This is a genomic window from Sulfurovum sp. (genome assembly GCF_041562805.1).
Taxonomy (GTDB): Bacteria; Campylobacterota; Campylobacteria; order Campylobacterales; family Sulfurovaceae; genus Sulfurovum.
This window is the reverse complement of sequence record NZ_JBFFOH010000007.1, coordinates 1-50,739: the sequence shown is the minus strand read 5'-3', so window position 1 is coordinate 50,739 and position 50,739 is coordinate 1. Positions and strand designations below refer to the sequence as shown.

Annotated in this window: 47 protein-coding genes, 1 pseudogene and 1 riboswitch; of the genes and pseudogenes, 34 read left to right on the top strand and 14 right to left on the bottom strand. The window is 38.0% G+C overall.

Annotated elements, in window-relative coordinates; translation table 11 throughout:
* Together ABYK33_RS02070 and putP are read left to right on the top strand one after the other, a co-directional pair.
* Window positions 1-1,915: aldehyde dehydrogenase family protein (locus ABYK33_RS02070; protein ID WP_373031248.1), on the top strand; the 1,915-nt coding region annotated here is incomplete at its 5' end.
* A gap of 1 nt (window position 1,916) precedes the next feature.
* On the top strand, window positions 1,917-3,386 hold the full coding sequence (putP, locus tag ABYK33_RS02065; RefSeq protein ID WP_373031247.1) for a sodium/proline symporter PutP: 1,470 nt from the start codon (window positions 1,917-1,919) through the stop codon (window positions 3,384-3,386).
* A gap of 92 nt (window positions 3,387-3,478) precedes the next feature.
* On the opposite strand, the gene ABYK33_RS02060 is transcribed toward putP, so the two are convergent.
* Window positions 3,479-3,808: a hypothetical protein gene (locus ABYK33_RS02060; protein WP_373031246.1), complete on the bottom strand. Its 330-nt coding sequence runs from the start codon at window positions 3,806-3,808 to the stop codon at window positions 3,479-3,481.
* 152 nt (window positions 3,809-3,960) lie between these two features.
* Between ABYK33_RS02060 and ABYK33_RS02055 the strand changes: the two genes are divergently transcribed.
* From ABYK33_RS02055 to ABYK33_RS02045, 3 genes are read left to right on the top strand one after another with little or no spacing between them, the layout of a single operon-like run.
* Window positions 3,961-4,476, top strand: coding sequence for a YeeE/YedE thiosulfate transporter family protein (locus ABYK33_RS02055; RefSeq protein ID WP_373031245.1), 516 nt, complete (start codon window positions 3,961-3,963; stop codon window positions 4,474-4,476).
* Window positions 4,473-5,075 carry a YeeE/YedE thiosulfate transporter family protein gene (locus tag ABYK33_RS02050; protein ID WP_373031244.1) on the top strand — a complete coding sequence of 201 codons (603 nt, stop codon included), beginning with the start codon at window positions 4,473-4,475 and terminating at the stop codon, window positions 5,073-5,075. The genes ABYK33_RS02055 and ABYK33_RS02050 overlap by 4 nt, the downstream gene beginning before the upstream one ends.
* A 26-nt stretch (window positions 5,076-5,101) precedes the next feature.
* A complete protein-coding gene (locus tag ABYK33_RS02045) occupies window positions 5,102-5,548 on the top strand; it encodes a DsrE family protein (protein WP_373031242.1) in 447 nt (148 codons plus the stop codon).
* A gap of 123 nt (window positions 5,549-5,671) precedes the next feature.
* Here ABYK33_RS02045 and ABYK33_RS02040 read toward each other — a convergent pair whose 3' ends face one another.
* Complete coding sequence (locus tag ABYK33_RS02040; protein ID WP_373031241.1) at window positions 5,672-8,869, bottom strand: acyl-[ACP]--phospholipid O-acyltransferase; 3,198 nt, start codon at window positions 8,867-8,869, stop codon at window positions 5,672-5,674.
* Between the two features lie 39 nt (window positions 8,870-8,908).
* A complete protein-coding gene (locus ABYK33_RS02035; protein WP_373031240.1) occupies window positions 8,909-9,538 on the bottom strand; it encodes an NAD(P)H-dependent oxidoreductase in 630 nt (209 codons plus the stop codon).
* A gap of 129 nt (window positions 9,539-9,667) precedes the next feature.
* Here ABYK33_RS02035 and ABYK33_RS02030 point away from each other — a divergent pair, with 129 nt between their 5' ends.
* Window positions 9,668-10,198, top strand: a complete 531-nt coding sequence (locus ABYK33_RS02030) for a YbhB/YbcL family Raf kinase inhibitor-like protein (RefSeq protein WP_373031239.1) — start codon at window positions 9,668-9,670, stop codon at window positions 10,196-10,198.
* Here ABYK33_RS02030 and cutA read toward each other — a convergent pair.
* Together cutA and ABYK33_RS02020 are read right to left on the bottom strand one after the other, a co-directional pair.
* Window positions 10,195-10,521, bottom strand: coding sequence for a divalent-cation tolerance protein CutA (cutA, locus tag ABYK33_RS02025; protein ID WP_373031238.1), 327 nt, complete (start codon window positions 10,519-10,521; stop codon window positions 10,195-10,197). The genes ABYK33_RS02030 and cutA overlap by 4 nt on opposite strands.
* Complete coding sequence (locus ABYK33_RS02020) at window positions 10,508-10,963, bottom strand: low molecular weight protein-tyrosine-phosphatase (protein WP_373031237.1); 456 nt, start codon at window positions 10,961-10,963, stop codon at window positions 10,508-10,510. The genes cutA and ABYK33_RS02020 overlap by 14 nt, the downstream gene beginning before the upstream one ends.
* A gap of 53 nt (window positions 10,964-11,016) precedes the next feature.
* On the opposite strand from ABYK33_RS02020, the gene mltB reads away from it, so the two are divergent.
* The 9 genes from mltB to nrfD all read left to right on the top strand — a co-directional run bounded on the left by mltB (window position 11,017) and on the right by nrfD (window position 20,015).
* Window positions 11,017-12,027 carry a lytic murein transglycosylase B gene (mltB, locus tag ABYK33_RS02015; RefSeq protein ID WP_373031236.1) on the top strand — a complete coding sequence of 337 codons (1,011 nt, stop codon included), beginning with the start codon at window positions 11,017-11,019 and terminating at the stop codon, window positions 12,025-12,027.
* Between the two features lies 1 nt (window position 12,028).
* Window positions 12,029-12,490 carry a 23S rRNA (pseudouridine(1915)-N(3))-methyltransferase RlmH gene (locus ABYK33_RS02010; RefSeq protein WP_373031235.1) on the top strand — a complete coding sequence of 154 codons (462 nt, stop codon included), beginning with the start codon at window positions 12,029-12,031 and terminating at the stop codon, window positions 12,488-12,490.
* Window positions 12,491-12,505: 15 nt separating this feature from the next.
* Entirely contained in the window at window positions 12,506-12,862 is a 357-nt protein-coding gene (gene dksA / locus ABYK33_RS02005) for an RNA polymerase-binding protein DksA (RefSeq protein ID WP_373031234.1), read from the top strand.
* Between the two features lie 111 nt (window positions 12,863-12,973).
* Window positions 12,974-14,017 (top strand): hypothetical protein, encoded by a 1,044-nt coding sequence (locus ABYK33_RS02000; protein WP_373031233.1) that lies wholly within the window; start codon window positions 12,974-12,976, stop codon window positions 14,015-14,017.
* Window positions 14,001-14,954, top strand: coding sequence for a tRNA dihydrouridine synthase (locus tag ABYK33_RS01995; protein WP_373031232.1), 954 nt, complete (start codon window positions 14,001-14,003; stop codon window positions 14,952-14,954). Before ABYK33_RS02000 ends, ABYK33_RS01995 begins: the two co-directional genes overlap by 17 nt.
* A gap of 61 nt (window positions 14,955-15,015) precedes the next feature.
* On the top strand, window positions 15,016-15,432 hold the full coding sequence (locus tag ABYK33_RS01990) for a hypothetical protein (RefSeq protein ID WP_373031231.1): 417 nt from the start codon (window positions 15,016-15,018) through the stop codon (window positions 15,430-15,432).
* A gap of 116 nt (window positions 15,433-15,548) precedes the next feature.
* Window positions 15,549-17,966: a molybdopterin-dependent oxidoreductase gene (locus ABYK33_RS01985; protein ID WP_373031230.1), complete on the top strand. Its 2,418-nt coding sequence runs from the start codon at window positions 15,549-15,551 to the stop codon at window positions 17,964-17,966.
* A gap of 121 nt (window positions 17,967-18,087) precedes the next feature.
* On the top strand, window positions 18,088-18,765 hold the full coding sequence (locus ABYK33_RS01980) for a 4Fe-4S dicluster domain-containing protein (protein WP_373031229.1): 678 nt from the start codon (window positions 18,088-18,090) through the stop codon (window positions 18,763-18,765).
* A complete protein-coding gene (gene nrfD, locus ABYK33_RS01975) occupies window positions 18,747-20,015 on the top strand; it encodes an NrfD/PsrC family molybdoenzyme membrane anchor subunit (RefSeq protein ID WP_373031228.1) in 1,269 nt (422 codons plus the stop codon). The genes ABYK33_RS01980 and nrfD overlap by 19 nt, the downstream gene beginning before the upstream one ends.
* A gap of 38 nt (window positions 20,016-20,053) precedes the next feature.
* Here nrfD and ABYK33_RS01970 read toward each other — a convergent pair whose 3' ends face one another.
* On the bottom strand, window positions 20,054-21,364 hold the full coding sequence (locus ABYK33_RS01970) for a paraquat-inducible protein A (RefSeq protein ID WP_373031227.1): 1,311 nt from the start codon (window positions 21,362-21,364) through the stop codon (window positions 20,054-20,056).
* Window positions 21,365-21,484: 120 nt separating this feature from the next.
* Between ABYK33_RS01970 and ABYK33_RS01965 the strand changes: the two genes are divergently transcribed.
* Together ABYK33_RS01965 and uvrA are read left to right on the top strand one after the other, a co-directional pair.
* Entirely contained in the window at window positions 21,485-22,225 is a 741-nt protein-coding gene (locus ABYK33_RS01965) for a sulfite exporter TauE/SafE family protein (protein WP_373031226.1), read from the top strand.
* A gap of 17 nt (window positions 22,226-22,242) precedes the next feature.
* Entirely contained in the window at window positions 22,243-25,059 is a 2,817-nt protein-coding gene (gene uvrA / locus ABYK33_RS01960; RefSeq protein WP_373031225.1) for an excinuclease ABC subunit UvrA, read from the top strand.
* Between the two features lie 27 nt (window positions 25,060-25,086).
* Here the strand turns inward: uvrA and ABYK33_RS01955 are convergent, their stop codons facing one another.
* Window positions 25,087-25,470 (bottom strand): hypothetical protein, encoded by a 384-nt coding sequence (locus ABYK33_RS01955; protein ID WP_373031224.1) that lies wholly within the window; start codon window positions 25,468-25,470, stop codon window positions 25,087-25,089.
* Between the two features lie 47 nt (window positions 25,471-25,517).
* Window positions 25,518-25,593: riboswitch (cyclic di-GMP riboswitch) on the bottom strand.
* A gap of 129 nt (window positions 25,594-25,722) precedes the next feature.
* On the opposite strand from ABYK33_RS01955, the gene polA reads away from it, so the two are divergent.
* The 3 genes from polA (at window position 25,723) to ccsA (ending at window position 32,328) form a co-directional block, all read left to right on the top strand.
* Window positions 25,723-28,413: a DNA polymerase I gene (polA, locus tag ABYK33_RS01950; protein WP_373031223.1), complete on the top strand. Its 2,691-nt coding sequence runs from the start codon at window positions 25,723-25,725 to the stop codon at window positions 28,411-28,413.
* A complete protein-coding gene (locus ABYK33_RS01945) occupies window positions 28,395-29,108 on the top strand; it encodes a formylglycine-generating enzyme family protein (RefSeq protein WP_373031222.1) in 714 nt (237 codons plus the stop codon). The genes polA and ABYK33_RS01945 overlap by 19 nt, the downstream gene beginning before the upstream one ends.
* A gap of 130 nt (window positions 29,109-29,238) precedes the next feature.
* Window positions 29,239-32,328, top strand: a complete 3,090-nt coding sequence (gene ccsA, locus ABYK33_RS01940; protein WP_373031221.1) for a cytochrome c biogenesis protein CcsA — start codon at window positions 29,239-29,241, stop codon at window positions 32,326-32,328.
* Between the two features lie 21 nt (window positions 32,329-32,349).
* Here the strand turns inward: ccsA and ABYK33_RS01935 are convergent, their stop codons facing one another.
* Both ABYK33_RS01935 and ABYK33_RS01930 read right to left on the bottom strand, forming a co-directional pair.
* Window positions 32,350-32,733, bottom strand: a complete 384-nt coding sequence (locus ABYK33_RS01935; RefSeq protein WP_373031220.1) for a secondary thiamine-phosphate synthase enzyme YjbQ — start codon at window positions 32,731-32,733, stop codon at window positions 32,350-32,352.
* Between the two features lie 31 nt (window positions 32,734-32,764).
* Window positions 32,765-33,892: a S1C family serine protease gene (locus tag ABYK33_RS01930; RefSeq protein ID WP_373031219.1), complete on the bottom strand. Its 1,128-nt coding sequence runs from the start codon at window positions 33,890-33,892 to the stop codon at window positions 32,765-32,767.
* Window positions 33,893-34,163: 271 nt separating this feature from the next.
* On the opposite strand from ABYK33_RS01930, the gene ABYK33_RS01925 reads away from it, so the two are divergent.
* Both ABYK33_RS01925 and ABYK33_RS01920 read left to right on the top strand, forming a co-directional pair.
* The gene (locus ABYK33_RS01925) at window positions 34,164-35,411 is read left to right on the top strand and encodes a PHP domain-containing protein (RefSeq protein WP_373031218.1); all 1,248 of its coding nucleotides are present in this window, start codon (window positions 34,164-34,166) and stop codon (window positions 35,409-35,411) included.
* 18 nt (window positions 35,412-35,429) lie between these two features.
* Window positions 35,430-35,801, top strand: coding sequence for a 5-carboxymethyl-2-hydroxymuconate Delta-isomerase (locus tag ABYK33_RS01920; protein ID WP_373031217.1), 372 nt, complete (start codon window positions 35,430-35,432; stop codon window positions 35,799-35,801).
* A 156-nt stretch (window positions 35,802-35,957) separates the two neighbouring features.
* Here the strand turns inward: ABYK33_RS01920 and ABYK33_RS01915 are convergent, their stop codons facing one another.
* Window positions 35,958-36,167, bottom strand: a complete 210-nt coding sequence (locus ABYK33_RS01915) for an SHOCT domain-containing protein (RefSeq protein WP_373031216.1) — start codon at window positions 36,165-36,167, stop codon at window positions 35,958-35,960.
* Between the two features lie 229 nt (window positions 36,168-36,396).
* On the opposite strand from ABYK33_RS01915, the gene ABYK33_RS01910 reads away from it, so the two are divergent.
* On the top strand, window positions 36,397-38,709 hold the full coding sequence (locus tag ABYK33_RS01910) for a heavy metal translocating P-type ATPase (protein ID WP_373031215.1): 2,313 nt from the start codon (window positions 36,397-36,399) through the stop codon (window positions 38,707-38,709).
* Between the two features lie 237 nt (window positions 38,710-38,946).
* Here ABYK33_RS01910 and ABYK33_RS01905 read toward each other — a convergent pair whose 3' ends face one another.
* Together ABYK33_RS01905 and surE are read right to left on the bottom strand one after the other, a co-directional pair.
* Window positions 38,947-39,582, bottom strand: coding sequence for a ThiF family adenylyltransferase (locus ABYK33_RS01905; protein ID WP_373031214.1), 636 nt, complete (start codon window positions 39,580-39,582; stop codon window positions 38,947-38,949).
* Complete coding sequence (gene surE, locus ABYK33_RS01900) at window positions 39,579-40,358, bottom strand: 5'/3'-nucleotidase SurE (protein ID WP_373031213.1); 780 nt, start codon at window positions 40,356-40,358, stop codon at window positions 39,579-39,581. The genes ABYK33_RS01905 and surE overlap by 4 nt, the downstream gene beginning before the upstream one ends.
* Window positions 40,359-40,485: 127 nt before the next feature.
* On the opposite strand from surE, the gene greA reads away from it, so the two are divergent.
* Genes greA through ABYK33_RS01880 form a run of 4 tightly spaced genes read left to right on the top strand, consistent with a single transcriptional unit; the run spans window position 40,486 to window position 43,120 of the window.
* Complete coding sequence (gene greA / locus ABYK33_RS01895; RefSeq protein WP_373031212.1) at window positions 40,486-40,974, top strand: transcription elongation factor GreA; 489 nt, start codon at window positions 40,486-40,488, stop codon at window positions 40,972-40,974.
* Between the two features lie 11 nt (window positions 40,975-40,985).
* Window positions 40,986-41,993, top strand: coding sequence for an N-acetyl-gamma-glutamyl-phosphate reductase (gene argC / locus ABYK33_RS01890; protein ID WP_373031211.1), 1,008 nt, complete (start codon window positions 40,986-40,988; stop codon window positions 41,991-41,993).
* A gap of 21 nt (window positions 41,994-42,014) precedes the next feature.
* Window positions 42,015-42,698 (top strand): UDP-2,3-diacylglucosamine diphosphatase, encoded by a 684-nt coding sequence (locus tag ABYK33_RS01885; RefSeq protein WP_373031210.1) that lies wholly within the window; start codon window positions 42,015-42,017, stop codon window positions 42,696-42,698.
* Window positions 42,698-43,120: a YqaA family protein gene (locus ABYK33_RS01880; RefSeq protein WP_373031209.1), complete on the top strand. Its 423-nt coding sequence runs from the start codon at window positions 42,698-42,700 to the stop codon at window positions 43,118-43,120. Before ABYK33_RS01885 ends, ABYK33_RS01880 begins: the two co-directional genes overlap by 1 nt.
* Here ABYK33_RS01880 and ABYK33_RS01875 read toward each other — a convergent pair.
* Window positions 43,078-43,371, bottom strand: coding sequence for a DUF3817 domain-containing protein (locus tag ABYK33_RS01875; RefSeq protein ID WP_373031208.1), 294 nt, complete (start codon window positions 43,369-43,371; stop codon window positions 43,078-43,080). The genes ABYK33_RS01880 and ABYK33_RS01875 overlap by 43 nt on opposite strands.
* Before the next feature lie 97 nt (window positions 43,372-43,468).
* Between ABYK33_RS01875 and ABYK33_RS01870 the strand changes: the two genes are divergently transcribed.
* A complete protein-coding gene (locus tag ABYK33_RS01870) occupies window positions 43,469-44,149 on the top strand; it encodes a hypothetical protein (protein WP_373031207.1) in 681 nt (226 codons plus the stop codon).
* A 45-nt stretch (window positions 44,150-44,194) separates the two neighbouring features.
* Here the strand turns inward: ABYK33_RS01870 and ABYK33_RS01865 are convergent, their stop codons facing one another.
* Window positions 44,195-45,112 carry a methylenetetrahydrofolate reductase gene (locus ABYK33_RS01865; protein WP_373031206.1) on the bottom strand — a complete coding sequence of 306 codons (918 nt, stop codon included), beginning with the start codon at window positions 45,110-45,112 and terminating at the stop codon, window positions 44,195-44,197.
* Between the two features lie 112 nt (window positions 45,113-45,224).
* On the opposite strand from ABYK33_RS01865, the gene serB reads away from it, so the two are divergent.
* From serB to ABYK33_RS01835, 6 genes and pseudogenes are all read left to right on the top strand, one after another.
* Complete coding sequence (serB, locus tag ABYK33_RS01860) at window positions 45,225-45,857, top strand: phosphoserine phosphatase SerB (protein ID WP_373031205.1); 633 nt, start codon at window positions 45,225-45,227, stop codon at window positions 45,855-45,857.
* A complete protein-coding gene (locus ABYK33_RS01855) occupies window positions 45,857-47,623 on the top strand; it encodes an ABC transporter ATP-binding protein (protein WP_373031204.1) in 1,767 nt (588 codons plus the stop codon). The genes serB and ABYK33_RS01855 overlap by 1 nt, the downstream gene beginning before the upstream one ends.
* Before the next feature lie 12 nt (window positions 47,624-47,635).
* The gene (locus ABYK33_RS01850) at window positions 47,636-48,397 is read left to right on the top strand and encodes an undecaprenyl-diphosphate phosphatase (RefSeq protein WP_373031203.1); all 762 of its coding nucleotides are present in this window, start codon (window positions 47,636-47,638) and stop codon (window positions 48,395-48,397) included.
* A gap of 104 nt (window positions 48,398-48,501) precedes the next feature.
* Window positions 48,502-49,884 (top strand): DEAD/DEAH box helicase, encoded by a 1,383-nt coding sequence (locus tag ABYK33_RS01845; RefSeq protein WP_373031202.1) that lies wholly within the window; start codon window positions 48,502-48,504, stop codon window positions 49,882-49,884.
* Window positions 49,885-49,954: 70 nt separating this feature from the next.
* Window positions 49,955-50,191, top strand: coding sequence for an OadG family transporter subunit (locus ABYK33_RS01840; RefSeq protein ID WP_373031201.1), 237 nt, complete (start codon window positions 49,955-49,957; stop codon window positions 50,189-50,191).
* 14 nt (window positions 50,192-50,205) lie between these two features.
* Window positions 50,206-50,739: pseudogene (locus tag ABYK33_RS01835) on the top strand (biotin attachment protein); the annotation flags it as partial.

The following is a 50,739-nucleotide window of genomic DNA, read 5'->3' as shown; positions in this document are numbered from 1 at the left end:
ACTGGCACGTCAAACAGCAAAAGAAGATCCGGATGGATGGAGAGATCTGGATGTTAAAAGCCGTCAAAATATTTTAATGAATGTCGCAGATGAATTTAGAAAAGCAAGAGCAGATCTTATTGGTATTGCGGCTGCTGAAGTGGGGAAAGTATTTACGGAGACAGACGTAGAAGTATCTGAAGCTATTGATTTTCTGAATTTTTACCCCTACAGCGTTGATAGAATATCCAATTTAAGCGGTGTACATATTGAAGCTAAAGGGGTTGGACTGGTTATCAGCCCCTGGAATTTCCCTATTGCTATTCCGGCAGGTGGTCTGGCTGCTGCATTGGCAGCAGGTAATACCGTTATTCTCAAACCCTCTTCAGATGCTATATTATGCGGATATAGAATTTGTCAATGTTTCTGGGATGCCGGTGTAAGTAAAAACACACTTCAATTTGTGCCAACAGGTGGTTCTCTGGTAGGCAAACACCTTGTCTCAAATCCGGACATCGACTTTGTCATTTTTACCGGGGGCGATCAAACAGCATACAATATGATAAAAGCAAGACCAAGCATTGCGCTAAGTGCAGAAACCGGGGGGAAGGATGCAACTATCGTAACAGCAATGGCAGACCGTGATCAGGCAGTAAAGAATGTGATAACTTCAGCATTTAGCAACTCTGGTCAAAAATGTTCAGCCACTTCACTTTTAGTACTTGAAAAAGAGGTCTATGAAGATGAAAACTTCAAACGAGCACTAATTGATGCAGCGCAGTCACTTGAAGTTGGTTCTGTGTGGGATTTTAAAAATCGTATCGGTACACTAGCGAACTTACCTGCTGATGACTTAAAAAAATCACTTAGCTATCTTGATAAAAATGAGACTTGGGCTATTGCACCCTCGTATGCAGACAATGAAAACCCTTATATGCTCAAACCCTCTATCAGATGGGGAACACAAAAGGGTGACTTCTGTCACATGAAAGAACTTTTTGGACCAGTACTGAGTGTCATGTGTGCCAATGACCTTAATGATGCCATAGAGATCGTCAATGCAACAGGTTATGGACTCACCTCTGGACTGGAGAGTCTTGACAAACGTGAGCAAGAAATATGGAGAGAGAAATTACTGGCAGGAAATCTCTATATCAACCGTTCTACGACAGGGGCAATTGTAATCAGACAGCCTTTTGGAGGTATGCGTAAGTCTGCTATTGGTTCCGGTAAAAAAGCAGGCGGATTTAACTATGTCTCACAGTTTATGCATATCACTTATGATGAAACAAATATTTATGAGACTTGTTCTGTGGAGTACCTCGATAAACTTGAAACACTTTTGTCCAATGAAAATGAACATTATAATGCCATTGAACTTTCACTTAGAAAAGCCTGTCACTTCTCACTATGGTTAGATATGGAGTTTAAACATGAACATGATTATGCGGGTATACGTGGTGAAAGCAATATTATTCGATACTTACCGGTAAAGAGTGTACTTTTACGTGTGGAAGAGAATGATGATTTGTCTCAAATACTTCCTTCTATTATGGCTATTAAAATGGCTGGAGCAAAACTGCACCTATCATTACCTGAAACATTTGAGAGTGCTGAGCTACTTTGGCTTGAGGTTAAAGCAGCCCTATTGATGGGTGAAGAAAACGATGGTGACGTTATCGTAAGAGAAGATGAAACATCACTGATTAAATCTATGTCAGATGTTGAGCGTATCCGTTTCTTGCAGCCGGAAAATGTATCTGAAAGCATCTATGAAGCTGTTGCAGATCAAGCACTCTATATCGCTTCAGATCCATTTATATCACATGGTCGTATTGAACTGATGCACTATTTTATAGAACAAAGTATTTCAGACAGCTATCATCGCTATGGAAATCTGGGTCAAAAAGGAATACTATCAAAACAAGGGGAATAATATGGAAACACCAGTACTAATATCATTTATAGCATATATGGCCGTTATGGTCGGAATCGGATTTTACTTTTACTTTCAGACCAATAATCTAAGCGACTACGTCCTTGGTGGTCGTGGTTTGGGACCGGGAGTGACTGCACTAAGTGCCGGTGCATCCGACATGAGTGGTTGGCTCTTGCTTGGACTTCCAGGTATGATGTACACAGACGGTTTGGTTGGTGCTTGGATAGCATTAGGTCTTTTACTCGGTGCCTATATGAATTGGCATTATGTCGCTAAACCGCTTCGTGTCTATACACATCATCTGAATGATGCTATTACCATACCTGACTATTTTTCAGAACGCTTTAAAGATGACAACAATATGCTCCGTATTATTACGGCTGTCGTCATTTTACTTTTTTATACGCTCTACACATCATCAGGACTAGTTGGGGGTGCTAAACTTTTTGAAGCCACCTTTAACCTTGAGTACTCAACTGCGTTATGGGTGGGTAGTATTATTATCGTCTCTTACACCTTTTTAGGTGGATACAATGCAGTAAGTTGGACTGATTTTGTTCAGGGGATCTTAATGATGCTGGCTTTGATCATAACTCCTATTGTCGTTCTTTTTGAACTGGGTGGTGTAGAACAAGCCCTACACATAATTGGAAAAGCAGATCCTACCCATTTGGATATTATCAGTGGTAGTTCTGTTATCACTATCATTTCTCTTTTGGCTTGGGGTCTTGGCTATTTTGGTCAGCCTCATATTTTGGTACGATTTATGTCGATTCGTCATCAAGATGAGATGGATCGTGCCAAAATCATCGGTATGAGCTGGATGTTCCTATCGATCATAGGTTCACTCAGCGTTGGTTTTTTTGGTCTTGCGTATGTCATAGGGAACGGTATCGACCTTCAAGACAGTGAAAAGATATTTATCACACTCTCTCAGCTGGTGTTTAATCCTTGGATCGCTGGATTTTTATTGGCAGCGATCCTTGCAGCCATTATGAGTACGATCGATTCACAATTACTTGTCTCTTCTTCCGTGCTGACACGTGATATTTATCATGCTTTGTTGAGAAAAAATGCTTCGAATAAGGAATTAGTTTGGGTAGGACGTATGACAGTCATTATCATTGCAGTGATAGCATGGTATCTCTCTACTGATCAAAACTCCAGTGTATTAAAGCTTGTATCCTATGCATGGGCAGGTTTTGGCGCGGCATTTGGACCATTGATCATCCTTTCACTGTATAGTCGTAACATCAGCAAATATGGTGCCATGGCCGGTATGGTGACAGGTAGTATTGTTGTGATCATGTGGAAACAGCTCGAAGGAGGGATCTTTGATATCTATGAACTTCTTCCCGGTTTTGTCTTTGCTTGGCTGGCTATAACATTACATAGTAAACTATATCCGCAAACATCACAGGAGATACACACAGAATTTGATCAAGTAAAGTCAAAACTTGGAAAATAAAACATCATCATAAAAGAATAATGAGCAGCTATGACTAATAGACTATAAGGTTTAGGAGTCATACTACTATTTCTAAATTTAGGTTGTTCTTTTTAATCATTACAACCATTAGGCGGAACTCCATCTTTTGCATATTTAACTGAATATTCATATATGTCTTTCCACCATTTTTTATCTATTGTTTCTATATTGAGTTTTGGACAAATATTCTTTGCTTCTTTTGGAAAGTTGCCAGTGTCATAAATATTTTCCCACTCTGCTTGCAAATGATGTCTAGCAAACGTTACACTTGAAAATCCACATGTTTTATAGAAATTCTTTTTATATAGGCGTTGACCTTTTTTAACTCCTGCCATAGAACTTGTTGTTATACTGATTGATATTAGTAGTGACATTGCAACTACTCCAATTATTTTTCTCATATTTCTTCTCCTTGATAAGTGTGAATAGAAGTATATATAAAAAACGTTAAGTACAACTTAACGTTTTAATGTATATATAAGAATTATAGCCTTATAATAAAAACGTTAAGTACTACTTGACGTTTTTATTAATTTTTTAAAAAGGATAAATTATGCCTCGTACAATACCTTGGTGGCTTGGTGGCCTCTTAATGGCTTTATTATTTTATTTTACTTTCTCTATATGGGGTGCAGATCGTCCTATAGGTGCATCAACTGGTATGTCATACCTTGCAAATTTAATATTTGATCTAGATACAGAACATTATGAATATGCTGCAATCATAGAAAAATCAGGTGCATGGGAAGCTGTAATGTTGATAGGAGTGTTTTTTGGTGGACTCTTTATGTCCGTAATTGTTACCAAGACATTTCATATAAGTTATATACCTACACTTTGGAAAGAACGAAAAAATAGTTCTGTCCCCTCACGGATGGTTTGGAGTTTCATAGCTGGATTTCTTCTAGTGTTTGGAGCAAGATTGGCTGGAGGTTGTAATGCTGGACATATATTATCTGGCGGGAGTCAACTCGCTATCAGTGGCATGATCTTTGCCATAATAGCATTAGGTACCGGGATGATCACCGGTAGGTTTTTTTATAAAAGAAAAATAAGGAATTCAATATGATTGATCGTATTATTGATATGTTCAATGTTGTAGCAGATCAAGAGCATGGCTCTATTTTAAAGGTACTTCTTATCGGATTTGCTTTTGGAGCTATTATTTTATATTCACGTCTTGACAAGTTTGAAAAAATGGCTGGATTTATGATATTTGAGGATACTTTAGTACCTAGAATGGCTATGACTACAGTTGCCCTTTCAAGTGTGGGTTTTTATTTCCTAGTTCAATCAGGATATGCAACTTTTGATATTAAACCAATAATGCTAGGTGGTCTCATCATAGGTGCGATCTTATTTGGAATAGGCTTGGTCATTTTAGGTAAATGTCCATCAGCATTTTTTGTTTCAGTTTCGGAAGGTCGTATTGATGCATTGGTAGGTGTAGTTGGTGGAATGATCGGTGGATTGACTTTTACTGTTGGATATCCATATATTCAACAGATCATAGGGCCAGATCTAGGCAAAATAAAATTAGATGATTTTTTTATAGGACATGGGTTACTTACTGTTTTAATTGTAAGTGGTACATTGTTGACAGTTGCATTTTTGATACCAACTATAGATTACAAAGATCCTGCTGATGATAATAAGAAAAGTGAGTAACCTATATAATGAGGAGAATAAGTATAATGAAAAAATATATAATTATGATATCGATTTTAGTGAGTTTTGTACAGGCACAAGAGTATAAGTCTGTATTTGACTGTAGTTCAGATAATGCGCGTTTTATAAAGACACGTATGAGTTTGATAGAAAAAACAATGAGTATGATTGAAAAACGTGGTGATAAAGCAAAGTTTGTTGTTACACTTCATGGAGGATGTGTTCCTATGGTTTCTAATCTTTATAATGAAATAGTTCCTGATGAGGATATGCCCTATATTAAGAAGGCACAGGAGAGTATTAAACGTCTAGCAGAAGACAAAAAGGTGAAGATCATTGTCTGTGCTATATCGTTAAATGCAAATGGCATTGAAGAGAAGGAAGTTTTACCTTTTATACAAATCTCTCAGAATAGTTTTATTGATACTATTGGTTTTCAGAATGATGGTTATGCCGTTATGACATTTAAATAATATAGTGTTCTATATCTGGACCAACCAATGGATTTTATCTAAATGGTTAGTCATATATAGATGGAACTATTGGATGATTTAATGTGATATTTACTTTAAGTGCCTTTTATTATTGTACAACTATTATTTTTCAGTTTTTTCAACGCTTCCAAGGTTGAGCATATCAGCACCAACTTTGGAAAAGCGACTATATCTGTCGATTATAAAAATAAATCCATCTTCGTCAAGATGACCCTTATCTCCTGTTTTGTAGTAGCGGACATCGTCTATCTCGACGATGACTTCTGCTGTCTTTTCAGGGTCGTTTAGGTAGCCACGCATGACTTGTGAACCACCAACGATGATGAGGCCATCGGTACCTACAGGTAGTTCTTCCATAGTATCAGGATCGACGATCTTGACGATGGTCCCTGGGATGGCTTGACCTACACTGCCAGCTTTGTTACCTATGATAGGGCGCATTGTGTCAATATCGAGGCGGTCTGGCATGTTGACAGAGATAACAGGAGCTGTTTCGGTAGTGCCGTACCCCTCGAAGATCTCTAATGCAAACTTTTCTTTAAATGCTTGCTTGATCTCATGATTGAGCGTTTCAGCACCTGCGACAACCATTCGGATGTTCTCAAACATCAGAGGGTGAAGTTTATTATTTTGCTCATAAAGATGGAAAAAGGTTGAAGTACCAAACATAATCGTCGCACGATAACGGGCTGCAAGCTTACCGATAGCTACAGCATCTGTCGGATCAGGGGCACAGACCATTGTGATACCCTCACAGAGAGGCAAGAGTGTTGTGACCGTTAAGCCAAAGGAGTGGAAGATCGGTAGTGAGTTGAGAATCACATCGCGATCTTGGAAATTAAGCAATGCAGAGACCTGCTTGATGTTTGACATAAGATTTTTGTGCGTAAGTTCAACACATTTTGGTGTGTCTTCGCTTCTATTGCTAAAGAGGATGATAGCGGCATCCTCTATAGAGACAGACTTAAAGTAGCACATTCTGATGAGCCATGCAGGCATGAGACAGGCTTGGAGGAGAGAGATGACTGTGGCTCTTTTACCAAAGGAGGCTTTGATGCTCTCTACGGTAATGACTTTGTCCTCAACTGTTTGTGCAAAATCAAACCCTTTAGCAGAGAGTTTCTCCATAAATTTCTTCGAACTGATGACCGTGTGAATCTCTGCCTTGGAGATAGCTGCCGACATATCATAGTCATTGAGAGTGTAGTTGAGATTGACAGGGCGTTTACCAAGGACGAGTAGTGCCATATTGACGATAGATCCTACTGCAGAAGAGGGCAGTAATACCCCGATATTGTTTTGCTCTTTGAGGGGGATCTTGAGAGCTTTTATAAAGAGAAGCACGGAAGTGATCATCGATACATTGTTGAGGTCCTGCCCTGAAGTATCGACGATAGAACGTCTGCGGAGTTGTGCTTTGGCACGCGTAAGCCAATGATACTGGAGAGGTTGGAGTTTTTTTATTGATTCCTCCCAAGTTTCAAATGCAAGTGTAGCGACAGCTTGTTTTACCTGTTGTGCTGTAGCATTGGCGGTGAGAGGCTGACCGAAAGAGACGAAGATCTCCCTCTTGCTTGCTCCTTTGCTGATGGCCTTGTAGTGTTCATCAGCACGCGAAAATGTAGAACCCCAAAGTCCATGAAGATAAAACGGAACAACAGGGTGATCACTATCACGGATAGCGAGTTCAAATCCTTTTTTAAAGGTACCTAACTGACCATTGTAGCTAATGCTTCCTTCCGGGAAAAGAGCAACAACTTCACCATTGTCAAGTCTCTCTCTTATTTGGGCGATCGCCCCTCGACTTGATGCACTTGAGATGGGGATGATGTTGAAATTTTTGAGAAACCATCGTAGATACCAACGGTTGTAAATGTTCTTGTCCATGACAAATTTGATCGTACGTGGAGAGGCGATCTGCAGGACAAGCCAATCGATCCAACTGATATGGTTTCCAAGCAGAAGGACACCACCTTGCTGAGGTAGATGACTTAGACCTCTTACTGAGAGCTTATAGCCTGTACGTAAAAGTGGAAACATCAAGATACGGCCAAAGAGGTTAGGGAGTTCACGCATTGCATAAAATGACCCAATAAGTGTAATGAATGCTCCCATTAAAAAGAGTGAAACACTGTCAAATCCAAGCTGGACAAAGGCAATAGAGAGGAGTAAGAAGAGTACCATAATACAAGTTTGGACAAAGTTGTTACCTGCAAGTACGATTCCCATCTCTGATTCTTTGGCAAAAAACTGAATTGTTGCATTGAGCGGTACGATGAAAAGCCCACCAAAAAATCCAAAGAGTATACTGGATAGTCCCATAGTTAAAACTTGAGAAGAAAATGCAAATGAAAGCAAAGAAGCAAAGAGACCTATCGCTGCAAGAGGGATGATACCCACCTCTATATGGAGCTTGGAGATACGCCCTGCGATGAGTGAACCGATGACGATACCAATAGCACTCACGGCAAGGATGGCTTGGATAATAATGGCATTTTCGTCACCCGTCATGGCTTTATAGTGGGCTGGAAAAGCGGCTATAACCAACTGACCTACTCCCCAAAAGATACTCAATCCAAAGATACTCAGCCAAATATTTCTATTGGATCGAACAAGACGTAGGTTTCTTCTGAGATAATCCAGCTTAAAGTATCGTTTGGGCTCAAATTTCTCTTTGAGTTCGTTAGGTTCAAATATCGGAAGTTTAAATGCGAAGTAGCTTTCTATTATTGTAAATACTACAAGTATCCACCCGATAGGCACGATATTTTGGAGGATGAGGTGAGGGGTATTATCACCTGTATAGTACTGCTCAAAGATAACTGAAAAGAGGATTGAACTGAGTAGTATGGCGACGATAGTGAGTGCCTGAATGATACCATTGGCGCTACCGAGATTCTCAATACCGACGAGTTCTTTGATAAGTCCATACTTGGCAGGGGAATAGATTGCACTTTGGATCGCAAGCAGAAAGGTCAAAGCAAAAGCGATCACAAACCATCCTTGAGAATAAGAGAAAGTGATGAATAGTGCCACCACAATGCTACTTAGTGCTGCATAACGGATGACCTTGGTCTTGGCATAGCGGTCAGAGAGGTAGCCGGAAGGTGAAAAGAGCAAGATAAAAGGCAAAAGGATCATCGCGTTGATCAGCGCTGTAAGGACGATAAGTGTTTCGCCCTCATAACTTTTAAGAAGAACATTCTGAATAGTGATCTTGTGTCCTATATCAACAGTGGCGTTGAATAGGAGTATGATGAGATAGGGAATAAATCCTCGGATAGAAAAGAGGGTTTTCATAGGTTTGCCTTTTTTACTTGAAAAACTATTAAGATCTATCTATTTTATAAATTCAACCACTTCGTCAAAAGGCAGTCTTATCTGTGTTGACTGTTCGTTGATCCTGTAACCAAACGGTACGACAACCGCTACTTGGTATTTACTTGTATCTAAGCCTAAAACTTCTTCTACATTTTCTTTTTCAAATCCTTCTATAGGACAAGAGTCTATACCTATAAAAGCTGCAGATGTCATCATGTTTCCTAATGCGATGTAGCTCTGTTTGGCTGTCCATGCGTAGATATTTTCATCAGAACTTAGTGTCTTTTTCAAGTGTTTGGCATAGATATCCATGTAGAAATCTAGAGTTTCTTGAGGCATGTCACGTCTTGTAAATCTCTTTTTAGGCATGCCACTCTCAACTTTGGCATTTTCTATACCTGCAAGTATGATGACCAAGTGAGAACAGGAAGTAATTTGAACTTGGTCCCAGCAGAAAGGTCTGAGCTTCGCTTTTAACGCTTTATTGGTGATGACAAGAAATTTCCATGCTTCCATACCAAATGAAGAAGGGGACTTACGTCCTGCTTCTAAAATGTAATGCATCTCTTCATCACTTATCTTTTTGTTCTCATCAAATACTTTACAAGCGTGCCTAAAATCCATAGCTTTACTAAAATCATTTTGCATTTTTTGTCCTTTTGTTTATATTATTATAGGTTATCTCATATGTCATAGTATGTCAAGCTTTATCTTAAAAGATATAAATAATATTCTAATGTAAATTACCCTATGATAAATAAAAAATAAGGAGAAACTATGAAATATATTTGGATATTGATGATAATAGGCTCATTTTTACAGGCAGATAGTTTTACGTTGGAAAGTGATACGCTCAAAGGACAGATGAGTAAAGCACAGGAGTTTGATGGCTTTGGGTGTAGCGGACAAAATGTCTCTCCTGAACTGCATTGGAGTCATGCACCAAAGGGTACAAAAAGTTTTGCTATCACAGTATATGATCCTGACGCACCAACAGGTAGCGGGTGGTGGCACTGGATGATAGTAAATATTCCTGCTGATACCAATAAGATAGTTGCAGATGCTTCGGCAAAAAAGGCACTACCAAAAGGTGCATTGGAAACAACGACTGATTATGGTTATTCCGGGTTTGGTGGTGCATGTCCTCCACAAGGAGATAAAGCCCATCGTTATGTATTTACGGTACATGCATTAGATGTTGAGAGTTTACCTGTAAAGGCGGAGACTAAGAGTGCAGTGGTAGGCTTCATGATAAATAAACACACCATTCAAAAAGCCTCGATGATCTCTTATTATCAAAGAGATTAAGCCTTTATGGTTTCCTCTTCTATCCATTGAAGATAAAGTGCATTTGCACCTGCTATGGGTACCATAATGATCTCTGGTACCTCATAGGCATGTAATTGTTCAATCTCTGTTTGAATCTTTTCAAAGAGTGACCTTTTCGTCTTCATATGAAGGAGTATCTCTTCAGACTCTGCTATTTTTCCTTGCCACTGATAAGCACTTTGAATGACTGTTGATTGTACACAAGCAATCAGTTTTTTTTCTAGAAGTAGCTGTGTGATGGTATCTGCATTTTCTTTTGAATCTGTGGTAGTAGTAATGATGCAGTAATTAGAGGCTTCCATTTTCTACCTTTGTTATAAAATCTTCTACACATAATGCAAGCATATTATACACATGTTCAAACCCCTCAAAACCATCAAAAAAGTATGGATCAGGTACATCTTCTCCTTGAAAGTTTCCAAAGTCACCCATCAAATGAACATTGTCAAATCCAAAGGCTTCTAGATCGGCCTTGTTTTGTTTATCCATAGCTACGACATGTTTAAATAATGTGATATCCTTCTTTGTGATGGGACGTGATTGTTGTTGATTGATATCAATATTGTATTGATCAGCAATTTTTATAGAATATTCGCAAGGAGCTTCACCCATGTGCCAGTCACTTGTTCCAGCAGAGTCAATGAAAATTTCAAGATTCTTTTTGTTGACCAGCTGCTCTGCAACACCATGAGCGAGAGGACTACGACAAATATTTCCCAAGCATACAAATAAAATACGATTCATAATTCTCCTTTTATTTCTATACTGTACAATAGCAAAAAAATGAGGATAATTTGATGAAAAAAGCAATAACATTATTATTTATACTTACTTTAATGTTATCTGCCAAAGATTATACGAAAAATCCAGAGACTATTTCATTTATGAATAACCTGGTTCACAAATATGACTTTAAAAAAGACGAGCTAGAGAAACTTTTTTCAAATGTAAAAGTACAGAACTCAGCACTGAGTGCCTTCCGCCCAAGAGTAAAGACAAAGAAAACACCGGAGCAGATCGCTGCCTTAAAAAAACGTTATCCTAAATATGGGGCATGGGATCGTTATTCAAAATCTAAAATAAGCGATTCACGTGTACAGAAAGGTGTAGATTTTATTAGACAGCATCAAGAGACATTTGAAAAAGTAGAAAAACAGTATGGTGTGCCTAAAGAATATGTGGCAGCTATTATAGGTATAGAAAGTGCGTATGGGGCCAATGTAGGAAAATACCCGGTATTTGACACGCTGAGTACTTTAGCCTTTGAAAAGAACAGAAGAAACAAGTTTTTTCAAAAAGAATTAATAAAATTCATGCAGCTTTCCAAAACGGAAAAATTTAACCCCAAGAATGTGTATGGTTCTTATGCCGGTGCCATCGGTCTTGGGCAGTTTATGCCAAGCAATTATGAAGCATATGGTGTAGATTTTAATAGTGATGGAAGAGTGACACTTCAGAGAGCAAAGGATGCTATAGCAAGTATTGCAAATTATATCAAACAAAATGGTTGGCAAAAAGGTGAACCTGTTGCTACAAGAGTAGGGTATGAAGGGATGCGCTTTAAGGCTTATGAAACCGGCTACAGAAAAACCTATAGTCGCGCTCAACTCAAAGGTATACGGCCAAAAGTGAAGTGGGATTATTCAGGTAAAGTACGTCTAATTAAACTGAATAGAGAGAAGTATGATGAACTTTGGTATGGAGCAAAAAACTTTTTTGTGATCACCCGCTATAATCACAGTGCCTATTATGCGATGTCTGTGCATCAATTGGCGACAAAGATAGCAGCCAAGATGAAAGAGGAATAATATGAAGATCAATGTAATCATTATCGATAAAAAAGGGAAAGATAACTTATATGCCGGTTTGATAGAACACTATAAAAAGATAGCAAAACCTTTTGCAAAAGTGGAAGTCATTGAAGTTTTTGACAAAGAGATAGCCAAAGCACAAGATATTTCGCCAGAAGCTGCTCAAAAATCCTATACAAAAGCATTTGAAAAATATATGGAATCTAGCATTAACATAGCATTAGATCCCTCTTCTAAAGAGGTAGATAGTCATAAATTTGCAAATTTGCTTAAGGATAGCGTTCAGATAAATCTCTTCATTGGCGGTGCATACGGGCTTGAGAGAGATTTTTTGGATAAATGTAATAATGCAATATCATTTGGTAGAATAACGCTTTCACATAAACTGGTGAAAGTTGTGTTGATGGAACAGATCTTTAGAGGGCTGACTATTAACAATAATCATCCATATCATAAATAAATAGGAAAATATTAGATGCTAACAGAAATAGAGTTAAATGAGTTTCAAAATAAACTACTAGACAGAAGAGTGCAGATAGAAAAAAACCTTAGAGGTACTACTCTTGAGTTAGAGGGAATGAGAGAACTTGAACTCAATGATGAGGGTGATTATGCCGCTGCATCTGCAGAAACTATTGTAGATAGTGCAATTTTAGTGCAACAGCGTAAAGAATTAAACGAAATTGAACTTGCTTTAGATAAAATAAAAGTAAGAACTTTCGGTATATGTGAAATGTGTGAAGAGCCTATAGCAAGAGAACGTCTGGCAGTAAAGAACTTTGCACGTTTTTGTATCACATGCCGAGAGATCAACGAAAAAGAAAGCAAATAGATTTTCTATTTAAAGCAACAGATCATACAAACTCTCTGATAAAGTAAATAGAGGGTTACGTACATTTGATGTTTTACTCTCTTTTCGTAGCTCACATCTTAAGGGGATAAAATGAGACTTGCTCTGTATATTTTTGCTACTTTAGCGCTGATGGCGATTATCGCTGCGTTTACCTACACTGTTAATCCGGATCACTATACGATAGAGTTGATGGGGATTAATTTTAATTTTCCAGTAGCTGTCTGGATTGTTTTGCCTATGCTACTTTTACTCATCTTTACATTGATACATATGTTCTTTTACGGATTGAAGAATTATTTTATACTTAAAAAATGGATAAAAGATGCAGCTACGTTAGAAGATGCGCTTTACTGGTCACTGGTCAATGAACCAAAAGAACAAAAGTATGGAATAGATGTAGTAGGAAATTCTGCATTACTTTTGGGGAAATCATCTATCAATGTTTCTGATAACGTGGAAGGTTTGACACCAAGACTTTCAAGGGTTGTCAATATTATACAAAAAATCAAAAATGGTGAGTATGTTGACTTTAAAGAAGAGAAAATGTCTAAAGTCTTTAATGCAGGTAATCCAATTTTGATACAGAACAGGTTGAATCGTCTAGCGTCAGATGATAAGTTTGTTGAAGAAGTGATGAAGTCTACATCGCAATACTCGGAGGCTGTGCAGGCAGAAGCACTTGAGTTCTTTGCACGTAGAGAGGATTTTGTAAAAGCACATAAATATGCAAAAGTGTTTAACATTAAAAACTTTTTGATCATGCTTGAAAGAGTTACTGTAAAAGATCAACTAGGACTTACTCCTGAGATACTTACAGATTTTGTAAAAGTACTTGATCCTAGTTGCCAAGAATTTATTAAAATTGTTTCAGTGACTAAGAAATATTTTAATCCGGAAGAGAACCTGACACTTTTCAGAGGTTTCCAAGTTGAAAATCCTAAGGCACAAAATGCCTATCTATATCTTCTATTTGAATATGAGCTATTGGAACAGGTTGCAATCTACTTGAATGAACAAGAAGATCATGAATTTATAAAATTTAGAGCACTCTGGCAACTGAAACAAGAAGATACTAAATATAAATTAGAAGATATTATCGATATAGACTCTGTTTGTAATGAAGCTGGACTTTAGTAAACCGCTCTACGCTTTGGCCCCTCTTGCGGGCTTTACCGACCTCCCTTTTCGTTCCGTTGTTAAGAAATTTGGTGTTGATCTGACCATTTCAGAGATGATAAGCTCTAATGCACTAGTTCATAACTCTAAGAAAACATATCGGATGTTGGAGAAGAGTCCTATAGAAGACCCATATGCTATCCAAATAGCGGGTTCTGACCTAGATGTCATTAAGCGAGCAGTGGAAATTATCAATGAAAGAGATGGGATCACAACGATAGATCTAAATTGTGGCTGTCCCGCACCAAAAGTAGTGAACAACCTTCAGGGGTCATCTTTACTTACAGATCTACCTCAAATGGCTAAGGTTATAGAAACGATCAAAAAATACTCTAACAAAGAATATACTTCAGTCAAGTTTCGTTTAGGCTTTAACGAAAAAAACCATGAAGAGATTGCACATATATGCCAAGAATCAGGAGCAGACTACATCGCTGTACATGGAAGAACAAGAGCAGGCAGATACAAAGCAGCTGTAGATTATGATGCGATAGCAGAAGTAAAACAAGCCGTATCCATACCTGTCCTTGCCAACGGTGATATAGACTCTCCTGCAAAAGCGAAATGGGTACTGGAATATACAGGTGCAGATGGCGTGATGATAGGACGTGCAGCGGTAGGCAAGCCATGGATATTTGAACAGATCAAAGAAGGTATGGAAGAACCAACCTCAGAACTTATCAAAGAAGTTGTTTTAGAACATTTTGATCAAATGATAAAACATTATGACAAGTATGGAGCGATTGTCTTTAGAAAAAACCTTCATTCATACTCTAAAGCTGGCTATCAAGGGGCTTCCCTATTTAGAAATGACGTGAACCGGATAGAAGATCCAAAAGAAATGAGAGCGGTGATAGAATCATTCTTCTCCCAACCTCTTCTGCATGAAGTTTGATGTATATCAAATCTATTTGGGATCAATTAGACTATAATCTCTTAAAAATTAGGATTATCTGGTGACCTTTGTTCTTATCAAAACCATTCATCTTTTTGCAGCATTTATATATGGTGGATTTCTTATCATTGACAACCTCTTTTTAGTGCATATTAAAAAATCATATGATGTACAAGAGCATAAACAGATCAGAGAATCATTTATGAAATATGTGCGTAAAGTTGTGCCACCTAGTCTACTTGTGGCAGTCATTACCGGACTGTATCTTATCACACAAGTATTTGGTACGATTGGTGAGGAGGGCATGAATTCATTTCAAGTGATGCTGTCAATCAAAGCTTTCTTAGGTATATGGCTAGGGATAAGAGGTTTTGCACAGGTCTATCTGGGGATTCAACCTCTGGTATTTAAAAGCCATGTTTTACCATTTACTTTTGTCGTCATGATACTCTTTTTGTCACAATTTATGTATGTTTAAAAGAATTTGATACTAAAACTTTTTCTAATCAGTTACACTGTGTTATTATATAAATAATAATTATGAATACATATTGGTTTTATCATTATAATTTGATGGTGTGGGAGATGATGTAAATGCAGGTAGAAGTATCTAGGCGTAGGTTTTTACAGGGTTCAGTGGCATTGAGTATCATAGGTGGCAGTGTTGGTGCATCTTCTATTTTTACAGAAGAAAAAGAAGTCATACCAGAGAGAAAAAAAGTAGCGACACTTTGCGAAATGTGTGTCAATAAATGTGCCGCTTGGGCAGTAGTTGAAAATGGCATCCTCAAAAAATTAGATCCTAATCCCTTGTTCCCAAAATCAAAAAATATGTTATGTGCCAGAGGTGATGCAGGTGTGCATGCACTCTATGATCCTGATAGATTGAAATATCCTTTGATCAGAGTAGGTGAAAAAGGTGATGGCAAATTTAGAAGAGCCACGTGGGAGGAAGCATATGATGCCATTTTAAATGGTACAAAGCTTTTTAAAGGAATGAAACAGATACTTGATGAAGAGAAAGACAATCGTTCTACCTTTGGCTACTGTGCCGGTGAAGGTATGGGAGAACATACATTTAAACAGTTTATGGGTGATATGATCGGTTCGACTAACTTTGTAAACCACTCATCTATTTGTCTTAAAACTACTACAGCCGGATATGCTTTAACTCTAGGGGCCTACGGAAAAGCAGATCTGGAGAATGCTTCTTACGTTATTATGGCAGGGGCAAACAGAGCGGAAGCTATTTTAACGCCTGATACCATGGATATGTTCAAGCGTACCAGAGGAAGAGGGCTTAAACTCATCGTTCTTGACCCTCGTTATACCAATACAGCACAACATGCAGACAAGTGGTTGGGTATTAAAGTGGGTACTGACCTGGCATTTGTTCTTGCGTTGACCTATGTTGTGATCAAAGAAGTACTCTATAATAGAGATTTTGTAACAAAAAATATGAGTCATTTTGAAGAGTATAAGCAACATATTCTCAGTAATAACTATACACCGGAGTGGGCAGAGAAGATAACCGGGATAGATGCTGAGACGATTACTACTATAGCCAGGGACTTTATGGCGAATGCACCTAAAGCTATCTACTACCAGGGTAGACGGACGGCATGGAGTCTGCAGGACTTTCAACTTAGACGTGCACAGGCTATATTCTCTGCTTTAGGTGGCGGTATAGATGTAAAAGGAGGCATTGTTTTTGGGACAAAACTTCCTTTGGGTGAGCATACTGTTGATGTACCTATCTACAATAATGTGAAACAGCGGATCGATAAAAACGAAGCCACTTTTATTGGTCCAAATGGTACATGGATCGGATTTAGAAACATGATAGCTGAAAAACGTACACCTTATCCCTTACGTGCGCTTTTCTCTTATAAGCAAAATCCTATGCAGGCCGTGCCCAACATAGGAAAAACACGTAAAATGTTCAAAAACTTAGATCTGGTTGTCACTATAGATACGATGCCAAGTGATACAGTGATGATGTCTGATGTAGTACTCCCGGAGTGTACGTACCTTGAACGTGAAGATCCGGTAAAATCTTTTGGGGGAGTAGAACCTGCTATTGTATTACGAAACAAGGTTATAGAACCTCTTTATGAAACGAAAGCTCTTTTTGATATTCTCAAAGGATTGAGCCATAAAATTGCAAAACCTCTTTTTGAAATTTCTGCCAAATATGATGAAGCGTTAAAAGAAACACTAGCAGAGGATGGTTTTGATGATACCTTTGAAGACAATAATTTTGATCTTACACTAGCCTTTGAACATACGCAGGAAGAGATAAACAAAGAACGTGTTGTCAGCGAATATGGAGAAGAAGCCTATGAGATGTTAAAGGAAAAAGGTGTCTTTTACCCTCATATGGACAAATATTTTAAACAACTCTCTGAAAATGAATATGAATATTATCCGGAAGATAAAAAATATTATACGACACCGGGCGGGGAAAAACTTGATGCACAGGATACTTGTATAGACGAGAAAGAAATGGCTGCTTTAAAGAAAAATTTTGGCACAAAATCAGGAAAAGTAGAATGTTATTTAACGACTATGGAAGAGAATGGACAAGATCCTATGCCGACCTGGAGAGATGAACTCTATAATGAAGCACCCAAAGGAAAGTTTAAATTTGTAACAGGCAGACATGCGCAACAAACACAAAACTCTACAGCCAATAATGTCATGCTTTTAGATGTAATGAGAGAAAACTATATATGGATCAATAAATCTCAGGCAGATGAAAAGGGCATTAAATATGGAGATATAGTTGAAGTGAAGAGTTCTGTAGGAAAGATACATATCAAAGCCTATCCAACCATTAAGATCATCAAGGATGTTGTTTTTTATGTCCATGGTTTTGGACAAGAATCAACAGGGCTTACCTTTGGGTATAGGAATGGTGCAAGTGACAATATGATCATAGAAGATACGATAGAAAGTGTATTTGGTTCTGCAGCCATGCACGAGACACTCGTTGAAGTCAGAAAGGTCTAGTCCATGAACTACTATAAAGCGATAAGTCGCGTGAGCCAACTGTTGAAGTTGACACAGCGTCAGCGTAGTGAAGATGGGCTTTGCCCATTTTACGTCCAATACAATATCAGAAAGGTATAAAATGAATTTTGCAATGGCATTGGATTATCAGAGTTGTATCGACTGTAAGGCATGTGAAGTAGCATGTAAAGAAGAAAATGGTGTGCAACTTGGTGCAGATAAACAGAGGATATGGGTGACACAATCAGAAAAAAGTATTTTTGGTGAGCCTTTTGTGGCTCTACACCCTTCACAATGTAACCATTGTCTGGATGCACCTTGTGTCGATGTCTGTCCTACAGGATCAAGTTATTTTGCCTTAGGCGGGATCGTGATGACCAACAAAGATACCTGTATCGTATGTAAAGGATGTATGGAAGCATGTCCTTATGACGCTCGTTTTGTAGACGATACACATGTGGCAGTAGATAAGTGTACATTCTGTTATGACACAAGGATCGTTAATGGTGAGATGACCACTGCATGTCAGGCTACCTGTCCAACAAAAGTAAGATTATTTGGTGACATAGATGACGAAGAGTCTGAACTGGTACAGATACTTAAGAAAAGAAAATTTTATGTTTTAAAAGAGAATGAAGGTACGGTGCCAAAACTTTTTTATCTACTACCGGAAAATGATGATTTTTATGCAATGAATTCAGTGGATGAAAATACAAATATCTACACTTGGAAAGAGTTTAAACCCATTATAGAAAAAGCAAAAGCCAAAAGGAGTCCTCAGTGGAAAGTCGTACAGTAGCAGGACTTGAAGTCAATAATGTATCACTCAAAAGTATTTTAAATAATAGGATGATGTACGTTGTTTACGTACTTTTGGCATTCGCCTTATTTGGTGTAATAGAAGTATTTTATGAACGTTATTTTATGCTTTCTGCCAATGCGTTAGATGCAGGATTAGCACCGGGGAGTCGTGAAGTTGCAGAGGCAATGAGAGAGGCGATCTTTGGTTCAGGCGGTGAAGTAAAAAGAGAAGCACCCTGGTCACTGTATATTGTCAACTATATGTATATGATCTATGTGGGATCTGGTATTATATTGTTGGTGGCACTTGCTGAATTGGTTGATATTAAACTGATCAAAAAAACAGCTGCAGGTTTTTTGACACTTGGTCTGGCCATGATCATCGCTGGTTTATTTACTATCATGATGGATCTAAATATCTTACATGTACACTGGATGTTCTTATCACCGCGTTATACTTCAGGTATGTGGCTGATGTTACCATTGTATTTGGTGTATATTCCGCTAGTTATTTTTGAGATCTATTTATTACTCAGTCATCATGAACACTGGGCAAAAAAAGTGGCGTTACCTATTCTTATACTGAGTCTTCTCATTGAATTTGTAGAGTTTTATGTACAGGCAAAATTGTTTGATATGAATACAGCGCGACATTTATGGACAACCTACCCATTGTTACCGTTGTATTTTATGGTTTCCTCATTTGTAGCAAGTGCGGGAGTCATGGTTTTATATACGTACTTGATCTACCGTAATACAGACAGGTCAGAATGCGAAGACCTTATGCATTTAATACAAAAAATCACGCTTTATTCAGTGATCGCACTGGGAGCCTATGAAGCAACGGCCTATTTATTTATAGATAAAAAGTGGGCTGAGATCATTTTATTTGGTGATTTCAAATTTTATTTTTATGCCTATCTTATCTTAGCTGTAGCACTACCTTTTGCTCTTCTATTTAAAGATTATACGAGTAACTTTGTGAAAGTTATTGCTGGTATTTCCGTCATTGTAGGAACCTACTTGGGGAGAATGATCTTTGTTTATGGGGGGAACGCCTATCCTATGAGTGACAGGTTTGGTGTTGGTTTTGAGAAATACAGTGAGTATGAACCTGTCAAAGATGTGATCTTTTTCATGCCTCCATTGGGAGAAATAGCTATTGTTATTGGTTCTTTAGGGATAATTATAGGAATCTATCGGATCGTTGATGCCTACCTATCTGTGTCACTGATGCGAGAGCATTAGGTTTTACAGAGGGTAGAGATTCTCATCTATATCTATGATCACGATTCTTTACGTGATCTTTCTACGAGTATAGAGAGCACAAAACTGGTAAATACAAAGCCTACAAAGAGGAAAAATCCAACCTGTAGTTCTGTACCGTTAGATGTAATGACATTGACAGGTGCGCTTTGTTCTGTCAGTTTTTTTAACTCATTTTCTATCATACTGTCAAGTCCTAAGTATGCCATAAATATGGAAACGACCATCACATCCGCCATAGACCATTTTGTAGAACGCAATGCGAAGAAACGTACAATGGCATTGTTCCCTATAAAACTTCTGCTATAAAAGTATAGATACGTAGAGATAAGTTTTAAAGTCGGGAAAATGATACTGAACATAACCAACAATACTCCCACAAAGATCATCTTTATCTCATCAGATTCCAGCAATAACTGGACAAGGTCAGAAATACTTTTGCTTTTAAAAAAAATGATCTGGTCTGTAAAAGTAAGGGGTTTTTCCAGTATTATGAAGTAGAGTTTATTTATTTTAGCTTCAATATCGAGCATAGGCATAAAAAGACCGGCAATTAACAAGGCAGTACTTGTCACTGAAAGTAAGAGTAGGGAAATAGACTTTAGTATGGTTCCCTGAAGTAGAATAAGTATGATCAGGATAGCAGCCATGGATAAGATAACTATGGTATAAAAGTCCATCTCCTCTGTTTTTTGTTCAAGTTTTGTATCTAAAAGAGTACTGCATGTCTCAAAGTCATTACATTGATAGAATTCGAGTATTTGATCGTATCCGCTCATATCAATAGGGTCAATATTCGTTTTCATGAATTGATGCAGTTTGTCTTTCATGACCGCTTTGAGGACCGCTTGATTTGCGGGTTTTTCTAGTTCAGTCATCACAGCATTAGTATATTGAGGTACTTTTTTTCTTAAGTTTCTAATATCGACAAGCTCATCAGTGATCATTTGTTTGGTATCACCTAAGATACTTTTAAAAAAACCTCTTTTTCTTTCATTGTTTCTTCGTACTGTTTTATCTGCTTCTACGATGAGTGTATCTATAACTGTTTCTACATATTTTTTGATCTCTTCACGACTTGTTGAAGTAAAGTCAAATTCATCAATCTTTTGATTAAAGACAGTTGAGATCTTGGCTGTCCATACGTTAGAGTTTAGGAGACCATATTGCAAGCTGTGCAATTCTTCATAATCTACTTTTAAATGTTTTGCCTCTTTACCTGTTTCGAGAAGATGTGTTATCGTATAAATCATTGAAGAGAGTAGAAGAACACTCAGGATTATCAACCAATATGAAAATATTTTTTTAATGTTTTGTGTAATAAATGCCATTTCCCATACTTCCTACATTGATTTTCATTATTTTAGTTTTATATACTATGAGTATAGCTAAATTAGTGTAAACATTAAGAAAAATGTTATAATTTCAACTTAATTTTTGGAGTAGTGGAAATGATTATAGAACTTATACTGGTTGGTGTCTTTATCGGTACTATGTCAGGCTTTTTTGGTATCGGTGGCGGTATGATTCTTGTACCTATACTTTTGGTACTTGGTTTTGACACTAAAGATGCCATTGGTATTTCCATTATGCAAATGGTATTTAGTTCTATTTATGGTTCATTTCTGAACTTTAGAAAAGGTTCACTCGTCATCGGTGAGGGTATCTTTGTAGGCTTTGGGGGCTTTGTGGGTGGATATATCGGTGGATATGTTACACAGTATATCTCAGATATAGTCCTGCAGTTTCTCTTTCTTGGACTATTGGTCTTTGCACTCTTTAGACTTTTTTTCTCTAAACATCATGAGGATGATGGAAAGACTAAGACCCTGAATAAAGCATTGCTTTTTGGTATCGGTCTGGGGATTGGTATCTTCTCTATCACTCTTGGTATCGGGGGGTCTATTATACTTATTCCGCTTTTGGTGGGATTACTGCATTACCCTATAAAAAAAGCGGTGAGTGCAGGGCTATTTTTTGTGGTCTTCTCATCAGTAGCAGGAATGATAAGTCGGCTCAGTACCGGGACGATAGACTTTAACAATGGCTTGGCTGTGGCTGTGGCTTCACTGGTGGGAGTGGCATTGGGTATCTGGCTCAAAGACCATGTCACTTCCAAAAATCATAAGATGGCACTTTTGGCACTGTATATGTTTGCTTTGGTCATTTTGATAAAAAAAATGTGGTTTTAATAAGATAGGATAAAAGAATGAAAAAAGATATGATAAGAGTCTATGGCGCAAAAGAAAACAATTTAAAAAATATAAATATAGACATCCCTAAAAACAAATTGGTAGTAGTGACCGGTATCTCAGGATCAGGTAAATCTACTTTAGCCTTTTCAACACTGTATGCTGAAGGGCAAAGACGTTATATAGAGTCACTCTCCTCTTATGCAAGACAGTTCCTTGGACGTGTTGGGAAACCAGATGTCGATAAGATAGAGGGATTGACACCTGCTATCGCAATTGACCAGAAAACAACATCTAAAAACCCTCGGTCTACTGTAGGAACTATCACTGAGATCTATGATTATCTTAGACTGCTTTTCTCCCGTATAGGTGAGCAGCATTGTCATGAGTGCGGAAAGCCTATTTCTTCAATGTCTGCTTCAGATATTATTGAAGAGGTTCTGAAACTTCCTGATGGCGCAAAGCTTATCATCATGGCACCGTTGGTTAAAGAGAAAAAAGGCAGCTTTTCAGACATGCTGGAGTCTCTTCGTCATAAAGGCTACATCCGTGCGATGATCGATGGTGTGATGGTACGCCTTGATGATGAGATAGAACTTTCTAAAACCAAAAAACATACCATTAAAGTGGTTGTTGACAGAGTAGTTGTGAAAGAAGAAAGCCGTGACCGTATAGGGCAGGATGTGGAGAAAGCACTCAAAGAGAGCTACGGTGAGATGGAGATAGAAGTACTTAACTTCGAAGAGATGGATCTCGATAGACAGCATATCCATTACTCTGAACATTTGGCATGTTTTGATTGTAAGCTTAGTTTTGAACCTTTGGAACCGGTCAGTTTTTCTTTTAACTCCCCCAAAGGTGCCTGTCCTACCTGTGATGGACTTGGGATCCGTTATGCGATAGACTTAAAGAAAGTGATAGACTCTGAGCTTTGTATCGATAAAGGTGCAGTGAAGATCATGTATGGTTTTAACAAGAGTTACTATACCAAGTTCCTCAATGCTTTTTGTGAACAAAATGATATAGACATCAAAACCCCTTATGGCGAACTTGAATCACATCAACAAAAAGCCATACTTTATGGAAATGGGACTACGGTAGACTTTTTATGGAAACGTCATAAACTCAAACGTGAGTGGCCAGGTGTGGTCAAGTTTGCACATGATATGTTCAAAGAGGAGAAAGATCTTTCTGAATATATGACAGAGAAAGTGTGTGACAAGTGTGATGGACACCGTCTCAGACCACGTTCTTTAGCGGTAAAAATAGAAGGTAAAAATATTGCTGATATCATTGATATGCCTATAGAAAAATCGTATGCTTATTTTTCAGACAAAGAGAGTTTTTCACATTTAACTGAACAGCAAAAGATGATAGCCGAATCCATACTGAAAGAACTGTATGAAAGACTTTATTTCTTACATGATGTGGGATTAGGATATATCACACTGAGTCGTGATGCAAGAAGTATTTCAGGAGGAGAAGCACAGCGTATACGTATCGCTTCACAGATAGGCTCAGGGCTTACGGGTGTAATGTATGTATTGGATGAACCAAGCATAGGACTTCATGAACGTGATACTATGAAGCTCATACGTACACTCAACTCTTTACGTGAAAAAGGAAACTCGGTCATCGTTGTAGAACATGACAAAGAGACCATTTTGGCAGCAGACTATATCATTGATATCGGTCCTGGAGCTGGGGAGTTCGGGGGTGAAGTGGTTTTTGCTGGAGATGCAAAAAAACTTGAAAAAGCTAAGACACTGACGGCTGATTATATGTATGGTAGAAAGGTGATCTCTTACTCTCATGATAACCCTCAAAAAGAGTGGATAGAGATCAAAAATGTTACATTGAATAATATTGTGAACCTTGATGCGAAGATCCCTTTACAAAACTTTGTATGTATCACCGGTGTAAGTGGTAGTGGAAAAAGTTCACTAATCCTTCAAACCTTACTTCCTGTGGCAAGAGAACTACTTAACCATGCCAGAAAGGTCAATAAAGTCGATGGTGTTGAGATCACTGGGCTTGAGAAACTCGATAAGGTCATCTATCTTGATCAGAGTCCTATAGGAAGAACACCACGTTCAAACCCTGCAACCTATACAGGGATCAGGGATGAGATACGTAAACTCTTTGCACAAACCAAGGAAGCAGAACTCCGTGGCTATAAGATAGGACGTTTTTCTTTCAATGTTAAAGGCGGTCGTTGTGAGAAGTGTCAAGGAGACGGGCAGATCAAGATAGAGATGCACTTCTTACCTGATGTACAGGTAAGTTGTGATGCTTGTGATGGGACACGTTACAATGCACAGACACGAGAGGTATTGTACAAAGGTAAATCTATCTCAGATGTGCTTGGTATGAGTGTAGGTGAAGCATTGGAATTCTTTAAAGCAATTCCTGCGATTGCTGTGAAACTCAAAACATTGACAGATGTAGGACTTGACTATATTACTTTGGGACAAAATGCAACGACACTTTCGGGTGGAGAAGCACAGCGTATTAAGCTGAGTAAAGAATTGAGTCGTAAAGATACGGGTCAAACACTTTATATTTTGGATGAACCTACTACAGGACTTCACTTCGCAGATGTGGACAGACTTACGGGTGTGTTACACCACTTGGTAGAATTGGGTAACTCAGTGGTGGTCATAGAGCATAATCTTGATATGGTTAAAAATGCAGACTACATCATAGATATGGGACCAGAGGGTGGAAATAAAGGTGGACTTATCATCGCTACAGGATCACCTGAAAAACTGGCCAGAGAATATAAAGAGACAGGTTCTTATACGGGTGAATATTTGCTGAAAGAGTTAAAGTAAGAGAGTGTTGGAAACAGTATCGGCAGGTTATGGTCTACGAAACTGTTTTGAACTTGGTTGTCGATTTGCATTGGCAAAACCAAGAGACATTTTGATGATCCAAAGAATGATAAGCCCTGCTATAATTTCATATCCTATAGCCCATGTTAACATAAAAGAAGACTCTTCATTAAGAGATAAAAAGAGTTCTGGTGACCCTTCTGCAACATAAAAGAAAAGAAACATTAGACCAGCTATATAGGGGAGTGTAACAAAGTATATGGCTATAAATATTTTTTCATAACCTTCAGGAAAGAAGAGAGGTGTTTCGGCTAAATCAACTTCTTTTTGAGCAAAGTTTTTAGGTGATCTTATAGGACCTTCACGTTTTGGATGTGCCATTGTAGCATGCATTGTACGATTGTTGTTCATAAATTACTCCTCTACCTAATACAACTCAAATATTTTGAGTGTTTAATTTGAGTAACCCGGCTGTCTAACAGGAGATCCGTAGCTTTCCGTCCTATCTTCGCAAATAGTTTGGCTTTATTAGTTTCTCTAAAAAAAGTATTATAACGAAAAAATGTCAGATTTTTGTCAACTAATTATTATTAACTGAAAAATCAAATATGAGCGACTTCTAACTCTATATAGGCTAGAATACATAAAAAACTAGGCTAACTTTTGAAAACCATTACAATTATAGATACATTCGGCTTCTTTTTTCGTTCATACTTCGCACTTCCTCCTCTACGTAACTCTGAAGGTTTTCCTACCGGCCTCTTAACTGGTTTTGCGAACCTTGTGGACTCTTTACATCGTGACCATAGTACTGATTATCTGGTTTTTGCACTTGATGCAAAAGGTAGAACATTCCGTAATGATCTTTATCCTGAATATAAGGCTCACCGTGATGCCCCACCGGAAGATTTACTCAAACAACTTCCTATTGCTATAGAGTGGATAGAACAGATGGGGTTTGCCAATCTTTCACGTGAAGGATTTGAAGCAGATGATGTCATCACAACAGTAACAAAGTTTGCTAGAGAACAAGGTTTGAAAGTACGTATTGTCTCACATGATAAAGATCTGTATCAAATGATTGATGATGGTGTAGTGGTAATGTATGATTCTGTAAAAAAACAAGAGGTAGATGAACAGGCATGTGTAGATAAATTTGGTGTATACCCTAAAGACTTCATTAATTTTCAAGCTATATTAGGGGACAGTTCAGACAATATCCCAGGTGTGAAAGGGATAGGAAAAGTAGGTGCGGCGAAACTTATAAATCAGTATCATACGCTTGAAGCCATTTATGAAGACATAGAGAACTGCGGAACACCACGTATACAGAAACTTCTTATAGAGAGTAAAGAGAAGGCTTTTTTATCTCGTGAACTGGTAACTATGAGTACGGATGTATTTAAAGATATGGATGTCGAAAGCTTTGTATTTGAAGATAAAAATTACCTTTCATGCCTCATCGAAGAGTTTGAACATTATGAGATGAAACAAGCCATCAAAAGAGCAAAAGTAGGGATGGAAGAGACAGACTGTGAAATCATGGAAAAACCAAAAAGTTCAATGCTTAGTTTTGAAGCAGTCACTTTAGACACCCAAGAGAAGTTAACAAGTGTGATAGAGAGCATAGAGAAAGATGCTATAGTCGCTTTTGACACAGAGACAACAGGACTAGACACAAAAGTAGCAAAGATGGTAGGGTTCAGCTTTTGTTTTGATGGGCAGAAAGCATACTATGTACCAGTAGGACATAATTATCTGGGTGTGGAAGAACAAGTCAGTCTTGATGATGCGATAACAGCACTTAAAAAACTACTTACATTTCAGATAGTGGGACAAAATCTAAAATTTGACTTTTCATTACTCTATAACCAGTTTGATATGGAACCGATCATACCGTATGCCGATACGATGATCATGGCATGGCTTTCAAATCCCGGAACCAAAGTAGGACTTGATACGCTTGCCAAGACATTTTTCAAATATGAGATGAAACCATTTAAAGAGATGGTAAAAAAGGGAGAAGATTTCTCTGCAGTAGCTATCGATGATGCTACTTTTTATGCGGCTGAAGATGCATGGATGACTTATCTACTCTATGGAGCAATTAAAAAGAAGATGGAACTCTCTTCTCTTACACATCTTTTAAAAGAAGCTAAAAATGTAGAGTATCCGTTTATGAATGTACTCATGCGTATGGAACGTTTAGGTATTAAGATAGATCCTTCTAAGTTAGAAGCATTACAAAAAACGTTAAGTGAAGACTTGGCCACTTTAACTTCAGAGATCTATGAACTCAGTGGATCTGAATTTAATATCAAGTCTACACAACAGTTGGGTGTAGTACTGTTTCAACAGCTAGGACTAAAAGGTGGAAAGAAAACCAAGACGGGGTATAGTACAAATGAAGCTGTATTGAGTTCGCTGTTAGGAGAACATCCTATTATAGAAAAGATCCTCGAGTACCGTGAATATCAGAAGATACTCTCTACTTATGTCGACCCTTTACTCAAACTTGCAAATGCAGATGAGCAAAGTCGTATCTATACTTCTTTTGTACAAACAGGAACCGCAACAGGACGTTTGAGCTCACGTGATCCAAACTTGCAGAATATACCTGTTCGTTCTGCACTAGGGCGTTCTGTAAGGGAAGCTTTTGTGGCCAAAGAGGGGTATAAGTTGGTGAGTATAGATTACTCTCAGATAGAACTACGTTTACTTGCGCACTTTTCAAAAGATGCTGCTCTGATGGAAGCGTTCAAAAACGGTGTTGATATTCACCTGGCTACTTCTATTATATTGTTTGGAGAAGAAGAGGCTAAAGAGAAGCGTAATTTTGCAAAGTCTGTGAACTTTGGTTTACTCTATGGAATGGGTCCGAAAAAACTCTCTGATGAACTGGGTATCTCTTCGAGTGAGGCTAAAGAGATCATCACGAATTATTTTGCATCATTTCCTACTGTGAAGAATTTTCTAGAAGGTATACAGGAACGTGTCAAGATCGACGGCTATGTAGAAACGATACTTAAAAGAAGACGTATATTTGACTATGAGAGTGCCAACGGTATGCAAAAAGCAGCTTTTATGCGTGAATCAGTCAATACAGTTTTTCAAGGTTCGGCAGCAGACCTTATAAAACTCTCTATGAATGAGATAGATACGATGATACGTGAAGAGAACTTAGATGCATATATGCTTTTACAGATACACGATGAACTCATCTTTGAAGTGAAAGAAGACAAAGTAGAAGAGATCTCTAAGCGTTTTGTGCATACGATGGAGAATGTTTTAGAATTGGATGTTCCATTGGAGTGTTCTGTCAGTGTGGGTAATTCATGGGGAGAGTTAAAATAGTGAATAACGATAACTTTATTCCTCTTCCCCGCGGAAGCTTTTTCATGGGGACAGATAATACAGATGCAAGAGACAGAGAAAAACCATCTCATGAAGTACACATAGATTATGATATAGCGATGTCTAAGTACCTTGTAACAGTTGAAGACTATATGCTCTTTGCGCAGGCAACTGGTGCTGACGTACCGGTTGAACGGCATGAACATCTTGGTTTTGATGTACCGGTACGTCGGGTACGATGGGCAGATGCCAAAGTATATTGTAATTGGAAAAGTGAGCGCGAAGGCAAAAAGTACAGACTACCTACTGAAGCAGAATGGGAGTATGCCTGTAGAGCAGGAAGTGCAACAAAGTACTCTTTCGGTGAGGATGAATCACTACTTGGTGAGTATGCTTGGTACAAGGACAATTCAGAAGGTGTAACGCATAATGTTGGCACAAAAAAACCAAATGCCTGGGGACTGTATGACATGCACGGTAATGTATGGGAATGGTGTACAGACTGGTATAGTGAAAGTTATGAAAACACCCCTACAGATGGCAGTGCATATAAAATACCCAATGAAAAAGGTAGAGTATTGCGTGGGGGTTCCTACAATGCAGATGCTGACAAATGCTCGAGTACTTCTCGTATCAACCTAGGTTCAGGGGGTAAGAATTATTTTATCGGGTTTCGTGTCGTTATTGAACTCTAATAACGGTCTCTTAATGTAACACCCATACGGCATTAATTTAATAATAAGAATTAGTGTATGCCAATTAACATTCGGTTAGCAAACATCAGATATAATCTTTTTACTTAAATGGTACAAGGGGATATAAGAGATGAAGTATGTTTTTTCCATGAAAATGGCTGTGTTTATGTTGTTTGCTTTTGGTGTATTGGTAGGTATTGCAACATTTATAGAAAATGATTATGGTACGCAAACAGCTCAGGCACTGATCTACAAAGCACAATGGTTTGAAGTCTTTTTGGGCTATTTTGTGGCTATTCTTGTCTATAACATTATCAAGTACAAATCCTGGAAAACAAAACCAGCTGTTTTCCTCTTCCATTTCTCATTTATTGTCATCGCTTTAGGTGCACTTATCACACGCTATATAGGGTATGAAGGTGTGATGCATATACGTGAAGGTGATTCAAGCCATACAATGGTATCAGATGTAAAAGTTTTACAGATCAATGCGACCCAAGGTGACAAAAGTACAGTGTTCGAGAAAGAACTCTATTTCTCTACGATGACGAGTAACAGTTTAATAAAGACCCTTTCTGTAGGAGACAAAGAAGTCAAGGTAGAATTACTTAAGTATTTACCAACTGCACACGAACAAGCGATAGCCTCTCCAGATGGAAAAAAGCTCTTAGAATTGAAAATATCAACAGGCCAAAAAGGTGAAATATATTACTTAGCTAAAGGAGAAAGAAAAGACTTTGGCGGTTTTTATGTGGGGTATGATACAGAACCTACAACTAATAAGCCAACTTTCCTCATAAAAGACGAAGGTACTGGTTATAATGTACACTTCCCTTTTGCACTTCAAACACTTAATATGAATGATAGAAGCTCTGCAGAATTAAATGCAGGAGAAAATGAATTTAAAAACAGAATGTTATACCGTTTTGGAGCGAATGCGATCGTTCTAAAAGATGTACATGAAAAAGCAATCGTAAAGTTAGACTCTCACGACATAAAGGTTCAAAGAGGTCAGGCTGAATATATGCAATGGAAAGTGAGTGTAGGGGATAAAAGTAAGATCATTACTACTAGACCGTACCAAGGTAGAACAGGTAAAACAAAACATTTGGACTTTAATGGTGTACATGTAGATATGAGTGTAGGGGCCAAGGTGATAAAACTGCCATTCTCTATTAAATTAGACAACTTTGAGTTAGAACGCTACCCGGGTTCTATGACACCTGCATCTTACTCAAGTGATGTAGTACTTATAGATAAAGAACAAAATATCAATATGCCATATAAGATCTATATGAACCATATACTTGACCATAGAAACTATCGTTTCTTCCAGTCCTCTTATGATCAGGATGAAAAAGGAACCGTACTCTCAGTCAACCATGATCCTGGAACATGGCCTACGTACATCGGATATATTTTACTCACTCTCGGGATGATCTGGTCTCTGTTTGCACCTACTGGAAGATTCCAAAAGCTGCTTAAGGGAGCAAAAAAACTGCAGGCATCTACGGCTGCAGTAGCTTTCGTAGCACTTTTGGCACTTAGCCCACAAAATCTGAATGCAGCAGCACCGACTGTAGATGAACCAGTGCTAAAAGCAATGCAGTCTTATGATGCAGAACATGCACGAAACTTTGGAAAAATTGCTGTACAGGATCATCAGGGACGTATGAAACCTATGGATACGGTTGCACATGAAGTTGTTGCTAAGATCACAGGAAGATCAATACTATATAAACTTGAACCTACGCAAATGTTACTTGGTATGATCATGCAACCTGAACTGTATCAAAATGTACCGATGATAAAAGTAGGGCATAAAAAGATCGCTGTAACAATAGGCCTTCCTGAAAATACAAAATATGCAAAGTTTACAGACTTCTTTGCTCAGACAGATAACAGTTACAAGATCTTTGCAGCGGTGACAGAAGCCAGTCAAAAGAAGCCACTTGAGAAGACACAATACGATAAAGAACTTCTCAAAATAGATGAAAGGGTCAATGTTGCTTTTATGGCGTATCAGGGCTCTCTTTTACGTGTCTATCCTAAACCCAATGATGTCAATAACAAATGGATGGCACCAATGGATGCACTCAAAGAGTTTCCTAAAGAGCAGGCTGATCTTGTGAGAATGAGTATTTCAGTTTATTTCCAAATGGTAGGAGAGGGACTTAAAACTGGTAATTGGGCAAATGCTGATATCGCATTGAGAGGTATTCGAAAATACCAGGAAGAATATGGTTCAGCAGTGATCCCAAGTGAAAATCACATAGATATGGAGATCAAATACAATAAATTTGGACTATTTGGTAAGCTTGTTCCACTTTATCTTTTACTCGGGGTAATACTTCTTATCTTTGCATTTATCAATGTCATTAAACCTGCATTTTCAATGAAGTGGATCATGCGTGTGGCATTGACTGTTCTCATTATCGGATTTGCTATGCATATTGTTGGACTGGGAATTCGTTGGTATATCGCAGGACATGCTCCATGGTCAAATGCTTATGAGTCTATTGTATTTATAGCAGCTTCTACGGTATTTGCAGGGATCGTGTTGGCAAGACGTTCCCCATTTGCTTTAGCCGGTACAGCAATTTTAGCAGGTGTGACAATGGCTGTTGCACATATGAACTTTATCAATCCGGAGATAACCAACCTTGTACCGGTACTCAAGTCATACTGGCTGATGATACACGTGGCAACGATCATTTCTGGTGATGGTTTCTTGGGACTAGGATCCATCTTATCACTCTTGGTACTTATATTGTATATTATGAGAGGGAAAAATGGTAATGAGAATATCGACCGTTCTATTAAAGAATTGACAAACCTTTCAGAAATGGGACTGATCATAGGTCTTTTCTTGTTGACGATAGGAAACTTCCTTGGTGGTGTCTGGGCAAATGAAAGTTGGGGACGTTACTGGGGTTGGGATGCAAAAGAAACCTGGGCTGCAGTGACGATACTTATCTATGCAACGGTACTTCACCTAAGATTCTTACCGTCAATGAAGTCAAACTTCACTTATAATGTAGCATCAACTTGGGCATACTCTACAGTACTCATGACATACTTTGGGGTAAACTATTATCTCTCAGGGTTACATTCATATGCCGCAGGTGATCCAGTACCTATCCCTATGTGGGTTTACTATGCAGTGGCAGTATTATTTGTATTGACAGTTTTAGCCGCTAGGAATAGAAAGTTAAAGTAAGTATTTAACCATATAATGTAACTACAATACGGCGGTTTCCGCCGTATTCTCTATCCCCTGCCAAGTACCAAGATTCATCCTACCGTTTGTAATTGGAATGGATAGTGAATTTCCAAGCATTGAAGATTTGATGTGTGCTGGCATATCGTCCGATCCTTCGTAGGTGTGGATATAGTAGGGCTTTTCATCAGCGATATCGGTAAAAAAGTTTTCCATATCCTCACGCACACTTGGATCGGCATTTTCATTGATGCTAAGTGAAGCGCTAGTGTGCTTGATAAAAAGGTGTAAAAGTCCTCTCTCAATGGATGGCATTGAAAGCAGAGCTTTTTCTATTTCTGGGGTAATGAGATGAAAACCTTTGGACTTTGGTGATAGTGTGATCGTCTCTTGATGTATAGCCATAGAAAAGTATACTATTTTTTATCGCAAAGACTTATTTTAAAATAAGTGATATCGTGTTTTCTTTCTTTTCACGTAAATATCTTAGTTTGATCCTGTCACCGATTTGATACTTTTCCAAGGTGCTAAGTAGTGTATTGATATCTTCTATTTCATGTCCATCAATACCTAGGATAATATCACCGGTTAGAAGATGAGCTTTGTCCATCCTTTCTACTCCTTTAAGCCCTGCAGCCTCAGCGGATGAGCCTTGTTGTACTTCGATGACCGCTACACCTTTTATACCGTATTGGTCAGTGATAAGCTTATTGAGTTCATTATCGATGGTGATCCCTAGCTTTGGTCTTTCATATTTTCCATGTGCGATAAGCTGTGGTACGATACGGTTGACCGTATCTACCGGTACAGCAAGTCCTATACCAGCATAAGCCCCAGAAGGGCTGTAGATTGCAGTATTGATCCCTACCAGACGTCCAGCACTGTCTAGTAAGGGACCACCTGAATTACCAGGGTTAATCGCTGCATCAGTTTGGATAAGTCCTTTGATCTGTGAGCCGTTGTCATTGTAGAGACTTCGGTTCAGTGCAGAGACGATACCTGTAGTGAGTGTTTGGTCCAATCCGAAAGGATTTCCAATGGCATACATCATCTGTCCGACCTGAAGGTCATGGCTTGTTCCGATAGGCAATGCAGAAGGCATATTGGATACGATTGGCATACGCAGTACAGCAATATCATGATTTGGACTTGCCCCGACTAAAACAGCATTAAAGGTACGTTGGTCACTCAAGCGTATACGTATTACCGAAGCACCTTGCAAGACGTGATAGTTGGTGATAATATGTCCATGTCTATCCCAGATAAATCCCGAACCTGTACCTCTGGGTATGCGCGTGATGTCCCTCGTCCATAAGTTGACCATATCTGAAAGGGTAGTGATATAGACCACTGAAGGACTAGCTTGACGAAAGATCTCTATATTGGTTTTTTCTAAATCAGACAAATCTCCTCTTGCTGTGATATCCTGAGGTTTGGCTGTCATTTTTACCAAATAGTTTTCAAAGCGTGGAATAAAAAAAAGGATGATACCCATTCCTATAATTATCCAAAAAAAGATATGTATACTACGTAGTATGTTATGATCATTAGACATGTTGGACATACCTTGGGTTCCTTTTTGTTTATTATAGTAAAAAAGGGTAAATCATATGTTACTGTTACTTTAAGTGTTTAGCCATTTTAAATTTAGTCGTAGTATGTGCTGCTTTTGTATAAGTTTAGTCAGTTCCAGGAACTTTACCACGCTTTTTTGTATCAATATGTCTACTGAGGTTCTGTTAACCTTTATAACACATTTAAAGTTTGATTATAGTGTTACCAAATGATAATTTCTCTTTTGTATGCTATCATGGATAGATACTAAAGGAATTCAAATGAGAATAAGCCCAAATGTTATAGAACAAGACAAAACAATCAATTATGTTTTAAATTTAAAAGACACTACTAACATTCAATCAATTGAACTCTTTTCAAAAAATGACTATTTTCATAGAGATACCGTTGAATATAAAATAGAAAACAATAATATTCTTTTTACATATACCATGTTATATATTGGTGAATTTGTTGTAAACGTCAATTTCACTTATAAAGAATCAAAAACGCTTAATCTATATTGTCTAGCTAAAAATATGATTAATCTAAAACCATTAAAGGGCGATTTACATATGCATACTATCTATTCAGATGGTAAGAGAACTCCTCTAGCGATGTGTTTGAATTCTTTAGAGTTGGGTATGGACTTCATGAGTATAACTGATCACGACTACTATGAAGGCTCACTAAAAGCAATAAAAAAAGTTAAAGAAGCAAATATTGATATTTTAGTTTTGCCAGGAGAAGAGGTTAGTGTTGGGAAAGGTGATCTTTCAAAGCCAAAAGGCAATGGTCATATGTTAAGTATCAATGCAAATAAATCTATTGAAAACCAGAGACGAGATACCGTTGTTTATGAAAAGGAATTAGAAGAGATAGCAGAAAATATCAAAAAAGATTTAGTTGGGAAAAATATTGATCCATTGCATTACGCTAGAAATATTTGGGCAATCGATAAAATAAAAGAAGCCGATGGCATCTCAATATTATGTCATCCAAACTGGATTTACCATGATTTAAAATACCATTTACATCAGCCACTTTATAAAGAGATGCTTGAGAACTCACATCTTGATGGAATTGAAGTGATTGTAGATATTAATAAAAAAGAAGAAGTTAACAATCTGGCATCTTTGACCTATCTGGAGATAAAAAATAAACATAAGTATTTAGCTCCTATGGGTAACACAGATGCACATGACATTGATCATGATGCACTTGAAAGGTTTACTATAGTCTTTGCAAAAGAAAAAACAAACAATAGCATCGTTGATGCAATACGAAATGGTCTTACCTGTGCTGTTGTTAAAAGAGGTGAGAATAATCATCAATTTATGGGCAATAGCGATTTAGCACATTATGCTTATTTCCTCATCCAAGAGTATTTTCCAAAACATCAAAAATTGAGAAATAAACTTGCAAAATTATATGTAGACGAACTTATCAATAATGAACATTTTAAAAATAAAATAGAAAACACAAAAAGAAGATTAGAAGAGCATTATAATAATTTTTTTAAGAATTAAATTTACAAAAGGGGTGAAATGCCACATTTTATACTAGATTGTTCAGAAGGTACTTTAGCATCACATTCTAAAGAAGAGATAATTGAACAAGTCCATAGTTCTGCTGTTTCAAGTGATTTATTTCATAAGAATGATGTCAAAGTAAGAGTTAATTTTTTTAAGCATTATTCTACGGGAGATAAAAAGGAAGATTTTATTCATGTATTTGCCAATATCATGGAAGGTCGAACTATTGAGCAAAAGTTACATTTATCCAGAACGATAGTTAGGGATTTGGCTTCGATGTTTCCATTGGTTCCCAATATTGGAACCAATATTATAGAGTTTGAAAAAGCAAGCTATTTCAACAAAAATATGCTTGATCCAAACTATCAATTTTCAATGCCATAAGATAGGTTTATTTAATAAACTCGATAACACTTTCAAAACTTGATCACAATTGTTTTGATTGCCCATTTACTCTATATCCCAAAGGTAATACGATAGCGACTCGATATTTTCTTTGACCAAAACCTTATAAAATTATATATTTTATAAGGTTTTGGATTATTTTTTGAGTGCATTGGATTTCTCTTCATACTCTTGTGTATCTATTTCACCTTTCGCATAACGCATATCAAGTATATCCTGTGCGGATGCGTGTTTGTCTCCACTCTTATTAGTCTCTTTCAAAAAATAGAAGATAAGAGCCCCAAACAATATCAATATTAACCACATACCAAATCCTATACCCCAACCATGACCTATATAATTCATTTTTATCCTTTCTAAGATCTTCTTAGTTGCAGTATAGAATAATTGCGTGTAATTAATGTGCATAGTTAATCTTGTATGACATAATAATAGATCAATAGATTTTGCCCTTTATCTCAAGAACTAAAGCCGTAGAGGATGCAAAAAATAGACTGTACCTATATATATCTTGCACGCTATTTACACACTTTAATATTATTATCAAGGATATTAGACACAGAAAGGAGATATGGTGGCTACTGTAGTAAAAGATGTTGTTTGCGGCATGGGTACTTCAACAGATTCTAAATTCCATACAGTACATTCATCAACCATATATTACTTTTGTTCACAAAGTTGTCAGCATAAATTTAATGAAGATCCTCAAGAATATATTAAAGTAAAAAAATGGAGTAGTGAAAATCAGCAAGATAAAACAAGTGAAAACACAGATACACTTTATACCTGTCCTATGCATCCAGAAATCCAACAAAAAGGACCAGGCACATGTCTTATATGTGGAATGGCACTTGAACCTATGATAGTGCAAGGTGATGTGGAAAATGAAGAACTTAATGATATGAACCGCCGCTTTAAAGTAAGTGCAGTACTGGCTTTGCCTGTATTTATCTTAGCAATGACAGCAGACCTAATGCCTTCATTGTTACCTTTGTGGCTCTCTATGTCTTTTGTGCAGTGGATCATGTTTGCTTTGGCTACACCAGTGGTACTCTGGGGTGGTTGGCCATTTTTTGTTCGTGGAGTGAACTCTGTGCGCAGTTGGAACCTCAATATGTTTACGCTGATAGCACTAGGTGTGGGTACCGCATGGCTTTACAGTATGGTGGCCTTGTTTTTACCTCAGATATTTCCACCAGCAATGAAAATGGATAGCGGGCTAGTAGATGTCTACTTTGAAGCTGCCACAGTCATCGTGACATTAGTACTGCTGGGACAGGTTCTTGAACTTCGTGCACGCTCACAAACCAATACAGCCATACAAATGCTTTTAGGTTTAGCCCCTAATACCGCTCGTATCGTTAGAGAAGATGGAAGTGAAGAAGATATACCTTTAGAACATGTACAAGTAGGTGATGTGCTACGTATTCGTCCAGGGGACAAGATACCCATTGATGGTGTGGTGACAGAAGGTGAAAGTAATATCGATGAGTCTATGGTCACAGGAGAATCTATAGCTGTTGTAAAAAAAGAAGGTGACAAAGTGATAGGCGCTACTGTCAATGCAACGGGATCACTACTTGTGAAAGCGGAGAAGGTTGGTGCAGATACATTACTCTCCCAAATTGTAGATATGGTAGCCCATGCACAGCGTTCTCGTGCACCTATTCAAAAATTGGCAGATGTGGTTTCAGGCTATTTTGTGCCTATTGTTGTTTTCATCGCACTGTTGGCATTTTTTAGCTGGTATATTTTAGGACCAGAGCCACGATTGGCGTATGCAATTGTGAGTGCTGTAGCAGTACTCATCATCGCTTGTCCTTGTGCTTTGGGGCTTGCAACGCCCGTTTCTATCATGGTGGGTACAGGTAAAGGTGCTTCTGTGGGGGTACTTATAAAAAATGCAGAGGCATTGGAAATTTTAGAAAAAGTTGATACGCTTGTGGTCGACAAAACAGGTACCCTTACCGAAGGAAAGCCTAAACTTGTAACAGTGGAAGTAGAAGATGGAGTAGATAAAGATATCCTACTTTCCGCAGTCGCAACGATTGAACAGTCCAGTGAACACCCTTTGGCAGAAGCCATAGTAGAAGGTGCAAAAGAGCGTGGATTGCATTTAAGTAAAACAGAAGATTTTAACTCTGTCACAGGGCAAGGTGTAACGGGTGCTGTAGATGGGATAAGGGTAGCCATAGGAAATTATAAACTACTTGAAGGCTTAGGTATAAAAACGGGCAATTTACCAACGCTCTCTGAAAAGTACCGAAAAGAGGGACAAACTGTAATGCTCATAGCATTAGATGGAAAAGCTGCTGGTGTAGTGGGCGTGATGGATCCTATTAAGGAAACAACGCCTGAAGCTATGGAGCAACTACATGCACAAGGTATCAAAGTAGTAATGCTTACTGGTGACAATAAAACAACAGCGCAAGCAGTAGCAAATAAACTCAATATTGACAGAGTTCAAGCGGATGTTTCTCCAGAAGAGAAGTCTAAAATAGTATCAGAATTACAAGCAGAGGGTAAAGTAGTGGCTATGGCAGGTGATGGTGTAAATGATGCACCCGCTTTAGCCAAGGCACATGTGGGTATTGCAATGGGTACAGGAACAGATGTAGCTATGGAAAGTGCAGGCGTAACTTTGGTTAAGGGAGATCTGATAGGTATCGTCAGAGCCATAAAACTCAGTAAAGGAACGATGAAAAATATTCGCCAAAATCTGTTTTTTGCATTTATCTATAATTCTATTGGTGTACCTATTGCAGCGGGTGTTCTGTATCCAGTCTTTGGAATACTCTTGTCTCCAGTTATTGCCGCAGCGGCAATGAGTTTTTCATCCGTTTCTGTCATAGCAAACTCTCTACGACTTAAAAACTTGAGACTATAGAAAACATAGCGTACAATATATAATAATGAAAACCTTATAATCTAACATATTTTATAACGTTTCTCGCTGTAGCGACGTTTGTAGAGCATAAATATACAGCCTTCCACTAAAAACCTTATAAAACCTTCCATTAGGGTATGTTTTATAAGCTGTCCCCAATCAATCTGAAGACTTGTTTTCTGTTAATAAGTCTAAATATATTCGAGTCTTTAATACTAGATAAGAGTTATTAGAAAACTATTTAATGATCCTTTTTATCGCTTCAGAACAAACAGTTAGACCTACAGCTCCTGTCACAGCCACACAAGAACCTTTTTCTTTACACTTATCTTCTTCTGGTGAAAATACGACAGTAAAGTTTCTGTCAAACTTTTCTTTTTTGAGTTCATTACGTATTTTACGTGCGAGTGCATCACCATGGGTCTTCCAGATGGAGGCTACTTCTATTTTGTTGGTATCATAACGTTTGGCTGAACCCAATGCCATAATGAGTTTTTTGTAACATTTTTTAGCTACTTCTATCTTGACTTTGGTTGTGTCTGCAGCATCTATGATGATATCATAAGGCTCAAAATCAAACTCTTTTACCCATGTTACAGTCATTTGCTGATGTATGGTTTTAACACCAGGATAAAGTTCTTGAAGACGATCTACTTTTACCATCCCTACAGCTTCTGAACCTATTTGTCGGTTTTGGTTGGTCTCATCGTACACATCATAGTCCAAGATGGTAATGTCATTGACACCTGAACGGTAAAGACAGTCCAGAGCATAAGAGCCTACACCGCCAATGCCCAGTATGAGTATCTTGGCTTTTTTCAATTTTTCAAAGTCTTCATCTCCAAAGAGCATACGGCATCTTGTAAATCTCATAGCCACTCATCCAAAGATCTGATATCATCATAGCTTGTCATATCCAAGTGTACAGGTGTGATAGAAACATAGCCGTCATTAATAGCTTCAAAGTCCGTAACATGACCTTGTGTCTCCATCCACCCTAAAGAAGGTAATCCTATCCAATAGTACTCTTTACCTCGTGGATTATGGTGTACTTCAGCATGGTGTCCATAGAGACGATTTCCTGCACGTGTGACTTTGAACCCTTTACACTCTGAGCTTGGAAGAGGTGGAATATTGATATTTAAAAATTTACGTGAAGGCAGGGGAAAATCATTGGCAAATATTTTTTCTACAAGTGTTACGATACTCTCTTGTGCTAAACCATAACCTAACTCTTTGATGCTCTCACCATGGTTTTTATAGACTTGTGAGATAGCAATGGCAGGAATACCTTGTAGTACAGCTTCCATAGCAGCAGATGCAGTTCCGGAGTAGGTGATATCCTCGCCCATGTTTGATCCGATATTGATACCGGAGATAACAATGTCCGGTCTGTTTTCTTTAGTGAAAAGCTTGTTGAGAGAAAGAAAAATACAATCTGTAGGGGTACCATCATCCAGTTTGTAAAAATCTTCTTTGACTTCTACAAAATTGAGAGGTCTTGTGAGTGTCAGTGAGTGTCCACAGGCTGATTTTTCTGTCGTTGGAGCGACTACAGAAACATGACCTAAAGGTTTGAGTGCTTCTACAAGTGCTTCAAGTCCTTCAGACTCGAAACCGTCGTCATTGGTGATTAATATTTGCTTCATGTTTTATGCTTTATATGTAGACTTCATTTTAAGTTGTAAATACAGTCTATTATTTTACCGCTATTATAACCTTTTTGGTATAATACATACAATTAGATATTAATTCATTATTTTAAAAGGAATTATCGTGCAAAAAGAGCCGATGTTAAGAGTAACCTATACCAAACTTTCAGAAGAACTAGAACAACTTAAAACGACTGAACGGGGTGTCATCGCTGCCATCATTGATGAAGCAAGAGCACAGGGTGACCTGAAAGAAAATGCTGAGTATCATGCAGCAAAAGAGAAACAAGGTCTTATGGAAGCACGTATTGCAGAACTTACTGATATCGTAGGACGTGCACAGGTTGTAGATCCTTCAACTTTAGCACATACCAGAGTGAGTTTTGGTTCAACTATACAGCTTACAGATCAAAATACTGATGAAGAGATAAGTTATACTATTGTCGGTGGTACAGAATCAAATCCTACAAAAGGCTTGATCTCTATCCAGTCACCTATGGCACGAGTACTTATAGGTAAAGAAGAGGGTGATGAAGTATCGCTTACACTACCTAGCGGTAAAAGAACATATGACATTGAAGAAATCTCTTACAAAGAGATCATACTAGATTAAAAGGGTTGGAGATGGTAAAAGTAGGTGTTGTAGGAGCCAGTGGATATACGGGGCTTGAACTGGTTAAAATGTTAGTATCCCATGGTGGATTTCAATTGACCTATCTTGCCACTACACAAGGTGACACGATGATAGAGCAATTGCATCCTTCATTGGTAGATGTCATTAGCCTTCCTGTAGAAAAAGCAGATGCTGCTTCTGTGGCTGAACGTTGTGAACTCGTTTTTCTTGCACTCCCTCATAAAGCGTCCATGGGCTTTGCAAAAGAGCTTTTAGACAAAGATGTAAAAGTAGTGGACCTCTCTGCGGATTATCGTTTAGATCTTGATACTTATGAAGAACATTATTGTGCGCATGAAGACAAAGCACATTTAGATGATGCTACCTATGCACTTATTGAGTATTATAGAGAAGAGTTGAAAGGTGCTAAACTTGCTGCTGGTCCAGGGTGTTATCCTACGGCAACACTACTTGGTATCTTACCGTTCATACCGTACATTGATACAGATGCACCTCTTTTTGTAGATGCAAAGTCTGGTGTGAGTGGGGCAGGGAAGAAGTTAAGTGAAACGACACATTTTGTGACGGTCAATGACAACATATTTGCCTATAATCCACTCAAGCACCGTCATGGACCGGAGATAGCAGAGAAGATAGAAAAGGTTCACGGTGCTAAAATGAACGTCAATTTTGTGCCTCATCACATTCCAGAGACACGTGGTGAGTTGGTCTCTGTGTATGCGACTTTAAAAGAAGATATCGATCCACTTGAAGTGTTGAAAAAACACTATGCAAATGACCCGTTCATTCGTATACGTGAAACACCTGTAGATATAAAAAGTACAGCAGGTACACATTTCTGTGACATCTTTGCAGCTAAAAACGGCAATGCACTTTTTGTTAGCTCTGCTATAGACAATCTTTTGCGTGGAGCAAGTTCACAAGCACTTGTAGCTGCAAACTTGATGTGTGGATATGATGAAGGTATGGGTATCCCAACTATTGCCTACATGCCGTAATAGTGAATCATAGTAAATAATATGATAACTATAAAAGAGCAAGCACTTTTCATAGCTGACTCACATTACCCTCATCATGGAGATGCTTTTTTAGACTTACTGAAAAAGCTTGAGAGTGGAGAGATACAAACGCCACAACTCTTTTTGATGGGAGATAATTTTGATCTGCTCTTTGGATACAACGAGTACATCAAAACTTTTTCATCAGAAGCCATATTACTCCTACAAACACTTTCACGAAAATTAGAAATTCATTACTTTGAAGGGAACCATGATTTTTGTTTGACTGAACTTTTTCCGGATATACAAGTATATACCAGAGAACAACAGCCCATCTTGTTTAAACTAAATGAAAAAAAAGTGGCCATCTCACATGGAGATAAGTATGTCACAGGATTTGGCTATGATCTCTACTGTAAAGTTTTACGTAATAAAACGACACTGACACTGCTTAAACCTTTTGAAAAGGCTATCATTGATCATCGTATGAAAAAATTGTCACAAAAACATATCTGCTTTACTTTTCATGGTTTTGAAAAAAGGGTAGAAAAGATATTGGAAAACTATACTGAGGCAGAACTAGTGATTGAAGGTCATTTTCATCAGTGTAAAACAGTAGGTAAATACATTTCTCTACCCTCATTGGCATGCCAAGGCATGGTAGGTGTCATGGAAGAGGGAGAAATGCGATTTAAGACGCTTTAATGGTTTACTTTACACTCTTTACAGTTGCCTTTCTCTCTGCTACATTGTTACCTATGGGAAGTGAAGCTTTACTTCTTTATGATATTTCTCAAAATTATTCATTGATATTGTTATGGATTTTTGCAACAGTAGGAAATACACTGGGTTCTATGGTGAACTATTGGCTGGGCTTAAAAGGTGAAACCTATCTTGAAGAAAAAGGGCATCTTTCTGCTCAAAAGATGGAAAAAGCTAGAGGGTTTTTTGATACATATGGAGGATGGACACTACTGCTGTCATGGGTACCCATTATAGGAGACCCATTAACTTTTGTAGCAGGAGTGTTACGATACAATTTTAAGTGGTTCTCACTTATCGTAGCAGTGGCTAAAGGGACGCGTTACGCTATAGTCATCTTTTTAGCAAGCAGTTTATCTGTATAGAAAGAACCAAAAGGTATCAATGACAAGATAGTGTAGAGTGCAGACTCTTTTAAGGTAAAGCCAGCTTCTTTCTTCGCTTCAATGATCTGGTAGATGAAAGCAAACACGAGTAGACCGTGCAACATACCTACTACTTTAGTTGCCATAGGATAGCCAAAGCTGTATTTCATTGGCATAGCAATGAAGAGTAGGATGATAAATGAGATACCTTCTATTTTATTGATCAAACGAAATTTTTGTAATTCAGACATATTTTCTCCTAATTTAATTTTTGAGAGTATATCAGAAGAAGTTTAATAATAAATTTATTTAGGTTATAATTTTTAATCTATTGAAAAAAGGACAAAAATGCAGAATGAGAATGAAAATAGAGACAACATACCTGAATATGATTTTGACATCATAGAGATCGTCAAAGCGGGCTGGCATCATATAGAAGGGGTAAAGGGAATTTTTTTGGCTTCATTTGTGGTCTATATGGTCGTTGTGATCATTTTGCAGATCATATTGGGTATTTTCTTTCCTTCACCACCACCTCCTGCAGAGCCAAATCTTGTGAATCAACAGATTGTTACCATTTTAAGTTATCCTGTAGTGATGCCGATCATCGTTGGTATTATGATGCTTGCCATTGGATACTCACGTGGAGAGAGTATAGAGTTCAAATCTATCTTTAATTATTATCATCTTATGGGTAAGTTGGCATTGGCAGGAATCCTTATTTACATTATGACAGTGATCGGGTTTATACTTCTTATTCTTCCTGGTATCTATCTGAGTATTGCTTATGTCTTTACTATGCCGCTAATAGCAGATAAAGGAATGGATGTGTGGGATGCGATGGAGCTTTCAAGAAAAGTTGTGACCAAACATTGGTTCAAAGTCTTTGGACTGTTTTTCCTTCTTAGTATTCTGATGCTACTTGGAGTATTGACACTGGGGATAGGTCTTATCTGGGCAGTGCCATTGTTGTTTTTTACACTTTATGGGTTACTTTATCCATTGATATTTGATGGGGTAGAAGTTTAAAGAGGTAGATCCTCGTTTTGGGAACGAGGGATTAAGATAGGATGATCATCCTATCAATTCTGAACACAGATCAAAACGATTATGCGTCATCAAATGCACCTTACCGTGCACATCCATCATCTCATCAAAGATACGTTTAGACAATGCATAGCCTACTTCTTGTTCTTTGTCCTCTCCATCCATGGCTGCCAGGTTCATTTCATCTATGATCGGTTTTGGTACAGAGATACCTGGTACTTTGTCATCGATGAAGTTGGCTGTCCTGGCACGTACGATAGGGAACTGACCTAAGATCAAATGAGCTTCTTTGGCTGTGTCTCTTATGCTCGTCTCCTTGGCTTCTTCAAAGAGAGCTAAGAGCTCTTTGGCATTTTCAAGATCATAGACAGGCTGTGTCATGATGGCACGTGCACCATAGTCAAGTTTTTTGATCATACGTTTTTTAAGGCTGTTCATGTCTTTTGCAGTAGCATTGCTTACTGCAAAAGGGTAGATTGGTTTTGGTGCCGGTTTAAGTACTTTGTTGCTATAGTCTACACCTTTGTTTAAGTGGTGGATGATGCTTAAAAGCAGGGTAGAGTCACGTTCGAGTACACCTTTAACATCTGGTTGATCTGAGTATTTTGCGGGGTCACCTGTAAGTGCCAAGATACAACGCAAGTCAAAGTCATTTGCTCCAAGTAGGGTAGATTGTAATGAGAGTTTGTTTTTGTCTCTCATACTCATCGTAGCGATGACGGGTTTGTTAAATGTCTGTTGTACTTTGATGGCAGAGAGTACTCCTGACATTTTGAGTTTTGCTAAAGGGTTATCTGTACAAGAGAAGCCTGTGACTTTGTCTTGTAAGTTATGTTTCTTAATATCAGCTATGATACCATCTATGGATGCTCCATGGGGAGGATTTATCTCAACAGTAATAAATCTTTTTTCAAGGCAAAGGACGTCACAAAATTTTTCAAACATGAATATACTCTTTATAGTTTAATTAGTTATAATTCTATCTAAATAATGCATAGAGGGTTATTACAGAATATCCAATGCACAACATATTAACAAATATTAATTAGGAATTATGATGACTAAACTAGCCGTATTTGACTTTGATTCAACACTGATGGATGGTGAGACCATCGACTTTTTGGCTGAACCACTGGGACTTGAAGAAGCCGTTGCTTCGATTACTGAAAGAGCAATGGCAGGGGAGTTAGACTTTTTCAAGTCTCTTGTAGCCAGAGTAGCGCTTATAGAAGGTTTGGAAGAAGAAAGGGTAAATGGTATCTGTTCAGAACTTCCTATGATGCCTGGTGCGTTTGAAGTGGTGGCTGGTCTTAAAGAGCGTGGTTATACGGTCATTTGCTTTTCCGGTGGGTTTAGAAATGCTACAAAGCCTGCTTGTGAGAAACTAGGTATTGATGCAGACTTCTCTAACTTCCTACATACTGAAAGAGGTATACTTACCGGACAGGTCGGAGGAGAGATGATGTACTCTGACGCTAAAGGCGATATGATCACACGTATGCAAAGCCTTCTAGGTGTAAGTAGAGAAGATACCCTTGTAGTAGGTGACGGAGCCAATGACCTCAGTATGTTTGCACATGCAGATACACGCGTTGCTTTTTGTGCAAAACCTGTACTTAAAAAGGCAGCTACTCATTGTGTAGATGAAAAAGATCTCACTCAGATACTTCAGATAGTAGACGCGCTGTAATGCAAAATAACAGTTGTAGTATAAAAGGCATTGTACGACAACTGTTCAGTTATAAAAAAGCTGTCATTTTGGGAAATGTACTCGCATTTCTTTCTACACTGCTTATTGTACTTATCCCTCTTTTTATCCCTATACTGGTAGATGAACTTTTACTGGGTCAAGAACATGGGTTTATCGCATGGATATCTGAAAATATTTTCACTTCTGACACAAAAGGGTATGTGTTCTTTGTTTTAGCTCTTATTATCTTTCTTCGCGTTTTTAGCGCACTTTTAAGCATAATTCAGAGTAAAATATTTACAATCATATCAAAAAATATAACATATGAAATGAGACAGTCATTACTTAAACATTTGAAGCATGTTTCGCTGAAAGAGTATGAGATGATGCGTGTAGGAGCAGTGACATCTAAACTTGTCACAGACGTGGAAACCATAGACGGATTTGTAAGCAGTACTATCTCTAAACTTATCATCGCTTCTTTTGTGTTGCTTTTTTCAGCTGTGGTACTCTTTTGGATACATTGGCAGCTTGCCGTATTTATTTTGGTGACCAACCCTATTGTTGTATTTTTTACGGCTAAACTTGCACGTAACATCGGGAAGCTGAAAAAAGATGAAAATAAGGCGGTGGAAGTCTTTCAGTCTGCACTTACCGAGACCTTGGAACTCTTTCATCAGATCCGTGCCGCCAATAAAGAAGAGTATTTCTTCAACAAGAGTGAAGTCAAAGCAAATGAATTGAAAGATCATGCTATTGCATATGGCTATAAAAGCGAAGCTGCGATGAAGTATTCCTATTTGGTATTTCTGAGCGGATATGAAGTCTTTAGAGCAGTAAGTATCTTAGCCGTAGCATACTCAGATCTTTCTGTAGGATTGATGCTTGCAATTTTTTCTTACCTGTGGGTGATGGTGACACCTACACAGGATATCATTAATTTTCAGTATGCACTCTCTACGGCAAAAGCCGCCTGTACGCGTATCAACAGTATCTATGCAATGGAACAGGAACCACAGATACTAGAGTTGAGAAATCCTTTCGATGGACATCATGCTGTGAACATAGAAGTGAAAGATCTTTCATTCGCCTATCAGAAGGGCAAAGATATATTAACTAATATTAATATGCATATAGAAAAAGGTACAAAGGTAGCTATCGTAGGTGCAAGCGGCTCTGGAAAGACAACGTTATCGAATATACTGGTAGGTTTTTATCCTTTGGATGAAGGAGAGATCCTGTATGGTGGTGTATCTAACAAGGCACTGAAACTTTCCACCATAAGAGAACATATTCATCTTATCTTGCAACATCCTAAACTTTTTAATGATACAATGTTGTTCAATCTAACGTTAGGCAAAGAGTATAGTGAGGATTCAGTGCATAAAGCACTTGAAATCGCTCAGCTTACAGATGTCATACAACGTTTAGATCTGGGACTTGACACCCTTGTCGGAAAAGACGGTATCAAGCTCAGTGGTGGACAACGACAAAGAGTAGCTATAGCAAGGATGATCTTATCTGATCCTAGAGTGGTGATCTTTGATGAATCAACTTCTGCATTGGATGTACATACCGAAGTGAGACTGTTTGATGCACTACATGACTTTTTGTCCCAAAAGACGGTGATCACTATCGCACATAGACTGAGCACCATAAAAAGTGCAGAATTTATTTATGTGTTGGAAGATGGTAAGGTTGTTGACAGTGGTACACCCAAAGCACTGTTGGCAAAAGATGAGAGTTATTTTTCTAGTATGGTTTAATAAAGGTACACATTGGATATTTTTCAGGCGATAATCATCGGTATTATCGAAGGTTTCACAGAATTTTTACCTATTTCATCTACTGGGCATATGATCGTCGCTTCCGAATTTCTGGGTGTTTCTCAGGATGCATTGACTAAAGCCTATGAGGTCATCATCCAATTTGCAGCTATTCTTGCAGTGATGGTTATTTACAAAGAAAAAATTACTTTCAAACAAATAGACTTATGGCAAAAACTTTTCGTGGCTTTTCTCCCTCTGGCAATCGTCGGATATATCTTTAAAGATCAGATCAAAACACTTTTTACAGTTGAAGTTGTCGCATGGATGTTCATTATTGGTGGGTTTATTTTTCTAATCGTTGAGTATTTTTATGAAGAAAAAAAGGCACATGTCACGCATGTAGAAAAAGTAAATTATAAACAGGCTCTCTGGGTAGGAATAGCGCAGGTGTTTTCTCTGATCCCGGGTACCAGTAGAGCAGGTGCAACGATCATCGGTGGTTTGCTTGTAGGCTTAGATAGAAAAACATCTATGGAGTTTTCATTTTTACTTGCTATACCGGTGATGGCTGCTGTGACCGGGTATGATCTCCTGAAACATTATCAGGATTTTGCAGATGCAAACTGGGGTGCATTTATTGCAGGTTTCATTACGGCATTTAGCGTTGCTTATATAACGATCAAACTTTTTCTTGCATTTATTCAACGTTTTACATTTGTAGCGTTTGGTATTTATAGAATTATTTTTGGAGTGATCTTACTGATGATATAATATCACTGATATGGATTTATAGAACCTCTTACGAGAGTTTCTGTTAAGTTCAAAAAAGTTTTTGGACATGAATGGGGATAACCCCGTATTTTAAAGGTATATTAATGAAATTTAGTGAATTTAATTTTCATGCTGATCTAGCAAAAGGTGTGAAAATAGCAGGCTTTAAAGAGCCGAGTCCCATCCAAGAGATGGCAATTCCTATCATCGCAAATGGTAGCGATATGGTAGGTCAAGCCCATACGGGTACAGGTAAGACAGCAGCATTTGGTCTTCCTATGATGGATAAACTTGCCAAAGGTGAGATAGAAAGAGCGTTGGTCATCACTCCTACAAGAGAGTTGGCAACACAAGTAGCAGATGAGCTGTACCATTTAGGACGTTTTGCAGGTATCAGAACGTTAACTGTGTATGGTGGTGTAGGGTATGGACGTCAGATCGCACTCATTCATAAGGGTGTGCAGATCGTTGTCGCAACACCGGGGAGACTGAAAGATCTTTATAAAAAAGGTAAGATCGATGTATTTAACCCGGAGATAGTGGTACTGGATGAAGCAGATGAAATGCTTGATATGGGCTTCCTCGAAGAGATCAAAGAGATCTTTGAATATATTCCTCAGAACAGACAAACATTACTCTTTTCAGCAACAATGCCTGAGCCTATCAAAGAGTTGGCAAGTAATATTCTTTATCAACCGGAATTTATCTCAGTAGTAGGTGACGAAGAGACAACCAATAACATCATAGATCAGCGTTATTATATGATCCATGAAAATCAGAGAGATGATGCTATTGTAAAGCTTCTTGAAACAGAAGAGACGAATAAGTGTATCATTTTCTGTCGTATGAAAAGAGAAGTAGATAGACTGACTGAACATTTACAGGCATTAGGATTCAATGCCAGTGGTTTACATGGTGACCTTGAGCAGATGGACAGAGAAGTGGTCATCAAAGCCTATAGAAGGGGGGAGACTAAGATCATGGTAGCCACAGATGTGGCTGCACGTGGCCTCGATGTTAAAGATGTGACACATGTCTTTAACTACCATATTCCTTTTGATCCACAGAGTTATGTTCACCGTATCGGTCGTACTGGGCGTGCGGGTAAAAGCGGTCAGGCTATCACTTTGGTGACAACAGAAGAGTTTAAAGAGCTTCAGCGTATTCAGAAAGAAGTAGGCGCTGAGATGCGTTTAGCTACTATCCAAGGTGATTCAGGACTAGATGATTCAGGTCGTGAATATTTGGCTGAGAAAATTAGGGATATTCACGTTCATAATGACGCAGCAGCAATGTTGATATATATGGGAGATATGGATAAAGAGATACTTTTAGAAAAGCTTATTTCCCATATGATTGACCAAGAACAGGATAATGTAGGATCTCAAATTGGCTTTGATCAAAATACTGTGGATGAGATGATGCAAGGGTATGTAGAGGAGCAAAAAGCTACAAGGAACAACAATCGTAGAAAAAAGAGAAGATAATTCTCCTTTTTTACCTAATAACAAGCAAAGTTATTTTAAAATTTGTAAACTTATAAAGTGAGGTAGTCACATGGAAATAAATTTAGTAAGCGAAGGCTTAAAATTTATGGTTTTAGGAATGTTGGTAGTATTCGTCTTCCTGGTCATACTCGTTCAGGTAATGAAGCTTCAAGCTAAAATTATCAATAAATACTTCCCTGAGAAAGCACCTGACGTAGCTCCTGCTGCTTCAACAAATGCTACACAGGAAGCACATCATGTTGCAGCTATTGTCGCAGCTGTCTCAGAATTTCGTAAACAATCATAAACAAGGTATCGTAAATGGCTAAAAAATATATTGATGTAATGGACACAACTTTTAGAGATGGATTTCAGTCTGTCTTTGGTGGTCGTGTACTTATGGATGACTTTTTTCCTGCAGTAGAAGCAGCGAAGAAAGCAGGTATTAATCACTTCGAATTTGGTGGTGGAGCAAGATTTCAATCACTTTTCTTTTATTTACAGGAAAATGCATTTGAGATGATGGATGGTTTTAGAGAGATCGTTGGACCAGATGCCAACCTTCAAGTACTTTCACGTGGTATCAACACAGTAATGCTTGATACTGGTAGTCGTGAGATGATAGATCTTTTTGCAAAAATGATTAAAAAACATGGAACAACAACAGTACGTAACTTTGATGCATTAAATGACGTGAATAATCTTGCATTTTCTGCAGAGATGATCAAAAAACATGGACTTGATCACGAAGTAGTGGTAACTATGATGGATCTTCCTCCAGGATGTAAAGGTGCACATGATGTGGCTTTTTACGAAAAAACACTTAGAAATATTTTAGATTCTTGTATCTCTTTT

Excerpts from the sequence above, each read along its gene's own strand:
- putP (WP_373031247.1), top strand. The coding sequence starts at position 1,917 with ATGGAAACACCAGTACTAATATCATTTATAGCATATATGGCCGTTATG.
- ABYK33_RS02060 (WP_373031246.1), bottom strand. The coding sequence starts at position 3,808 with ATGAGAAAAATAATTGGAGTAGTTGCAATGTCACTACTAATATCAATC.
- ABYK33_RS02055 (WP_373031245.1), top strand. The coding sequence starts at position 3,961 with ATGCCTCGTACAATACCTTGGTGGCTTGGTGGCCTCTTAATGGCTTTA.
- ABYK33_RS02050 (WP_373031244.1), top strand. The coding sequence starts at position 4,473 with ATGATTGATCGTATTATTGATATGTTCAATGTTGTAGCAGATCAAGAG.
- ABYK33_RS02045 (WP_373031242.1), top strand. The coding sequence starts at position 5,102 with ATGAAAAAATATATAATTATGATATCGATTTTAGTGAGTTTTGTACAG.
- ABYK33_RS02040 (WP_373031241.1), bottom strand. The coding sequence starts at position 8,869 with ATGAAAACCCTCTTTTCTATCCGAGGATTTATTCCCTATCTCATCATA.
- ABYK33_RS02035 (WP_373031240.1), bottom strand. The coding sequence starts at position 9,538 with ATGCAAAATGATTTTAGTAAAGCTATGGATTTTAGGCACGCTTGTAAA.
- ABYK33_RS02030 (WP_373031239.1), top strand. The coding sequence starts at position 9,668 with ATGAAATATATTTGGATATTGATGATAATAGGCTCATTTTTACAGGCA.
- cutA (WP_373031238.1), bottom strand. The coding sequence starts at position 10,521 with ATGGAAGCCTCTAATTACTGCATCATTACTACTACCACAGATTCAAAA.
- ABYK33_RS02020 (WP_373031237.1), bottom strand. The coding sequence starts at position 10,963 with ATGAATCGTATTTTATTTGTATGCTTGGGAAATATTTGTCGTAGTCCT.
- mltB (WP_373031236.1), top strand. The coding sequence starts at position 11,017 with ATGAAAAAAGCAATAACATTATTATTTATACTTACTTTAATGTTATCT.
- ABYK33_RS02010 (WP_373031235.1), top strand. The coding sequence starts at position 12,029 with ATGAAGATCAATGTAATCATTATCGATAAAAAAGGGAAAGATAACTTA.
- dksA (WP_373031234.1), top strand. The coding sequence starts at position 12,506 with ATGCTAACAGAAATAGAGTTAAATGAGTTTCAAAATAAACTACTAGAC.
- ABYK33_RS02000 (WP_373031233.1), top strand. The coding sequence starts at position 12,974 with ATGAGACTTGCTCTGTATATTTTTGCTACTTTAGCGCTGATGGCGATT.
- ABYK33_RS01995 (WP_373031232.1), top strand. The coding sequence starts at position 14,001 with ATGAAGCTGGACTTTAGTAAACCGCTCTACGCTTTGGCCCCTCTTGCG.
- ABYK33_RS01985 (WP_373031230.1), top strand. The coding sequence starts at position 15,549 with ATGCAGGTAGAAGTATCTAGGCGTAGGTTTTTACAGGGTTCAGTGGCA.
- ABYK33_RS01980 (WP_373031229.1), top strand. The coding sequence starts at position 18,088 with ATGAATTTTGCAATGGCATTGGATTATCAGAGTTGTATCGACTGTAAG.
- ABYK33_RS01970 (WP_373031227.1), bottom strand. The coding sequence starts at position 21,364 with ATGGCATTTATTACACAAAACATTAAAAAAATATTTTCATATTGGTTG.
- ABYK33_RS01965 (WP_373031226.1), top strand. The coding sequence starts at position 21,485 with ATGATTATAGAACTTATACTGGTTGGTGTCTTTATCGGTACTATGTCA.
- uvrA (WP_373031225.1), top strand. The coding sequence starts at position 22,243 with ATGAAAAAAGATATGATAAGAGTCTATGGCGCAAAAGAAAACAATTTA.
- ABYK33_RS01955 (WP_373031224.1), bottom strand. The coding sequence starts at position 25,470 with ATGAACAACAATCGTACAATGCATGCTACAATGGCACATCCAAAACGT.
- ABYK33_RS01945 (WP_373031222.1), top strand. The coding sequence starts at position 28,395 with ATGGGGAGAGTTAAAATAGTGAATAACGATAACTTTATTCCTCTTCCC.
- ccsA (WP_373031221.1), top strand. The coding sequence starts at position 29,239 with ATGAAGTATGTTTTTTCCATGAAAATGGCTGTGTTTATGTTGTTTGCT.
- ABYK33_RS01935 (WP_373031220.1), bottom strand. The coding sequence starts at position 32,733 with ATGGCTATACATCAAGAGACGATCACACTATCACCAAAGTCCAAAGGT.
- ABYK33_RS01930 (WP_373031219.1), bottom strand. The coding sequence starts at position 33,892 with ATGTCCAACATGTCTAATGATCATAACATACTACGTAGTATACATATC.
- ABYK33_RS01925 (WP_373031218.1), top strand. The coding sequence starts at position 34,164 with ATGAGAATAAGCCCAAATGTTATAGAACAAGACAAAACAATCAATTAT.
- ABYK33_RS01920 (WP_373031217.1), top strand. The coding sequence starts at position 35,430 with ATGCCACATTTTATACTAGATTGTTCAGAAGGTACTTTAGCATCACAT.
- ABYK33_RS01915 (WP_373031216.1), bottom strand. The coding sequence starts at position 36,167 with ATGAATTATATAGGTCATGGTTGGGGTATAGGATTTGGTATGTGGTTA.
- ABYK33_RS01905 (WP_373031214.1), bottom strand. The coding sequence starts at position 39,582 with ATGAGATTTACAAGATGCCGTATGCTCTTTGGAGATGAAGACTTTGAA.
- surE (WP_373031213.1), bottom strand. The coding sequence starts at position 40,358 with ATGAAGCAAATATTAATCACCAATGACGACGGTTTCGAGTCTGAAGGA.
- argC (WP_373031211.1), top strand. The coding sequence starts at position 40,986 with ATGGTAAAAGTAGGTGTTGTAGGAGCCAGTGGATATACGGGGCTTGAA.
- ABYK33_RS01885 (WP_373031210.1), top strand. The coding sequence starts at position 42,015 with ATGATAACTATAAAAGAGCAAGCACTTTTCATAGCTGACTCACATTAC.
- ABYK33_RS01880 (WP_373031209.1), top strand. The coding sequence starts at position 42,698 with ATGGTTTACTTTACACTCTTTACAGTTGCCTTTCTCTCTGCTACATTG.
- ABYK33_RS01875 (WP_373031208.1), bottom strand. The coding sequence starts at position 43,371 with ATGTCTGAATTACAAAAATTTCGTTTGATCAATAAAATAGAAGGTATC.
- ABYK33_RS01870 (WP_373031207.1), top strand. The coding sequence starts at position 43,469 with ATGCAGAATGAGAATGAAAATAGAGACAACATACCTGAATATGATTTT.
- ABYK33_RS01865 (WP_373031206.1), bottom strand. The coding sequence starts at position 45,112 with ATGTTTGAAAAATTTTGTGACGTCCTTTGCCTTGAAAAAAGATTTATT.
- serB (WP_373031205.1), top strand. The coding sequence starts at position 45,225 with ATGACTAAACTAGCCGTATTTGACTTTGATTCAACACTGATGGATGGT.
- ABYK33_RS01855 (WP_373031204.1), top strand. The coding sequence starts at position 45,857 with ATGCAAAATAACAGTTGTAGTATAAAAGGCATTGTACGACAACTGTTC.
- ABYK33_RS01845 (WP_373031202.1), top strand. The coding sequence starts at position 48,502 with ATGAAATTTAGTGAATTTAATTTTCATGCTGATCTAGCAAAAGGTGTG.
- ABYK33_RS01840 (WP_373031201.1), top strand. The coding sequence starts at position 49,955 with ATGGAAATAAATTTAGTAAGCGAAGGCTTAAAATTTATGGTTTTAGGA.